We start from the raw sequence: 57,671 nt of genomic DNA, 5'->3' as shown, positions 1-57,671 counted from the left end.
GCGGGCCTGGTGACGCGACGGTCGTCCTGCAGATCCGGGCGTATCTGGAGGCCATCCGCTTCCAGCGCTACTCCTTCGGGATCTCCTACACGATCGTGCTGTGGGCCGTGGTGTACCTGGCCGCGATGGTGCTGGTGAAGCACCTGGGGAAGATCCAGCGGAAGGCCGCGGAGGTCACCACATGAGGAAACGTGCCCTGGGGTGGCTGGGGGACGCCGCCCTGATCCTCTACTTCGTGTTCGCGCTGTTCCCGATCGCCTGGATGGTGATCCTGTCCCTGAAGCCGGCCGACCAGCTGTTCTCCACCTACTTCTCCTTCTCCCCGACCCTCGACGGCTACCGGACGGTCCTCGGCGACAGCGAGGGCATCCCGTTCGTGCGGTTCTTCGTCAACAGCCTGGTGGTGTCGGTGGGGGCGGTCGTGCTGTCACTGGTGGTGGGCCTTCCGGCGGCGTACGCCTCGGCCCGGTGGCGGTTCAAGGGCTCCGAGAACCTGATGTTCACGCTGCTGTCGTTCCGGTTCGCCCCCGAACTGACGGTGATCATCCCGTTGTTCGTGCTCTACCAGAAGCTCGGGCTGTTCGACACCTACGTCGGCATGGTCTGGGTGCTGCAACTCGTCACGCTGCCGCTGATCGTGTGGATCATGCGGTCCTACTTCGCCGACCTCACCCCCGAACTGGAGCAGGCGGCCCTCCTGGACGGCTACACCCGTAAGCAGGCGTTCTTCAAGGTGGCCCTGCCGCTGGTCAAGCCGGGCATCGCGGCCGTGTCGCTGCTGGCGTTCATCTTCGCCTGGAACAACTTCGTCTTCCCGCTGATCCTCACCTCCAACGAGGCCCAGACGGTGACCGTGGGCGCCCTGTCCTTCCTCGGCGGTGACCGGCCCAAGTACAACCTCACGGCAGCCGCCGCGCTGGTGTCCGTCGTACCGCCGCTGCTGCTGGCGCTGACGATCCAGCGGTATCTGGTGCGGGGACTGTCCTTCGGGGCGGTGAAGTCGTGATCCGGCTCAGCGGCATCCGGAAGGCGTACGGGAAGACCGTCGCGCTCGACGAGCTCGAACTGGAGGTCCGCGACGGCGAGTTCTTCTGCCTGCTCGGGCCCTCCGGAGCGGGCAAGACGACCACGCTGAAGACCGTCGCCGGGCTCGAACAGCCCGACTCCGGCACGGTCCTGCTGGACGGCGAGGACATGCGGGGTGTCGAGCCGTACGACCGGGGAGTGGCGATGTGCTTCGAGAGCTACGCCCTCTACCCGCACCGCTCGGCCTACGACAATCTGGCCTCACCGCTGCGTTCGCCCCGGTACCGGCTGCCCGCCGCCGAGGCCCGGCAGCGGATCGGCGCCGTCGCCGAACTGCTGGGCATATCGGGACTGCTGGACCGGCCCGTCGGCCGGCTGTCCAACGGCCAGCGGCAACGCGTGGCGCTCGGCCGGGTGCTGGTCCGCCCCGCCCGGGCCTTCCTGCTCGACGAGCCGCTCTCCCACCTGGACGCCAAGCTCCGCCAGCAGATGCGGGCCGAGCTGAAGGCGATCGGGGCCGTGCAGCACACCACCACCCTCTACGTCACCCACGACTCGGTCGAGGCGCTGGCGCTCGGCGACCGGATCGGGGTCATCCGGGAGGGCCGGATCGTGCAGACGGGCACCCGGGAGGAGATCTGGTACGAGCCGTGCGACACGGAGGTCGCGAGGGCCTTCGGCCGTCCGCGGATCAACCTGCTGCCGGGGGCGGTGACGGAGAACGGGGTGCGCGCCGACGGCGGCGTCCTGTTGCCGGTCCGCGCGCAGGCCGCCCCCGGCACGGACGTCCTGGTCGGTCTGCGGCCCCGGGACATCACCCTGCACGGCGAGGGCCACGAACTGGCGGGGACGGTGTACGTCACCGAGGTGCTCGGCCGGTCCGTCGAGGTCACCGTCCGGCTCGGCACCGGCGAGCAGCGGCTGTCCCTGGTGGCCCCCCGGGCGGACGCGGCGCGCCTTCGTCCGGACGATCCGGTACGGCTCGTGGTCCGGCCTGAGAACCTGCTGCTGTTCGAGGCCGACCGGCCGCAGCGACCGGGACGACGGATAGAGACAGAGTCATGAGCAGCAGCAGTGGTGGACAGCAGGGGCCCGCGGCACGCCAGGCCGCCATGGCCGAGCAGGTGCTGGCCGACGGTTCGGCGACGGCGGCGGAGCTCGCCGAGCGGTTCGGGGTGAGCCTGATGACCATCCACCGGGACCTCGACGAGCTCGAACGGCAGGGCATCGTACGGAAGTTCCGCGGCGGGGTGACCGCGCAGCCGTCAGGGGTCTTCGAGTCGAACGTGCAGTACCGGCTGAAGACCATGCGGGCCGAGAAGGCCGCCGTCGCCGAGCACGCGCTGCGCATGGTGGAGCCCGGCATGGCGATCCTGCTGGACGACTCCACGTCCACGCTGGAGATAGCCAGGCGGCTGCGCACGGCCGAGGTCACTCCGCTGACGGTCGTGACCAACTTCCTGGAGGCCATCAACCTCCTGTCCGACCAGCGGGGCATCCACCTGATGGCGCTCGGCGGCGACTACGACCCGCTGCACTCCTCGTTCCTCGGGGTGTCGTGCGTGGAGGCGGTCGAGCAGCTCCGGGTGGACCTGTGCTTCGCGTCGACCTCGGCCGTGCACGGGGGTTACGCCTACCACCAGGAGCAGCACATCGTGTCGGTGAAGCGGGCGATGCTCGACGCGGCGGCCCGCAACGTCCTGCTGATCGACCACACCAAGCTCGGCCGGGTCGCCCTGCACCGGGTTGTCCCGCTGTCCCGCTTCGACATGGTCCTCGTCGACGACCGCGCGTCGCCGGAGGCACTGCGGGACCTGGACGAGCACAAGGTCCGTTACGAGGTTTGCGGCACGAAGGGCGGCCATGACGGGAACGGGACTGGAGCTACGTGAGCTGCGCAAGACGTACCGGTCGCGCAGGCGGCCACCGGTCGACGCCGTCCGTGGCATCGACCTGAGCCTGCGCTCCGGGGAACTGCTGGGGCTGCTCGGACCCTCCGGCTGCGGCAAGTCGACCACGTTACGGATGATCGCCGGTCTGGAGTCCGTCACCGGCGGGGACATCCTGGTCGGCGGGACCTCGGTCGTGGAACGGCCCGCCCAGCAGCGGAACATCGGGGTCGCCTTCGAGAACTACGCCCTCTATCCGCCGCTGTCCGTCGCCGAGAACCTGGCGTTCGGCCTGAAGGCCCGGCGCGGGGCCGCCCGGGGCTCCAGGGGGGACGTCGAGCGCAAGGTGAAGGACATCGCCGAGCGGGTCGGTCTGAGCGACCTCCTCGGCGCCCGCCCGGCCGGTCTCTCCAGCGGCCAGAAGCAGCGGGTGTCGCTGGCCCGGGCCCTGATCCGCGAACCGGACGTGCTGCTCCTCGACGAACCGCTCTCCCACCTGGACGCGGCCCAGCGCGACACCACCCGCCGCGAACTCAAGCGCATCCAGAAGGACCTGGGCCACACCACGATCCTGGTCACCCACGACCAGGAGGAGGCCCTCTCCCTCGCCGACCGGATCGCCGTGATGAAGGACGGCGTCATCCAGCAGCTCGGCACCCCCTACGAGATCTACGACAGCCCGGCCAACGTGTTCGTCGCGGACTTCGTCGGCGAACCCGCGATCACCCTGCTGCCCGGCGTCTCCGGCGGCGACGGCCACGCCCGCCTCTCCGACGCGGTGCGCATCGCGCTGCCCGTGCCGGTGGAACGGGAGCGGGAGGTGGTGGTCGGGATCCGCCCCGAGGACGTCCGGCTCACCGGGGAGGAGGGTCTGCCGGCCCGGGTCGTCGCCCACGAGCCGCTGCTGGAGTCGGGCCTGGCGACCCTCGCCCTGGATGGGGTCGAACGGCCGCTGGTCGTCCTCACCGGCCCCGAGGTGCGGCTCGCCCACGACGAACGGGTCCGGGTCGCCGCCGACCCCGGGCACACCCATGTCTTCGACGCCGAGACGGGAGACGCACTGCGATGACCTCCGAGGAGAGCCTGCGTGTCGTGGCCGCCGGTGACCACTTCGTCCTGCCGTCGCTGATCGCGCGGGCGGTGCGGCACGAGGTGGCGCGGGCCGATGTGACGGAACTGAGGCTCGGCTGGCCGCTGGAGCCGTTCGGGCCGGTCGCCGAGGTGCAGGAGGCCAGTGACGCCGAGGACGCGGTGATCGAGGCGCTGGCCGGGGCGCAGGTCCTGGTCACGCAGATGGGCCCGGTCACCGAGAAGGTCCTCGCCGCCTGCCCGGACCTGAGGCTGGTGGTGGTCTGCCGGGGCGGGCCGGTCAACGTCAACCTGGACGCGGCGAAGGAACGTGACGTGCGGGTCTGCTTCGCGCCGGGCCGCAACGCCGCCGCCACCGCCGAGTTCACCGTCGGGATGATGCTGGCGGCCCTGCGCCGCATCCCCCAGGCCCACGATCCGCTCGCCCGGCACGGCAGCTGGGAGGGGGCGACGTACTACACGTACGAACACAGCGGCCTGGAGCTGGAGGACCTGCCCGTCGGTCTGGTCGGGTACGGGGCGGTCGGCAGCCGGGTCGCACGGGTGCTGTGCGCGTTCGGGGCGCGGGTGATGGTCCACGACCCGTATGTGCACGGCGAGATTCACGGCCTGCGGATGGCCTCGCTGGACGAACTCCTGGGCCGCTCGCAGGTGATCACCCTGCACGCCCGGCTCACGCCCGAGACGCGGGGGCTGATCGGCGCCCGGGAGCTGGGGCTGCTGCCGTCCGGTGCGGTGGTGGTGAACGTGGCCCGGGGCCCGCTGCTGGACGAGGGCGCGCTGTGCGACGCGCTGGAGAGCGGCCGGGTGTCGGCGGCGGCGCTCGACACCTACGAGCGGGAGCCGCTGCCGCCCGGGTCCCGGCTGCTGGGACTCGCCGACCGTGTGGTCCTCACCCCCCACCTGGGCGGGGCGTCGCGGGCGGTCGCGGAGAAGGCCGCCCGGATCGCCGCCGAAGAGGTGGGCCGCTGGGTGCGCGGGGAGCCGCTCGCGCACTGTCTGACCTGAGGACCGGGAGGAGAGCCGCATGTACGTCGGTATCGATGTGGGGACGTCCGTGGTCAAGGCGGCGGCCTTCGACGCCATGGGCCGTCAACTGGCCGTGGAGTCCCGCCCGGTGGGCCTGACACTGCGGGACGGCGTCGTCGAGCAGGACATGGAGGAGGTGTACGGGGAGGTCGTCGCGGTGCTCCGGGCGCTGACCTCCGCCGTGACCGAGCCCGTCGAGCTGGCCGGGCTCACCGGGCAGGGCGACGGGGTGTGGCTGGTCGACGGCGAGGGCCGGCCGGTGCGCCCCGCCGCCTCCTGGATGGACGGGCGGGCGCACGGGCTGGTCGACCGGTGGCTGGCGGACGGCACCTTCGAGACGGTGTTCCGGCGCACGGGCAGCGCGATGTTCCCCGGCTGCCCGGGCCCGCTGCTGGCGTGGCTGGACCATCGTGAACCGAAGGCGCTGGACGCCGCGACGGCCGCCCTGTACTGCAAGGACATGGTGTTCCAGCGGCTGACGGGAGCCGCGCCGACGACGGATGTGTCGGACGCGTCGATGCCGTTCCTGGACCCGCGGACCCGGACGTACGACGACCGGGTCGTGGAACTGCTGGGCCTGACCCACCGGCGCGGCCTGCTCGCCCCGGTCAGCGACCCGGTCGCGACCGCCGAGGCGCGGGGCGAGGGCCTGCCGTCCGGGACCCGGCTCGCGAACGGGCCGTACGACCTGCCGGCCTGCGCGCTGGGTGCCGGGGTGACGTCGCCGGGCGACGGTCTGCTGATCGTCGGCACCTGTCTGGCCAGTCTGGTCGCCACCACCGAACTCGACCTGAGCGGCGAGCCGGCCGGCCTGTACATCTCCACCGACCGTCCCGGGCACTGGCTGCGCGCCATGCCCGCGATGGTGGGCACGGCGGCGCTGGACTGGGTGCTGTCGACGACCGGGGTGCGCCATGACGAGGTGGACGGCCTGCTGGCCGCGACCCCGCCGGGCGCGCACGGCGTCCGGGTACTGCCGTACTTCGCACCCTCCGGCGAACGCGCTCCCTTCGTCGAGCCGCGGCTGCGCGCCGAACTCACGGGCGTCTCCCTGGAGTCGACACGGGGCGATCTGGTCCGCGCCACCTGCGAGGGCATCGGGTACGCGGCCCGGCACTGCCTGGACGCGGCGGGCCTCACCGGGAGCCTGGCCGTGTGCGGCGGCGGCACCCGCAGCTCAGCCTGGATGCGGCTGCTGGCCGATGTGCTGGGACGGCCGCTGCGGGTCGTGGAGGGCGAGGCGGGCGCTCGCGGGGCGGTCCTGGCGGCGGCCGAGCGGTACGGGGTGCCGCTGGACGCGGTGGCCTGGACGAAGCCGACGGCGGTCGTCGAGCCGGACCCGGAGCGGGCCGCGTTCTACACGAGGGGTTACGCGGAGCACCTGGACCGGCTGACGCAGGCCCGGGACCGGGCCCGCAAGTGAACCTGCCTTCTGCAAAGGGGAGTTGCATGCAGCTCGGACGGAGATCCCTCCTGCTCGCGGCGGCCGCCGGAACCGCCACGGCCACCGCGGGCGCCCCCGCGGGGGCCGCACCCCGCAAGGGCGGCGGCCCGGTGGTCATCGGTCACCGCGGCGCGGCCGGCTGGCGCCCGGAGCACACGGCGCCCTCGTACACCTACGCGGTGCAGACGGGCGCCGACTGGATCGAGCCGGATCTGGTGCCGACGAAGGACCATGTGCTGGTGGTCCGGCACGAGAACGAGATCTCCCAGACCACCGACGTGGCCCGGCACCCGGAGTTCGCGGACCGCCGTACGACGAAGACGGTCGACGGGCGGGCGGTCACCGGCTGGTTCACGGAGGACTTCACGCTGGCCGAACTGAAGACGCTGCGGGCGGTGGAGCGGCTGCCCGCGGTCCGCAACCGCAACACCGTGTTCGACGGGCGCGCGGAGGTCATGACCTTCCAGGAGGTCGTCGATCTGGCACGGCGGCTGTCACGGGAGCACGGCCGGACGGTCGCGGTGTTCCCGGAGACCAAGCACCCGACGTACTTCCGGTCCATCGGCCTGCCGCTGGAGCCGAAATTAGCCGCCGCGATCCGCCGCAACCGGCTCGGCGGGCGCGAGTGCGTGGTGCAGTCCTTCGAACCGACGAGCCTGAAGCGCATGACGGACCTGGGCGTACCGCTGTGGCAGGCGCTGGGGACGACGGGCGGCCCGTACGACCTGCCCTCGACGACGTACCGGGACATGATGACCCCGCAGGGGCTGGCGGGGATCGCGGAGTACGCGGACTGGATCGGGCCGGACAAGTCGTCGCTGGCCGGTACCTCGCTCGTCGCGGACGCGCACGCGGCGGGGCTGCGGATCGGCCCGTACACCTTCCGGGCGGAGAACCAGTTCCTGCCGGAGCGGTTCCGGCGCGGGAGCGGAGCGAACGATTTCGGGGACGCGTTCGCCGAATACGCGCTGTACTACCGCATGGGGGTCGATGCGGTCGTCACCGACTTCCCGGATCTGGCGGCGATCGCGAGGAGGGGCTGATGACGGTGAGCCGGGCGTGCCGGACCTGCGGCAGCATGCAGGAGTTCCGGATGTTCAACGCCGCCGAGCGGGCGGCGGTCCGGGCGGAGAAGGGAGCCGGGCACTTCGTGGACGACTACTGGCGCTGCACGGCCGTCGGCTGCCGGTGGTACCAGCGCTACCTCAACCGCGGCGAGGACGGCCTGCTCCCGGAGGAACTGAAGATCCAGGCCGTCCCCGCCGAGTGAGCCCTACAGGTTGGAGAAGTCCGGGCCCTTGGTGCGGGTGCGCTTGATCTCGTAGAAACCGGGGACCGACGCCACGGCGAGGGTGCCGTCCCAGAGGCGGCCGGCCTCCTCGCCCTGCGGGGCCGGGGTGACGACGGGGCCGAAGAAGGCGATCTGCTCGCCGTCGGGTCCGGGCACGGCGATGACCGGGGTGCCGACATCCTGCCCGACCTTGTCGATGCCCTCCTTGTGGGAGGCGCGCAGCTCCGCCTCGTACGGGGTGGAGTCCCAGTGCTCCAGGAGGGACTCGGGCAGGCCGACGTCCTTCAGGGCGGCGGCGACGGTCTCCTTGCCGGGGCCCTCGGCCTGGTTGTGGATGCGGGTGCCGAGCGCGGTGTACAGGTCGCCGAGCACCTCGGGTCCGTGCTCCTGCTGTGCCGCTATGACGACCCGGACGGGGCCCCACGCCTTGGTCTCCAGCAGCTCGCGGTACTCCTCGGGCAGCTCGTCGAGCCTGTTCTCGTTGAGGACGGCGAGGCTCATGAGGTGCCAGCGGACCTCGATGTCCCTGACCTTCTCCACCTCCAGCACCCAGCGGGAGGTCATCCAGGCCCAGGGGCACAGCGGGTCGAACCAGAAGTCGACGGGGGTCTTGTCCGGCATTTCTCTCCTCGGAAGGCAACCGTTTCTCCGGCAACGCCGGTATGCGCTCGCCTCATTCCCGGCTGCCCCGTGTCAGGTGCGCGTGGCAGGATCGGTCCTGTTCAGCCGTACCCCACGACAACCGAGGAGTGCCGCCCGTGCCCGGTGAGAATCTGTCCCGCGACGAGGCCCGCGAGCGGGCCGCCCTGCTGAGCGTCGACGGGTACGAGGTGTCCCTCGACCTGCGTTCCGCGGTCGGTGAGGACCGGGGGGACGGACCCCGCACCTTCCGCTCCGTCACGACGATCCGCTTCCGCTGCAACGAGCCCGGGGCGAGCACCTTCGCGGACCTGATCGCGCCGAGTGTGACGGCCGTCTCGCTCAACGGCCGTGATCTGGACCCCGGGGAGGTCTTCGACGGCTCCCGGATCACGCTGGAGGACCTGGCCGCGGACAACGAGCTGGTGGTCGACGCCCAGTGCGCCTACTCGCGCACCGGTGAGGGCCTGCACCGCTTCGTCGACCCCGAGGACGGCGAGGTGTACCTGTACACGCAGTACGAGCCGGCCGACTCCCGCCGGGTCTTCGCGAACTTCGAGCAGCCCGACCTGAAGGCCCCCTACCGCTTCGAGGTGCGGGCGCCCGAGGGCTGGACGGTGTGGGGCAACGGGGCCGGTGAGCAGGCCGACGGGGTGTGGCGGTTCGCCGAGACCAAGCCGATCTCGACGTACATCACGTGCGTGGTGGCCGGCCCGTACCACTACGTCACGGACTCCTACACGCGCACCTTCACGGACGGCACGACGCTGGAGATCCCGCTCGGCGCCCTGTGCCGCAAGGGCCTCGCGCCCCACTTCGACGCCGACGACGTGTTCCTGGTCACCAAGCAGGGCCTGGACTTCTTCCACGACCACTTCGACTTCCCGTACCCGTTCGGGAAGTACGACCAGGCGTTCGTGCCCGAGTACAACCTGGGCGCGATGGAGAACCCGGGCCTGGTGACGTTCCGGGAGGAGTTCATCTTCCGCGGGAAGGTGACACAGGCCTCCTACGAGGGCCGGGCCAACGTCATCCTGCACGAGATGGCGCACATGTGGTTCGGCGACCTGGTCACCATGGAGTGGTGGGACGACCTGTGGCTGAAGGAGTCGTTCGCGGACTTCATGGGTGCGTTCTCGCTGGTCGGCGCGACCCGCTTCGCGGGCGGCTGGATCACCTTCGCCAACCGCCGCAAGGCCTGGGCCTACCGGGCGGACCAGCTGCCCTCGACGCATCCGATCACGGCGGACATCCGCGACCTCCAGGACGCCAAGCTCAACTTCGACGGCATCACGTACGCCAAGGGCGCGTCGGTGCTCAAGCAGCTCGTGGCGTACGTCGGTGAGGACGCGTTCCTGGAGGGCGCCCGGCGCTACTTCAAGCGGCACGCGTACGGCAACACGCGCCTCGGTGACCTGCTGTCGGTGCTGGAGGAGACCAGCGGCCGGGACATGGGCGCCTGGTCGCGGTCCTGGCTCCAGACGGCCGGGGTCAACTCGCTGACGCCGCAGGTGCTGCTGGACGCGGACGGCCGCGTCGAGGAACTGGCGGTGATCCAGGAGGCCGCCGAGTCGCATCCCGAACTGCGTCCGCACCGGGTGGCCGTGGGCCTGTACCGGGTGACGGACGGCGGCACGCTCGAGCGGTACGCGCGCGTGGAGACCGACGTCGACAGCGCCCGGACGGTCGTGGCGGATCTGGCCGGCGCCGAGGCCCCCGACCTGGTCCTGGTCAACGACGACGACCTGACCTACTGCAAGATCCGCTTCGACGAGACCTCGCTGGCGACCCTGCGCGAACACCTGGGCGCGATCACCGACCCGCTCGCGCGTGCCCTGTGCTGGTCGGCGCTGTGGAACATGACGCGTGACGCGCTGCTCCCGGCACGGGACTTCGTGGACCTGGTGCTGCGCTTCGGCGGGCGCGAGTCCGAGATCGGCGTCGTGCAGATGCTGCACGCCTGGGCCGAGTCGGCGGTCACGCACTACACGGCGTCCGCCCGGCGGGAGACGGCCGCCCGGCTGCTCGCCGAGGGTGCCCGGCGCGAGCTGTACGCGGCCGGGCCGGGCAGCGAGCACCAGCTGGCCTGGGCGCGGTTCTTCGCCCGGACGGCCGCCGCCGAGGCCGACTTCGAGCTGCTGCGGGACCTGCTCGCGGGCACGGCGGCGGTCGAGGGCCTCGACCTCGATCAGGAGCTGCGCTGGGTGTTCCTGGAGCCGCTGGCCGCGCACGGGTTCGTCGACGAGAAGGCGCTGGCCGAGGAGCTGACCCGGGACGACACGGCCTCCGGCAAGCGGCACCAGGTGCGCTGTCTGGCCGCCCGCCCGTCCGAGGCGGTCAAGGCGCAGGCGTGGGCGCAGGTCGTGGAGTCGGACGCGCTGTCCAACGCCATGGTCGAGGCGACCATCGCGGGCTTCTCCCAGGGCTCGCAGCGGGAGCTGATCGCGCCGTACGCCGGGAAGTACTTCGCGGCGATCGAGCGAGTGTGGGCCGAGCGGTCGATCCAGATCGCCATGCACGTGGTGCAGGGCCTGTTCCCCTCACTCCAGCAGTCGCGGGAGACGCTGGACGCCACGGACGCGTGGCTGGACGCCCACAAGGAGGCGGCTCCGGCGCTGCGCCGGCTGGTGCTGGAATCCCGTGACGACTTGGCACGGGCGTTGCGTGGACAGGCGTGCGACGAGGCCGCTGACCAGTAGCTTTGGCCTGAGATCGGGGCGTTCCGTCTTCGTTACGAGACGAATGCCCCGCGAGCCGTAACCCCTGGCCCGCACCCGAACGGACCAGGGGCTTTCGACATCCGAACATCCGTCCTTTAATGCTGGGTTGTCCGTGTTTGTCGACGGACTTGTAACAGCGGTTCAAGGGCGGCCCGGGCGCGGGAAATTGCGGGGCATGACCCACAACGCCCCGCTCTCCCCCCGCCCCCTGCACGACCTGTCCGGCGGTGGCCGTCCCCGTGTGATGACGGCGGCGCAGCTCCGCTCGCACGGTGTGTCCACGACCGAGACGAACGACCTGTGCCGTGCGGGCGGCCCCTGGCAGCGGATCCTCCCGGGTGTGGTCCTGCTCCACCCGGGACCGCCGACCAGCGAGGAGCGGCTGCACGCGGTGCTGATGTACGCGGCGCGGGAGGGCGGCACCGGGGTACCGGCCCAGCCCGGGGCGAGCCGGCCGCACGCCCCCGCCTGTCCCGAGGTGATGATCACCGGCCTGGCCGCGCTGACGCTGCACGGCTTCTCCTCCACTCCCCCGCTGCCGTCCCTGGACGCGATCGACGTCCTGGTCCCGCGGATGCGGCGGTTGCGCTCCACGGGCTGGGCGCGCATCGTCCGCACGCCGGTCATGCCCGAACCCGAGCAGGTCACGGGGGTGCCGGTGGCTCCGGTGGCCCGCGCGCTCGCCGACGCGGTGGCCGGACTCGAGGACGCCGGCACCGTCCTCCGGCTGCTCACGGAGGCGGTCCGCGGCGCCCACTGCGACCCGGCGGCCGTGGTCCGCGAACTGAACCACGCCCGGCTGCTGAGCCGCACGCACGTCGTGGACGCCGTGGAGTCCCTGCTCGCCGAGGGGCGGGCCCGCGCCGAGGACCGGCTGTACCGGATGATCGCCGAGTACGGCCTGCCCGACCCGGTCTGGAACGTCGACCTGCGCCTGCCGGGCGGCCCCTATCTCGGCGGCCTCGACGCGTACTGGCCCGAGCAGGCGGTGGCGGTGGAACTCGACACCCGGGCACCCCGGCAGGACGACGGCGCCCTGAGGTCCGAGTACACCCGCAAACGCGAGCACCTGGAGCGGCTCGGCATCACGGTCGTCCACATCACCCCGAGGAAGCTCCGCGACTCCCCCGAGCAGCAGGCGACGGTGCTCCGCACGGCCCTGATGGCCTCGGCCGACCGCGAACCGGCCGCGTACGTGGTGGTGCAGCCCCGTTAACCACCCGTGCCGGGTGTCGCTAACGGCCGCAGAACTCCGCCTCGATGATCGCGTCGGTGCTCCCCGACCAGTCGCCGTTGAAGTTGACGGCGAGGGAGTGACGGCCGTTCTCGGTGGTCACCGCGTCCGAGGTCGAGCCGTAGATCCCACCGTCGTGGCCCCAGACGTGGACGCCGCAGTCGAGCTTGCGGTCGACCAGCCCCAGGCCGTAACGGCTGGTTTCCCGGCTGGATTCGACCGTGGTCTTCATCTCCTTCAGCTGCTCGGGCGGGAGCAGCCGGCCGCGCAGAAGCGCCGAGAAGAAGCGGGTCAGGTCCGCGGAGTCGGAGACCATCTGGCCCGAGCCGTAGGCCAGGCGCGGGTTCAGCTCCGTGACGTCGTACGTCGGGCCCGTCGCCTCCCTGGCCAGCTTGGAGTAGCCCCGGCTGCCGGGCCGGGGCAGCGTCACCCGGGTGGTGGGGACCGATGTGGAGGTCAGGTGCAGGGGTGTGATGATCCGGCGGTCGATCTCGTCGCCGTAGGCGTTGCCGGTGGCCTTCTCGATCACCCGCGCGGCCAGGAGGTAGTTGGTGTTGGAGTACGCGAACGACGCGCCGGGCTCGAAGTACGGCCGGTTCTTCATCGCGATGGCGAGCATGTCCTCGGGGGCCGCCTCGTCGAAGCGATGCCTCATGAAGCCGTCCGCGGTCATGTAGGTCTGCTGGAAACCGGGATCCTCCAGATAGTCGAAGATGCCGCTGGTGTGGTTCAGCAGCTGCCGGATCGTGATGCGGCCGCCGTCGTTGCCGTTGCCCCGGACCGCGCCGGGCAGCCACTTCTCCACCGTGTCGTCGAGCGACAGCCGTCCCTCCGCCTCCAGTTGGAGGACGACCGTGGCGACGAACGTCTTGGTGATGCTGGCGATGCGGTAGTGGTCCCGGGCAGAGCGCGGCGTGCCCGTCTTCAGGTTGCCGACCCCGGCCGTGGCCGCCCAGGTGCCGTGGCCCCGCCGTACCGTCACGGTCACGCCCGGGACCCCGTCGGCGACCGCCGCCCGGACGGCCCGCTCGGTCGCGTCATGGCCGCCGGGTGCGGCGACCGGGCCCGCCGCCACCGCCGGAGCCGTGAGGGCCGCCGACAGTGCCACCGCCGTAGCCGCCGTCAGGGCCGCCGTACGTGCGCGTCTGTTCATGTCACCGTCTCCCCCTGTCACGTCCTGTCGAGTCGTATCGGGAGAGGGGACCCGGCCCGCCCGGCCGGGGTTGACCGGCGCCGGGCGGTTGAGCGGTTTTCAGCCCTTCTTGAGCACCAGCTCGGTGTTGCGGTCCTTCGGGTCGCCGCCGAGAGTCGTGCTCGCGCCGGGGGCGTTGAGGGACAGCTCGCGGTAGAGGGCCGCGAGGCCGGTCTGGGAGAGGTCGGAGAAGTCCGTGCGGTGCGGGGCCGAGGACTCCACCAGCGTGGTGAACAGGGAGATCGTGCCGTCCTTGTTGTCGGTCAGCTCGATGACCCGGGCGAGCTGCGGGAAGTCGACGTGGGAGGCGGTGGAGATCTCCCAGAAGGTGCCGCCGCCGGACATCGAGTGCGGCGTGATGACGTTCTTGTGGATGTGGCCGTTCACCCAGGCCAGCACCCGGGGGTGGCCGCCGAGCAGCGCGAGGACCTCCTGACCGTCGTGGCGGCGCTCGTTGGGCCTCGCCGGGTCGCTGCGCAGGTTCGTCATCGTCTTGCTGGTGTGATGGCTGAAGATCACCGCGTAGGAGTCCTTGTTCTCCCGCAGTGTCCGGTCGAGCCATTTCAGCTGGGCCGTGCCGATGGACCCCTCGTAGTGGCCTCCGGAGTCGGTGGTGTCCAGGCTGACGCCGATCACGTCGTCGGAGATGCGGAAGGCGTAGTACTGGGTGCCGGCGTCCAGGTTGGCGGCGGAGTAGCCATGTCCGGCCGGGCCGACGCCGCGGTGGGCCGGGTCCAGGTGCGCCTTCAGGTACTCGGCCGGCGTGCAGGGCGCGCGCCGCTCGTCGGGGGTGACCGAACGCATGGAGCGGGCATGGGACTTGAGGAAGTCGTGGTAGCGGACGCCCCGGGGGTCGCGGGCCTTCTTGATCTGCGCCTGGAGTTGCTGAGCCTCGGCCGCGGTCACGCTCATCAGCTTCTTGCCGCCGACGGCCAGTTCGGTGAGGTAGGAGTCGCTGTGAGAGGCGTAGCAGCCCATCGGCAGGGAGTCGTGGTTGCCGACCGTGGAGTACCAGGGCAGGTTGAGGCCGGGGCTGCGGACCTCCCGGATGGCGGCCTTCAGGAAGCCGTCCAGGTGCGGGAACCCGACCTGCTTGTCGCTGTCGCGGACGGCGGCGTCGGGCTGCCAGTACTGCTTGAGACCGCTGTTCTGGACACCTTCGTAGCGGCGCGGGTCGCCGGTGTTGGGCGTGATGCGCCCACCGCTCATGATCTTCATGTACCAGTCCAGCTCGGACCTGGCGTTGTTGTCCGTGTTGTCGCCGGTGGTCATGGCGAAGTGCAGCGGGGCGCCGGTGACGGGGGCGCCGCGCAGCGCGTTGATCCGCTCCACGAGCGCGATCGCGCCCTGCACGGTCAGCGCCTCGTGCGGTCGCCAGGCGTGGATGTCCGCCGCGCGCAGGTACTCCAGGCGCAGCGGGTGCTGGGCGTCGATGATGTGCAGGTCGGTGAGCTGCACGAACGCGGCGAGCGCGGTACGGCGCCCGGCCCGGCCGGGCTTGGGCGCGGTCAGGTCGGAGCGGACGACTCTGCTCCAGCCGGGGCCGTCGCCGAGGCGCCGGTAGCCGGAGCCGCCGCGCGGGGTGGCGACGTTCGCCACGGTGGTGCCCTTGGTGTAGGGGGCGAGCGGCGCGGCCGGTGCCTGCCGCGAGGAGGCGGCGACGGCCTCGGTGGCCTGCCGGGTGCCCGTGGCGGCCTGGCTGTCGCTGGGCCGCAGGGCGTAGCCGACGCCCGCGGAGAGGGCGACCGCTCCGGTGGCGGCGAGGACGGAACGACGGTGGATGCCCTGGCCGGAGCCGGCGACTGAGCGTGTGCGCGACATGCGCTTCTCTCCCCGAGTGCGAACGCGTCGGCAGTGGTCGCGGGGTGTTCCTGACGTGAACACCCCGCTCGTACTGGATCGTTGGCAGCGGGGATGACCTGCGCGTGAACGAGGTGGCAACGCGCAGCGCCGATCGCCGTACGTGGATCTTGGGCCACCCGGTGTGTCGTCGCGCGCTCCGGATACGGCCCGGAGCCGGTCACGCGGCGTTCATCTTGCGGGGTACTGCATCTGATTCGGGTCCGGATTCCGGGTCACGGCACCTGGTCCGGGGTGTCGGCCAGCCGTCCGGTGGCCGGGCGTTCGCGCCACAGCCGCAGCGCGATGTCGACCAGGGACACCCGGACCAGGCCGGGGACCGCGTCCAGGTCCTGCCAGGCGGCGAGGTCGGTGGAGCCGTTCACCTCGTTGCGCAGTGCGCCACCGATGATCCGGCCCTCGTAGACGAGCCGGACGCCGTGGTGGTCGACGGGGGCTCCGAAGCCCTTGCGGAAGACGTGGTGCGAGGAGTCCACGCCGAGCAGCCCGGTCACCTCGATGCGGTACCCGGTCTCCTCCTCCACCTCCCGCCGGACGGTGTCGTAGGGGTCCTCGCCGTGCTCCATGCCGCCGCCGGGGACGACCCACTCGGGTGTGCCGTCCTGGGCGGGTGAGCGGGCGAGGAGGATCTGTCCGTCCCGAACGCATATGGCGTAGGCCGCCACCCTCAACTTCTGTCGCACTCCGGGACGTTAACCGATTTCTTCACCACCTTCGGGACTGATGTCCACAAATCGCATCGGGGGTTTTCCCCATACATCCATTTCGTTTGGGTCAACTCTCCCCAAAGGACTTCCCCTTGCGTAAGGCTGTGCGATCGTCCGGGCCTGCTGTTCGGACTGTGTGCGACCAGGGCTGATCGGCCCCGGCCGCTTCCCGCTCGTTCCTTTACCTACAAGGGATGCCGATGACCCCTCCCACCCCGCGCGATCAGATATCGGGCAGACGTGTGGCCCGCATCGCCGTGGCCGCCGGTCTTGTCGCCGCGCTCTCCGCGGCCGGGCCGATCCCGCTGGCCTTCTCCGCCGACGGCCCGGGCGCTGACGCCCCGGCCGACCCGGGCGTGAAGTCCGCACCCGCCAAGCTCGGTTCGGACGACGCGGACCTGCTCTCGGAGGCCAAGGCCGACGGCGACAAGACCGTCACGATGATGATCGCCACCGCGCCCGGGAAGACCGAGCAGGTCGCCGGGCAGCTGGACGCGGTCAAGGGCGGCTCGGTGGGCCGGGCCGACGACAAGCTGGGCTACGTCCGCGCCACCGTCCCGACGGCCAAGGCGGACGCGGCGATCGCGGCCGCCGCCAAGCTGTCCTCCGTGCACGGCATCGACCTGCGCGAGGAGATCCCGCTGGACGACCCGACGCCGAGCGCGGACACCGCCAAGGGCGCCGGGGCCGCGAAGGGGACGTACCCGGCCCCGGGGAAGAAGACCCCGGCCGAGAACCCGTACAACCCGTCCTTCGAGACGGGCGCGGTCGACTTCGTCGAGGACCACCCGAAGGCGGACGGCCGCGGCGTCACCATCGGCATCCTCGACTCCGGCGTGGACCTCGGCCACCCGGCGCTGCAGAAGACGACGACCGGTGAGCGGAAGATCGTCGACTGGGTGACGGCCACCGACCCGATCATCGACAACGACAGCACCTGGCGCCCGATGGTCACGGCCGTGTCCGGCCCGGCCTTCAGCTACCAGGGCCAGTCGTTCAAGGCGCCGGCCGGTTCGTACGCGGTCAGCCTCTTCAAGGAGTCGTACACCGCCGGCGGCGACGCCAAGGGCGACGCCAACCGCGACGGCGACACCACCGACGTCTGGGGCGTGCTGTACGACGCCAAGACCGGCACGGTCCGGGTCGACCTGAACAACAACAACGACTTCGGCGACGACGCCCCGATGAAGCCGTACAAGGACGGCCACCAGGTCGGGTACTTCGGCACCGACGACCCGAAGACCGATGTCGCCGAGCGGCAGCCGTTCGTCGTGGAGATCCGCAAGGACGTCCCGATGGACCCGCTGGGCGGCTCCTGGGCCGGCAAGAAGTCCGACTTCGTCAACATCGGCGTCATCGAGTCCGAGCACGGCACCCACGTCGCCGGCATCACCGCCGCCAACGGCCTGTTCGGCGGGAAGATGAACGGCGCCGCCCCCGGCGCCAAGCTGGTCTCCTCGCGCGCCTGCACCTGGTCCGGCGGCTGCACCAACGTGGCGCTCACCGAGGGCATGATCGACCTCGTCACCAAGCGCGGTGTCGACATCGTCAACATGTCCATCGGCGGCCTGCCGGCGCTGAACGACGGCAACAACGCGCGCGCCGAGCTCTACACGCGTCTCATCGACACCTACGGTGTCCAGCTGGTGATCTCCGCGGGCAACTCCGGCCCCGGCGCCAACACCATCGGCGACCCGGCCCTGGCCGACAAGGTCATCTCGGTCGGCGCGTCCGTCTCCAAGGAGACCTGGGCCGCCAACTACGGCTCGGTCGTGGAGAAGAAGTACGCGATGATGCCCTTCTCCTCGCGCGGCCCGCGTGAGGACGGCGGCTTCACGCCGACCCTGGTCGCCCCGGGTGCGGCGATCAACACCACGCAGACCTGGCTGCCGGGCTCCCCGGTCGCCGAGGCCGGCTACTCCCTGCCGGCTGGCTACTCGATGCTCCAGGGCACCTCGATGGCCTCCCCGCAGGCCACGGGCGCCGCGGCGCTGCTGGTGTCGGCCGCCAAGCAGAAGAAGATCGACCTCACGCCGGCGACCCTGCGCACGGCCCTCACCTCCACCGCCGACCACATCAAGGGTGTGCAGGCGTACGAGGAGGGCGTGGGCCTCATGAACATCCCCGACGCCTGGGACGCGATCCGCGACGACGCGACCGCGCACACCTACTCGGTCAAGGCTCCGGTCGACACCGCGATCGACCAGTTCCTGAAGACCCCGGGCTTCGGCACGGGCCTGTACGACCGTGAGGGCGGCCTGAAGGCCGGGCAGAAGAAGACGTACGAGATCACCCTGACCCGTACGTCCGGCGCCGACAAGGCGATCCGGCACGAGCTGCACTTCGAGAACAACGCGGGCGGCACGTTCCGCGTCGTCGGCTCCGACGAGGTGAAGCTGCCGCTGAACCAGCCGGTGACCGTCAAGGTCCAGGCCGCGCCGAAGTCCGCGGGCATCAAGAGCGCGATCCTTGAGGTCGACGACCCGAAGACCGAGGGCATCGACGAGCAGGTCCTCAGCACGGTCGTGGTCTCCGCGCCGCTGAAGCACACCTTCACCGCGAAGGACTCGGTGCAGCGCAACAGCACCCAGCACTACTTCGTCACCGTCCCCGAGGGCGCGAAGACCCTCGAGGTCGCGATGAGCGGGCTGAAGGACAAGAGCCAGACCCGGTTCATCTCCATCCACCCGCACGGCCTGCCGTCGGACCCGTCGTCGACGGTCAACTGCTACCCGAACTACGACAACCCGGCCAACACCTGCCGTCCGGACGTGCGTTCCTACGCCGACCCGCAGCCGGGCGTCTGGGAGATCGAGGTCGAGTCGCGCCGTACGTCGCCGCTGCTGGACAACCCGTACCAGCTGGACGTCGCCGTGCTCGGCGCGGCCTTCGACCCGGAGACCGTGACCGTGCCCGAGGCGAAGGTCGGCACCCCGGCCGCCGCCTCCTGGAAGGTGACGAACGGCTTCGCCGCGATCGACGGCAAGCTGGTGGGCGGCCCGCTGGGCTCGGCCAAGGCGACCCGCCCCTCGATCAAGCAGGGCGAGACGCAGACCACGACGGTCGCGGTGCCCGCGGGCGCCAAGTCCCTCGACGTCGCCATCGGTTCGGTCTCGGACAACGCCGCCGACCTGGACCTCGCCGTGTACGACGCGTCGGGCAAGCAGGTCGGCAGCTCCGCCGACGGTGACTCGGAGGAGTCGGTCTCCATCCCGTCCCCGGCGGCCGGCACGTACTCGATCCAGGTCGTCGGCTACTCCGTGCCGGCCGGCACCACCGAGTACGACTACCGGGACGTGTTCTTCTCCCCCTCCCTCGGCAGCGTCACCGTCGACGGATCGGCGCCGGTGAAGCTCGGCACGGGCGACTCGGCCACCGTCTCGGGCAGCGTCACCGCCGCGGCGGCCGCTCCCGAGGGGCGTGAGTTCTTCGGCCAGGTCCAGCTGGTCAACGCGCGCGGCACGGCCGCGGGCGTGGGCAGCGTGAAGATCGAGAAGGTCCTGCCGTAGCGGTACCACGGCAACGGTGGGGCGGGCGTCCGTACGGGCGCCCGCCCTTGTCGTTGCTCCTCACCCGCACGGGAAGGTGCGCGAGGCGGGCAGCGCCTCGGTGATCCACGCCCGGTCGCGGGCGATCTCCTTCTCGTCCGTCGTCCACAGGTCGGGCTCGGCCTGCCCGCCGGAGACACCGACGAGCATGTGGTCACCGGTCCGCAGCGGGGGCTCGGCACCGGTCTCCAGGGGGAAGGTGATCCGAGCCCGGCCCTTGTCGGGCTTGTAGTAGCGCGTCACGTCCAGGGTGATGCGGTCCTGGCCGGTGCCGGGAAGGGGCTCGACCCCGGCGACGGTGCCCTCGACGACGAGCCGGGCGCAGGCGAGGTACCCGGCGTGGCTGAGCTTGGCGTCCCCTTCGGTGTGCGGCCGGCCGGCGGAGCTGTCGGAGGCGGCCGACCCGCCCTGATCGTCCGCGGCGCCCATGTCGCCGCTGTGGACGACGAGCCAGCCCATGCCGATCACCAGACTGGCCCCGACGGCCGCGACGAGGCCCTTCAAGGCGAGGGCCAGAGGCTCGGGACGCTTACGGCGGACGGCAAGCGGCGTCACGGAGGCGCCGCCGCCGGTCTGGGGTCCTGGTTCCTCCAAGGGCTCGGCGAGTGCCTGCCCGATGAGCCCCAGCTGCTCGCGCAGCAACGCCACGTCGGCGGTCGCGGACCGGTACTCGGCCATGAAGGCGTCACTCGCGCGGGCCTCGTGCGGTGGCTCCTCGCCGGTGATCGCCGCCATCAGCGCGTCGGCCCCGTCACGCCCGGCCTTGTCTTGTTGGGCGGTCACGTCACACCACCTCGTCCTCGTGCAGGCGGGCGCGCAGGGCCCGTACGGCCGTGTGCAGCCGGCTCTTGACCGTGCCCTCCGGGACGCCGAGCTGCTCGGCGATGGACCGGACCGGCAGATCGGCGTAGAAGCGCAGGACGACGACCTGCCGCTGGGCGTCGGGCAGCTCGTCCAGGCCCTGGGCGACGGCGACGGACAGCACGCTGCTGTCCTCGCCGGAGGGATGCTCCGCCGGCTGGCGCAGGGCGGCCAGCCGCTCCCCGAGCCGCTCCTGGCGGCGCTTGGCCCGGTGCCAGTCCATGGCGAGGTTGGAGGCGACGACCGCCGCCCACGCCGAGACGTCCCGCGGCGCCTCCCGGCCGCTGGCGGCCCGCTCCAGCAGCCGCAGGCGGACCTGCTGCACCCCGTCCGGCAGGTCCGCCTGCGGCACCCCGCCGAGCGCGAGCACCGCCCGCACCCGGCGTTCCTGTGCCGCGTCCAGCGGATCGGCTCCGCCCCCCGGGTCGTCGCCGGTCGCCGCGTGCGCCTCCCGGCCGCGCCGTGGCCTTCCGCGCAACAGCACAAGCCACCCCCCTCACGTCGTTTCTCCTACGACGCCGACACGTCCCGGAACGTTCGCTGACCGCGCGGCGAGTTCCGCCGGGACGGCCGAGGCGTACATCACACTTCCGTGTGGCCGGGACCGGCATGGGCAGGCGAGCTTGCGGCGCACGACCCCTGCCGGACGAATTCCTCCAGCTCAGCGGGGTCGACACCGCAGGTCCGCAACCATGGGGTGGGACAGGCCGTCCCACTCTCCGGGCAGACCAGGGAAAGAAGTGGACAGGCGGGCCGTGGTCGGCCGCATGATGGAAAAGCCTCGGCCAAGCAACGAGTACGTGAAACGCAGGAGAGGGAGACACCGTGAGGGTCGGAATCGTCGGAGCCACCGGACAGGTGGGCACGGTCATGCGCAGGATCCTCACGGAGCGGAACTTCCCGGTCACCGAGCTGCGCCTGTTCGCCTCGGCCCGTTCCGCGGGGACGCAGCTGGACGGCGTGACGGTGGAGGACGCCGCCACCGCCGATTACACCGGCCTGGACATCGTGCTGTTCTCCGCGGGCGGTGCCACGTCCAAGGCGCTGGCCGAAAAGGTCGCCTCGCAGGGCGCGGTCGTGATCGACAACTCCTCCGCGTGGCGCAAGCACCCGGAGGTGCCCCTGGTCGTCTCCGAGGTCAACCCGCACGCGATCAAGAACCGCCCCAAGGGCATCATCGCCAACCCGAACTGCACGACCATGGCCGCGATGCCGGTGCTGCGTCCGCTGCACGACGAGGCGGGCCTCGAGGCCCTGGTCGTCGCCACGTATCAGGCGGTCTCCGGTTCCGGCCTCGCGGGCGTCGCCGAGCTGCACGGCCAGACGCAGAAGGTCGTCGCCGACGCCGAGAAGCTCACCCACGACGGCGAGGCGGTCGACTTCCCGGAGCCGGGCGTCTACAAGCGCCCCATCGCCTTCAACGTGCTGCCCTTCGCGGGCAACCTCGTCGACGACGGTCTGAACGAGACCGACGAGGAGCAGAAGCTCCGCAACGAGTCCCGCAAGATCCTGGAGATCCCCGAGCTGAAGGTCTCCGGCACGTGTGTGCGCGTCCCGGTCTTCTCCGGCCACTCCCTCCAGGTCAACGCCCGCTTCGCCCGCCCGATCTCCCCGGAGCGCGCGGCGGAGCTGCTGAAGGACGCCCCGGGGGTCGAGCTCTCCGACATCCCGACCCCCCTCCAGGCCGCCGGAAAGGACCCGTCCTACGTCGGCCGCATCCGCCGCGACGAGACGGTGGACAACGGCCTGGCCCTCTTCGTCTCCAACGACAACCTCCGCAAGGGCGCGGCCCTGAACGCGGTGCAGATCGCGGAGCTGGTGGCGGCGGAACTGAAGGGCTAGTCCCTGCGCACCTCGTAGAGGAAACAGCCGTACTCGACGGCCCGGACGTGGATCAGTGCCACGGCCGGGTCGTCGAATGCTTCCGTGAGGGCCTCCTCGAAGGCGTCCGGTCCCTCGACGAGCTGACCGCCCAGGATGTGACCGCGCGCGCAGTAGCGGCGGACCGTGCGGTGGGCGTCGGTGAACGGAAGGACGTCTTCTGCGGGGCCCGCGCACGGCTCCGCGTGGATGAAGACGGGGCCCACCTCGTCGTAGGCACCCGGCATCGCGTCCGTCTCCGCGGCCCAGCGGCGCAGCGGGGCGTAGGACACCAGGGCGATGCGTTCGCCCGGCCCGCTGCGGCGCAGACAGCAGCGCAGTGGGCTGCCGCCCTCGGTGTCGGTGAAGCCGTCGGTCCGGCGGCCCGCGTCGTCCGTCGTGCGCAGTTCCGCCAGGGCGCGCGGGGCGATGGGGCGTGCGGTGTACGGGATGGTCGTCATGGTCACCAGACTCGCTCGCGCGATCCACGCTCACCGGCGGAATCCGGACGTCGCGCTCGCCCACGAAGGGCCCTGCCCGAGGGGTATCCCTAGGAGACGCCCGCGTCGTCGCCTGACGCCGAGGCGCCGTGGAAAGATGACGCAACCCACCCATAACGAGGAGATGACCGCGTGCCTGGCACAAACCTGACCCGCGAAGAGGCGCAGCAGCGGGCGCAGCTGCTCGCCGTTGACTCGTACGAGATCGAACTCGATCTCTCCGGCGCGCAGGAGGGCGGCACCTACCGGTCCGTGACCACGGTGCGCTTCGACGTGACGGCCGGGAACGGCGCGGAGTCGTTCATCGACCTGGTGGCGCCGGCCGTGCACGAGGTGACCCTGAACGGTGATTCCCTCGACCCGGCCGAGGTCTTCGCGGACTCCCGGATCGCCCTGCCCGGTCTGCTCCAGGGCCGCAACATCCTCCGGGTCGTCGCCGACTGCGCGTACACCAACACCGGCGAGGGCCTGCACCGGTTCGTCGACCCGGTCGACGACCAGGCCTACCTCTACACCCAGTTCGAGGTGCCGGACGCCCGCCGGGTGTTCGCGAGCTTCGAGCAGCCGGACCTGAAGGCCACCTTCCAGTTCACCGTGAAGGCGCCCGAGGGCTGGACCGTCATCTCCAACTCGCCGACGCCCGAGCCCCAGGACAACGTCTGGGTCTTCGAGCCGACGCCGCGCATCTCGACGTACATCACGGCGCTGATCGTCGGCCCGTACCACTCCGTGCACAGTGTGTACGAGAAGGACGGCCAGTCCGTCCCGCTCGGCATCTACTGCCGTCCCTCGCTCGCCGAGTACCTCGACTCGGACGCCATCTTCGAGGTGACCCGGCAGGGCTTCGAGTGGTTCCAGGAGAAGTTCGACTACGCGTACCCGTTCGAGAAGTACGACCAGCTCTTCGTGCCCGAGTTCAACGCGGGCGCGATGGAGAACGCGGGCGCGGTGACCATCCGCGACCAGTACGTGTTCCGCTCGAAGGTGACGAACGCGGCGTACGAGATGCGCGCGGAGACCATCCTGCACGAGCTGGCCCACATGTGGTTCGGCGACCTCGTGACCATGGAGTGGTGGAACGACCTGTGGCTGAACGAGTCGTTCGCCACGTACACCTCGATCGCCTGCCAGGCGCACGCGCCGGGGAGCCGGTGGCCGCACGCGTGGACCACCTTCGCCAACTCCATGAAGACCTGGGCCTACCGGCAGGACCAGCTGCCGTCGACCCATCCGATCATGGCGGAGATCCGCGACCTGGACGACGTCCTGGTCAACTTCGACGGCATCACGTACGCCAAGGGCGCCAGCGTCCTGAAGCAGCTCGTCGCCTACGTCGGCATGGACGAGTTCTTCCAGGGCGTGCAGGCGTACTTCAAGCGTCACGCCTTCGGCAACACGCGCCTGTCGGACCTGCTGGGCGCACTGGAGGAGACCTCCGGCCGGGACCTGAGGACCTGGTCGGAGAAGTGGCTCCAGGCGGCCGGCATCAACGTGCTGCGCCCGGAGATCGGGACGGACGCCGACGGTGTCGTCACGTCGTTCGGCATCCGCCAGGAGGCCCCGGCCCTGCCCGCCGGTGCCAAGGGCGAGCCGACGCTGCGCCCGCACCGCATCGCCGTCGGCCTGTACGACCTGGACGAGGCGAGCGGCAAGCTGGTCCGCCGGGAGCGGATCGAGCTGGACGTGGACGGCGAGCTGACGGCCGTACCGCAGCTGGTGGGGCAGACCCGCCCGGCCGTGATCCTGCTCAACGACGACGACCTGTCGTACGCGAAGGTCCGCCTGGACGAGCAGTCGCTGGCCTTCGTCACCGAGCACCTCGGCGATTTCGAGTCCTCGCTGCCGCGCGCCCTGTGCTGGGCGTCGGCCTGGGACATGACGCGGGACGCCGAGCTCGCGGCCCGCGACTACCTGTCGCTGGTGCTGTCCGGCATCGGCAAGGAGTCCGACATCGGTGTCGTGCAGTCGCTGCACCGCCAGGTGAAGCTCGCGATCGACCTGTACGCCGACCCGGCGGCCCGCGAGGCGCTGCTGGCCCGCTGGACCGACGCGACGCTGGCGCACCTGCGCGCGGCGGCGCCGGGCAGCGACCACCAGCTGGCGTGGGCGCGCGCGTTCGCGGCGACGGCCCGCACGCCGGAGCAGCTGGACCTGCTGGACGCGCTGCTGGACGGCTCGCAGACCATCGAGGGCCTGGTCGTCGACACGGAGCTGCGGTGGGCGTTCGTACAGCGGCTCGCGGCGGTCGGCCGGTTCGACGAGGCGGAGATCGCGGGCGAGTACGAGCGTGACCGCACGGCCGCCGGTGAGCGCCACGCGGCCACGGCCCGGGCGGCCCGTCCGACGCCGGAGGCCAAGGCCGAGGCGTGGGCGTCGGTCGTGGACTCCGACAAGCTGCCGAACGCCGTGCAGGAGGCGGTCATCGGCGGCTTCGTCCAGACCGACCAGCGCGAGGTGCTCGCCCCGTACGCGGAGCGGTACTTCGAGGTGGTCAAGGACATCTGGGAGTCCCGTTCGCACGAGATGGCCCAGCAGATCGCCGTCGGCCTCTATCCGACGGTCCAGGTGTCCCAGGAGACCCTGGACAGGACGGACGCGTGGCTGACGTCCGCCGAGCCGAACGCGGCCCTGCGCCGCCTGGTCTCGGAGTCCCGCGCGGGCGTCGAGCGCGCCCTGCGGGCCCAGCGGGCGGACGCGGCGGCCGGGGAGTAACCCGGCGGTTTCCCGTACGGCGGAAGGGGCGTCCGGTGTGTACCGGGCGCCCCTTGCGCCTGCTCTCCGGCCGCGGCCGCCGGAGTTCCCCGCCTACCGCCGCGGCGCTCCGGTCGGCACGCGTTTCGGTGCGGTGCGGGCCTTCACGGCGTGGTCGGGGGTGCGCGGCGTCCGGGTGACGAACTGCCCCGCCACCGTCGCCCCGAAGGCCAGGCCCATCCCGACGAGTTGCACCGGTGTCAGCGCCTGCCCGAGCGCCGCCCAGCCGACGACGGCCGCGGTCAGCGGGGAGAGCGGGCCGAGGAAGGTGACCTGCGTGGCGGTCATGCGGCCGATGCCCCGGAACCACAGCCAGTACGCGAGGGCCGTGTTCGCGAGGGCGAGGTAGAGGTAGCCGCCGATCGCCCGGCCGTCCAGCGCCGGCGGGGCACCCTCGACCAGGAAGGCGAGCGGCGCGATGAGCAGGCCGCCCGCGGTCAGCTGCCAGCCGGTCAGCGCCAGCGGTCCGACGCCCTCGGGGCGGCCCCAGCGCTGGGTGAGCACGGTGCCGGTGGACATCGACGCCGTGGAGGCGACGGCAGCCAGCAGGCCGAGCGGGTCCAGCGCCCCGGCCGCCCGCAGGACGACGAGGCTGACCCCGAACGCGGCCACGGCCCCGGTCGCCAGGGTCCGCGCCGACGGCCGCTGTCCGAGCAGCAGCGCCGAGAGCCCGGCCACGAACAGCGGACCGGCCGAGCCGACGACCGCCGCGAGACCGCCGGGCAGCCGGTAGGCGGAGAGGAACAGCAGCGGGAAGAAGGCGCCGATGTTCAGCGCGCCGAGCACCGCCGCCTTCCACCACCAGGCACCGCGCGGCAGCACCCGGGCGAGGGTGAGCAGCAGCAGGCCGGCGGGCAGGGCGCGCACCAGGGCGGTGAACAGGGGGCGGTCGGGCGGGAGGAACTCGGTGGTGACCGCGTAGGTCGTGCCCCAGGAGACGGGCGCGAGGGCGGTGAGGGTGATGAGGGCCGGGCGGGAGAGGGCCATGGGGACACCCTTCTGAGTAGGTCAGCAGAAAGTAGCTTACTGTTAAGCAACTTTCAGTCAAGCTACTTTCTTGCAGGTGACCGAGGAGCGGCCGATACTCGTGCCATGAGCGAACGCCCCGAGCAGCGCAAGGACCCCGTCGACGCGATCATCGGCCAGTGGGCGACGGTCCGGCCCGACCTGGACACCGCCGCCATGGAGGTCTTCGGCCGGATCAACCGGCTCTCCCACGCGATCGGCGAGCGGGTGGGGCGGGCGTACGCGGCGTTCGGCCTCTCCCGCGGGGAGTTCGACGTCCTGGCGACCCTGCGCCGCTCCGGCGAGCCCTACACGCTCTCGCCCCGGCAGCTGTCCGCGACGCTGATGCTGACCACCGGCGGCATGACGGGGCGCCTGGACAAGCTGGAGCGGGCGGGGCTGCTGCGCCGCTCCCCCGACCCGCACGACCGGCGCGGGCTGCAGGTCACGCTCACCGACGAGGGCCTCGCACTGGTCGACGAGGCGGTCGGGGCGGGGCTGGCGGTCCAGACGGAGGCGCTGTCCGCCCTGGGCGCGCGGCGGGCCGGGCAGCTCGCCGATCTGCTGCGCGACCTGCTGGCGGGCGCGGAGCGGGCCTGACACGACGAGGGCGCCGCCGCGGTGTTCGCGACGGCGCCCTCGTGGAGAACGCGGATCAGGCCTTGACTTCGCTCTTCGCCTCGGCCTTGGTGGCGATGTTGGAGCTGGTCGGGTCCTTCTTCTTGTGCGTCTTGTCGCCGACCATCACCAGTCCGGCGATGACCAGGTAGAGCACGATCGGGGCAAAGACGAAGAGGCCCAGCGTCTCGATGACGCTCAGGCCCGTGCCGGGGTCGTCACCGTCGTCGCGCGTGAGCGCGGAGGCGGGCGACGACAGGAGCAGCATCATCAGCGTCGTACCGGCTGCCAGGGCGCCGGCGCGCAGGGCGTTCTTCTTGTCCACGGTGTCAAAATATCCAACGCCGACCGGGCCCGCGCGCCCGGGGTGCCGTAAGAGCCCCCCGGCTCATGCGCCGCCCTCCCTGAGGACCTCCATCAGCGCGTGCAGCCGCGGCGAGGCCGCCAGGTCCTCCAGCGTCACCGGCCGCCCCTGAGCGTCCGCGATCGGCAGGCGCCAGTTCGGGTACTGGTCCCAGGTCCCGGGGAGGTTCTGCGGGCGGCGGTCGCCCACACCGTCGGGGAGCCAGACGCCGATCATGCGGGCCGGGGTGCGCAGCAGGAAGCGGTGGACGGCCTGGATCTCCGCCTCCTCCGAGGAGGTGTCGCCGCCGCCGCTCGTGCCGTGCAGCAGGCCGAACCGGGAGAGCAGGGACAGCCACTCCCCCGCGTCGGCGGCGGCCTCGGCGCGTTCCTCCTCCAGGGGCCGGGTCAGCAGCCCCAGGCGGTCGCGGAGCTCGACGTGCTCGCCGGTCAGGCGGGCGGCCGTGGAGGGCAGGTCGTGGGTGGTGGCGGTGGCCAGACAGTCGGAGCGCCAGCTCTCGGGGGGCAGCGGGTGGCCGTCGCCCTCCCAGTCGCGCTCGAACCACAGCACGGACGTGCCGAGCACACCGCGCTCGCGCAGCGCCTCGCGGACACCGGGCTCGACGGTGCCGAGGTCCTCCCCGATCACCAGCGCCCCGGCCCGGGAGGCCTCCAGGACGAGGACGGCGAGCATGGCCTCGGCGTCGTAGCGGACGTAGGTGCCCTCGGTGGGCGGGTGGCCCTGCGGGACCCACCAGAGGCGGAACAGGCCCATGACGTGGTCGATGCGCAGGGCGCCGGCGTAGCGGAACAGGGCGCGCAGCAGCTCGCGGAACGGGGCGTAGCCGGACGCGGCCAGCCGGTCGGGCCGCCAGGGCGGCAGGCCCCAGTCCTGGCCGCGGGCGTTGAAGGCGTCCGGCGGGGCGCCCACCGACATGCCCGCGGCGAAGTACTCCTGCTGCGCCCAGGCGTCGGCGCCGCCGGGGTGCACGCCGACCGCCAGGTCGTGGACGATCCCGACAGGCATCCCGGCCTCGCGCCCGGCGCGCTGCGCGGCGGTCAGCTGGGTGTCGGTGAGCCAGGCGAGCCGGGACCAGAAGTCGACCCGGTCCATGAGGCCGTTGCGCGCCCGGGCGGTCTCGGCCGACCGCGGGTCGCGCAGGCCGGTCGGCCAGCGGTGCCAGTCCGAGCCGTGCACCTCGGCGAGCGCGCACCAAGTGGCGTGGTCCTCCAGGGCCTGGCCCTGCCCGGCGATGAAGTCGCAGTAGGCGGCGCGCCGGCCGGGGCCGAGGGGGACCTCGCCGAGCAGCTCCAGCGCCTCCCGTTTGAGCTCCCACACGGCGTCCCGGTCGATCAACGCGCCGTGCCGCAGCACCGCTTCGCGCAGCCGGGCGGACCTGTCCAGCAGGGCGCACAGGCGTCCGGGGTCCTCGACGTAGGCGGCCTCGGGGACGTCCTCGACGCGCAGGTGCACGGGGTCGGGGAAGCGGCGCGAGGAGGGGCGGTAGGGGGAGGGGTCGGTGGGTGTTCCGGGTACGGCCGCGTGCAGCGGGTTGACCTGGACGAATCCGGCGCCGAGCGACCGTCCGGCCCAGCCGGCCAGCTCGGCGAGGTCACCGAGGTCGCCCATGCCCCAGGAGCGACGGGACAGCAGGGAGTAGAGCTGGACGAGGAGTCCGTAGGAGCGCCCGGCGGGGGTGGGCAGGCGGGGCGGGGCGACGACCAGGTGGGCGGTGGCGGTGCGCCCGTCGGGGGCGGTGGCGGTCAGCCGGTGCACGCCGGGTGGCAGGCCGTCCGCGCCGGTGCGGCTCTCGCCCTGCTCGGTGTCGATCCGCAGCCGCGTTCCCCCGGGGAGCGCGGCCAGGGCGGCCGGGGGGCTGCCGCCCCAGCCGACGACGGTCGGCGGCAGCAGCCGTTCGCCCAGTTCCCCCTCGCGGGCCGCGAGCGCGGCGCGGACGGCGCCGGGCGTGCTCGCGTCCACGCCGAGGGCGGCCAGGGTCAGGGTGACCGCGGTGGCCGAGGCCGCGACCGAGCGGTCCGGGGACGGACTGTAGGAAGTGGCGACGCCGTGCAGGGCGGCGAGGCGGGACAGGTCCTCGGAGGGCGGGTCGGCCGGCCGGGGTGCGGTCATCTACATCCTCGTGAAATCCGGGACGAAGGCCGGGGGCTCGCTGGTCAGGGGGGCGGCTTCGGCGAGCGGCGGCTCACTGGTGAGGGGCTCGGCGTCGGGCAGCGGGGGCTCGCTGGTCAGCGGCAGTTCGGTGTGGGTGCTCTCGGAGCTGAAGACGCAGTAGCGCGGGTCGTCGTGGTGGTTGTCGTCGAGGTCGGCGGACGGGTCCGCCACGGGTTTGGACGGGGCCGGGAGCGGAAGGAAAGTCATCGCAGCCACGGGGGCCTCCTTGTCGAGTGGGACTTCAACGGGTCATCGCAGCCCTACCCAGTCGACGCGAAGGCAGACGCCCCGGACCCAACATCGTGCTCCTGCTCACATTCCACTGCCCTCCACACAGTCAAGATTCCGGCATTTCAGTCACAAAGGCCACTCTCGTTGACACCTTCGCCGAACGAGTGGTGGGCTCGTCCCGCCGGTCGAACACATCTGGAGGGGGCCTGTGGGACTGCGGCGTGGGAAGCGGACCGTGGCCCTCGCGGTCGCCGTGGCCGCCGGGAGCCTCGTCGCACCGCCCGCCGCCCTGGCGGCCCCGTCTCCCCCGGACACGGCCGCGACACCGGCCCCCGACACCGCCGGAGCGGACCTCTCCGTCTGGCCGCGCCCGCAGTCGCTGCGCGCGAACGGCGCACCGGTCGCGGTACCCGACGAGGTCGCGCTGATCACCGGCGCGCAGGCGGACCCGCACGCGGTGGAAACCCTGCGCGAGGTGCTGCGGCGGGCCGGGGCCCGCCGGATCACGGACACGGCCGGTCCGGGCGCCCTGGTCGTGCACGCACGCACGCAACCCGCACGCCCGGGCGACCGCCACGCCCTGCCCTCCGGTGGGTACGAGCTGACCGTGGGCCGGGGCGGCGTCTCCCTCACCGGCACCGGCGAGGACGGCCTCTTCCACGCCGTCCAGACACTGCGGCAGCTCCTGCGCCCCGGCCGCACGATCGCAGCGGCCGTCGTCCGCGACTGGCCGGGCAGCGCCGTGCGCGGCATCACCGAGGGCTTCTACGGCACCGCGTGGACGCACGGGCAGCGGCTGGCGCAGCTCGACTTCATGGGGCGCACCAAGCAGAACCGCTACCTGTACGCCCCGGGGGACGACCTCTACCGGCAGGCCCGCTGGCGTGAGCCCTACCCGGCCGCGCAGCGGGCCCGGTTCCGGGAGCTGGCCGAGCGGGCGCGCCGCAACCACGTCATGCTCGGCTGGGCGGTGGCCCCGGGCCAGGCCATGTGCTTCGCCTCGGACGCCGACGTGCGGGCGCTGACGCGCAAGCTGGACGCGATGTGGGCGCTGGGCTTCCGGGCGTTCCAGCTCCAGTTCCAGGACGTCAGCTACAGCGAGTGGCACTGCGGGGCCGACGCCGACCGGTTCGGCTCCGGCCCCGAGGCGGCGGCGCGGGCGCAGGCGCGGGTGGCGAACGCGGTGGCCCGGCACCTGGCGCAGCGCCACCCCGGTGCCGCCGGCCTGTCCCTGATGCCGACCGAGTACTACGAGGACGGCACGACCGACTACCGGCGCGCACTGGCGAGCGAGCTGGCCGCGCGCGTCGAGGTGGCGTGGACGGGCGTCGGGGTGGTGCCCCGCACCATCACGGGCGGCGAACTGGCCGAAGCGCGTGAGGCGTTCGGGCACCCGCTGGTCACCATGGACAACTACCCGGTCAACGACTACGACCCCGGGCGCATCTTCCTCGGTCCGTACCGCGGCCGTGAGCCGGCCGTCGCGACCGGTTCGGCCGCCCTGCTGGCCAACGCGATGCAGCAACCGGAGGCCTCCCGTATCCCGTTGTTCACCAGCGCCGACTACGCCTGGAACCCGCGCGCCTACCGCCCCGGGGAGTCCTGGCGCGCCGCGATCGCCGACCTCGCCGGCGGGGACCGGCGCCGCGAGCAGGCCCTGGCCGCCCTCGCCGGCAACGACGCCTCGTCGGTCCTGGACGACGGGGAGTCGGCGTATCTGCGCCCGCTGACCGAGGCGTACTGGGCGTCCCGCACGGCGGGCGGCACGGACACCGGCGACGACGCCGAGCGGCGGCTGCGCGAGGCCTTCTCCGTGCTGCACGAGCTGCCGCGGCGGCTGTCGGGGACCGGCCTCGGCGCCGAGGTCGCCCCCTGGTCCGAGCAGCTCGCCCGCTACGGCGAGGCGGGCACGGCCGCGCTCGGCATGCTGGACGCGCAGCGCGCCGGGGACGCCGCGGCGGCCTGGAACGCGTACCGCAGGCTGGGCGCGCTGCGGGCCCGGCTGGAGTCGGCGCCGGTCGAGGTCGGCACGGACGTGCTGGACCCCTTCCTGCGACGGGCGCAGAAGTCGTACGCGGCCTGGTCGGGCATCCACCACGAGCCGCCCCGCAACCCCGGCGACGGCCGCACCCTGCGCCTGCCTCGGGCGCGGGCGCTGACCGCCGTGACGGCCCTGACCGAGCCGGGCACCGAGGGAGCCGTCGAGGTGCACGAGCCGGGGCGGGGCTGGCGCGAGGCGGGCCGGCTGGACGCGTCCGGAGCGACCGAGGTACGGATCGCGGCACGGGCCGACGCCCTGCGGGTCACCGGCCCCGGCCCGTCCCGCGTCCACCACCTCGTCCCCTGGTTCACCGGATCCCCCGCCATCTCCCTGGGCCTGCCCCGCGACCGGGCGGACGTCGGGACCGGGCGGACCGAGCGGCTGACCGCCCGGCTCGGGTCGCTGCGCCCCTCCGACGTGCGCGGCAGGCTCACCGCCGAGGCGCCCGACGGCGTCCGGGTCCGGGTACCGAAGGGCGAGCTGACCGTGCGGCGCGGCACGACGGTGGAGGTCCCGGTCGAGGTGACCGTCGAGCGCGGCACCCCGCTGCGGTCGTACGCGGTCCGGCTGGGGTTCGCGGGGACGGACCGCACGCTCACCGTCCGGGCCGTCCCTCCCACCGGCGGCCCCGACCTGGCCCGCGGCGGCACCGCCCGTTCCTCGGGGGACGAGACGCCCGACTTCCCCGCGTCGGCGGCGAACGACGGGGACCCGGAGACCCGCTGGTCGTCCCCGGTCGACGACGGCGCCTGGTGGCAGGTCGAGCTGGCCCGCCCGGCGCGGCTCGGCCGGGTCGCGCTGCACTGGCAGGACGCGCACCCGTCGGCGTACCGCGTCCAGGTCTCCCCGGACGGCCGCCGCTGGCGCACCGCCGCCACCGTGCGGGACAGCGGGGGCGGCCGGGAGAGCGTCCCGATGGACGAGCGGGACGTGCGTTTCGTGCGGGTACAGGGCGACAAGCGGGCGACACAGTACGGATATTCGCTGTGGTCGGCGGAGGCGTACGCCGTCTCTGAGTGAGCCTTGCGGGGCCCGGCGGAGGAATTCCACGTCGATCACTATTCACTCAGTACATGTACTCAGTACATAATGATCGGCATGAGCACCCGCCACATCCTGCTGGGCCTGCTCGCGACGGGTCCGAGCCATGGCTACGACCTCAAGCGGCGCCACGACGAACGCTTCCCGCAGGCCCGCCCGCTGGCCTACGGGCAGGTCTACACGACCCTGCAGCGCCTCGTGCGGGACGGCCTCGCCGAGGTCGACGGCACCGGCTCGGACGGCGGCCCGGAGCGCACGGCGTACCGGGCGACCGACGAGGGGACCCACGAACTGGCCCGGTGGGCCGGGGAGATCGCACCCCCCGCACCCTTCGTGGCCAACGAGATCTTCGCCAAGGTCGTGGTCGCGATCCTCTCCGGCGGTGACCCGGCCCGGTACCTGAGCGCCCAGCGCGCCGCGCACATGGAACGGATGCGGGAGCTCACGGCGGTCAAGGCCGCCAAGGGCGCCGATCTCGCGACCGTGCTCTCGGCGGACTACGCCCTCAACCACCTCGACGCCGACCTCCGCTGGATGAGCACCACGGCGGACCGGCTCACCACCCTGACCGCGGAGGTCGACGCAGCATGAGCAGACCCGTGCCCCTTCTCACGGCCGCCGGTCTCACCAAGGCGCACGGCCGGACACCCGCCCTGCGCGGCGCGTCGGTCGAACTGCACGCCGGAGAGATCCTCGCCGTGACCGGCGCGAGCGGCAGCGGGAAATCGACGCTGCTGCACTGCCTGGCCGGCATCGTCCGCCCGGACGCGGGCTCGGTCACCTACGACGGCCGGCGGCTGGAGGACCTGCCCGAGAAGCGGCTGAGCGAGCTGCGGCGCACCGAGTTCGGCGTGGTGTTCCAGTTCGGCCAGCTCATCCCCGAGCTGACGGTCCTGGACAACGCCGCCCTGCCGCTGCTGCTGGCGGGCACCGGCCGGGCCGAGGCCCGGGCCCGGGCCGGTGAGTGGCTGGAGCGGTTCGGGGTGCGGGGCCAGGAGGACCTGCGGCCGGGCGAGCTGAGCGGCGGCCAGGCGCAGCGGGCCGCACTGGCCCGGGCCCTGGTCACCGGCCCGCGGGTGGTCTTCGCCGACGAGCCGACGGGCGCGCTGGACTCCCTGGCCGGCGAGCAGGTCATGACGGCCCTCGTCCACACGGCCCGCGACGCGGGCACGGCCGTCCTGCTGATCACGCACGACGCCCAGGTGGCCGCGTACGCGGACCGCGAGGTCCGGCTGCGGGACGGGGCCGTGGCGGCGCTGGGGGTGACGGCGTGACGTCGCTCCGGGCCGATCTGCGCCTCGCCTGGGAACTCACCCGGGGGTCCGACCGCGGCGAATGGTGGCGGGTGACCCTCACGGCGGTGGGCGCCGCGCTCGCGACCGGCTTCGCCCTGGCAGCCGTCGCCCTGGCGTCCCTGCGCGGCGGCAGCTACTACGTGCCCGTCGCCTCGGGCCTGCTGAACGAGCCCGGCACGCGGTCCGGCGTGATCGCCGGCCTGCTGCTCCTGCTCGTGCCGGTACTCGGGTTCCTCGGCCAGTGCGCCCGGATCGGGGCGGTGCACCGCGACCGGCGGCTGGCCGGCCTGCGGCTGGCCGGGGCGACGCCCTGGCAGGTGCGGCGGATCGCCGCGCTGGAGACCGGGCTCGCCTGTCTGCTGGGCTCGGCCGTCGCCACCGTCTTCTCCGTGCTGCTCCTGCTGCGCCTCTGGGACCGGCCCACGGCCCTCACCTGGGCGGGGATCGCTCTGGTCGCCGTCGCCGTACCGCTGCTGGGCGCGGCGGCGGGCGCGCTGGCGCTGCGCCGGGTGGTGGCCTCGCCCCTCGGCTGGGTGCGCAGGGTCGCGCCGCGCAGCGGACGGGGACCGGGGCTGCTGTTCCTGGCGGGGCTGCTGCTGGTCGGGGCGGCGGCGCTGTTCGCCCTGCTCGGCACGTCCCCGGCCGCATCCAACCGGCCGAGCGCCGGGCTGCCGCTGACGATGGTGGGTGTGGTCCTCGCGGTCGGCGCGGGCTCGGTGTGGCTCTCCGGGGCCGTGGCCAAGGGCATGGGGCGGCTCCTGGCGGCCCGGGCCCGGTCGGCGGCGGTCCTGATCGCGGCGGAGCGGCTGCGCGACGACCCGTGGGCGGCCGCCCGTACGCACGCGGCGGTGCTGCTGGTGACGGTCGTCGGGGGCGGCTTCATGGGCATCCGGGAGGTCTTCCTGGATGCGGTGCACTCCAGCGAGAGCCTCACCGAGAACCTGGGCTACTACACCCGGGGCATCGACCTCACGGGCGCCGCCGTCGCGGTCGCCCTCGCGATCACGCTGTCCGGTCTCGCCCTCGGCACCGCCGAGTCCATGGCCACCCGCCGCCGGGGCCTGGCCGCGCAGGCCGCCGCCGGGGTGCCGCGCGCGGTGCTCGGCCGGTCCCTGCTGCTGGAGACCGCGCTGCCGCTGGCGCCGGCGGTGCTGCTCGCGGGCCTGGGCGGGACGGCCATCGGCACCTGGTACGCGCTGCTCACCGACCACCCGGTTCCCTGGGTGACGGTCCTGGTCCCTCTCGCCGTCTACGCCGCCTGCCTGCTCGCCGCGGCAACCTCACTGCCGCTGCTGGGCCGCTCGGTGCGACCCGGGGAGCTGCGCTACGCGTGACATGGGTCCGGTGGGGCCGGCGGGGCTGCCCATGACCGGCCGGGCCCCGGGGGAACGGGGGGTTTCCCGGGGCCCCTGGCCCAGGCGGGCGCGACGGATTCCCAGGCCGGTGGCCCGTGCGAGCAGGCGCAGGGGATTCCCGGGCCGGAGGCCCAGGCAAGCGCGGCGGATTCCCAGACCGGAGGCCCAGGCAAGCGCGGCGGATTCCCAGACCGGAGGCCCAGGCAAGCGCAGGGCGATACCGCCGCCGGGCGGCGGTATCGCGGCAATACGAAGGCCCGGATCCTCGTCAGGCGGAAATGCCGTCGATCCGGGCCATGGCGTCGTCCGCGCCGTACGGCTGCAAGTACGGCAGCCAGCGCGGGTCCCTATGGCCGGTCCCGATGATGCGCCAGGCCAGGCCCGACGGCGGGGCGGGTTTGTGGCGCAGCCGCCAGCCGATCTCGAAGAGGTGCCGGTCGGCCTTCACGTGGTTGCAGCGGCGGCAGGACGCCACCACGTTGTCCCAGACGTGCTTGCCCCCGCGACTGCGCGGGATGACGTGGTCGACGCTGGTTGCGACGCCACCGCAGTACATGCACCGGCCCCCGTCGCGGGCGAACAGCGCCCGGCGGGTGAGAGGAACGGGCCCCCGATAGGGAACCCGGACGAATCGCTTGAGCCGGACCACGCTGGGTGCGGGGACTGTGACGGTCGCGCTGTGCAGATAGGCGCCGGACTCCTCGAGGCAGACGGCCTTGTTCTCGAGGACGAGGACGAGCGCGCGGCGGAGCGGTACGACGCCGAGTGGCTCGTACGACGCGTTGAGGACCAGGACATGCGGCACGGATGCCTCCTTGGACGCCGGCGGCGCGTGGCTCGCGCCGGGACGATTCGTAGCCAGTCTCCCCTCATGCCTGGTGGAAGCGCCACCATGTCCCCGTAACGGGCTGGGAGTGTTTTCGACCACATCCCATTCATCCCCAGGATCATGGCCTGTTCAAGCCCAGGTGAGCACGGTCTCTCCTTCACACATTCCGCGATAGCACACACAATGCCCCGTTAGTGTGGTGGTTCTGCCCCTTCGGTGACCCTGCCGTGACCTTGACCCCCTGAACCACCGCACCGGGGCGGACCGCTGCACCTGGAGGTACCTGCCGTGTCCCTGTCCCTCGCGGACGCCGTCCTGATGGCCGCCGACCCGTCACCGTCGCCGACCCCCTCGGATACCCAGTCCCCGAGAGTGCCTTCGCTCCAGGACGCCCAGGAGAGCGCGACGAACGCCGCCGGCTGGGTCGAGCAGAACTGGTCGACGTGGCTGGCGATCGGGCTCCGGGTCCTGCTCATCGTCGTCATAGCCGCAGTGCTGAGGGTCTTCGTACGACGGGCCATCACCAAGCTGATCGACCGCATGAACCGGACCGTCCAGTCCGTGGACGGCAGCGCGCTGGGCGGCCTGCTCGTGAACGTCGAGCGCCGGCGGCAGCGCTCGCAGGCCATCGGCTCGGTGCTCCGCTCGGTGGCGTCGTTCCTGATCATCGGCACCGCGGCGCTGATGATCCTCGGCACCTTCCAGATCAATCTCGCCCCGCTGCTGGCCTCGGCCGGTGTCGCCGGTGTCGCGATCGGCTTCGGTGCCCGCAACCTCGTCACGGACTTCCTGTCCGGCGTCTTCATGATCCTGGAGGACCAGTACGGCGTCGGCGACACGATCGACGCGGGCGTCGCCTCCGGCGAGGTGATCGAGGTGGGCCTGCGTGTGACCAAGCTGCGCGGCGACGGCGGTGAGATCTGGTACGTCCGCAACGGCGAGGTCAAGCGCATCGGCAACCTCTCCCAGGGCTGGGCCACGGCCAACGTCGACGTCACCGTGCACGCCGGCGAGGACCTGGACAAGGTCAAGGCCACCCTGGACGAGGTCGCCGAGAAGATGAGCGCCGAGGAGCCCTGGAACGAACTGCTGTGGGGCCCGATCGAGGTCCTGGGCCTGGACAGCGTGCTGCTGGACTCCATGGTCGTGCGCGTCACGGCCAAGACGATGCCCGGCAAGTCCCTGACCGTGGAGCGCGAGCTGCGCTGGCGCGTCAAGCGGGCCTTCGACGCGGCGGACATCCGGATCGTCGGCGGCGCCACGGCCTCGGTGGAGGAGCAGCCCGTCGACCCGACGGCGGGGATGGCCGCGCCGTCGGTGTACGCGAACACGGCGTCCCCGCAGTCGGCGGCGGCGTCCCCGCTCGCTCCCCCCACGCCGACGAGCACCACGAAGTAGCAGCACACCCGACGAAGGAGGGCGGTGTCCGGTTCTGCCGGGCACCGCCCTCCTGGCATGTCCGGCAGACAGGTCCACCAGACAGGACCGGCCCACGACAGGCCGTCCCCTCTTGACGCCCGTGTGACACCGGGCCTACCTTCCTCCCACCGATAGGAAACTTTCCTAACAATGATCTCGAGGGCAGGGCCGTCCGATGGACTTCCCCGCCTGATCACTGAGAAGCTGAGCAGCCGAAGGGCAGGTGTGGACACGCATGGCAGGAACCGCCGGCACGCCGGGCACCCCGCGCGTCCTGCGCGCCATGAACGACCGGGCCGCCCTCGACCTGCTGCTGGAGCACGGACAGCTCTCCCGCACCCGGATCGGCAAGCTCACCGGCCTGTCCAAGCCGACCGCCTCCCAGCTGCTGGCCCGCCTGGAGGCGGCGGGCCTCGTCCTGGCCACCGGCACCACCGAAGGCCGGCCGGGGCCCAGCGCCCAGCTCTACGAGGTCAACCCGGCGGCCGGTTACGCGGCCGGGCTCGACGTCACTCCCCAGCGGATCCTCGCCGCCGTCGCCGACATCACCGGCCGCACGGTCGGCCGCCACGAGCTGCCCACCCCCGGCCGGCGCACCGGCACCCCGGTCGTCCAGCAGGTCACCGACGCCCTGGACGGCGCGGTGAAAGCGGCGGGCCTCGCCCGGGACGACATCCACCGCCTGGTCATCGGCACTCCCGGCGCCTTCGACCCGGCCACCGGCCGGCTGCGCTACGCCTCCCACCTTCCCGGCTGGCACTCCCCCACCCTGCTGGACGAGCTCGCCGCCGCGCTGCCGATGCCGTTCGAGTACGAGAACGACGTCAATCTGGTCGCGCTCGCCGAGCAGCGCCTCGGCGCGGCCCGGGGCCACACGGACTTCGTGCTGCTGTGGAACGAGGAGGGCCTGGGCGCCGCCCTGGTGCTGGGCGGCCGGCTGCACCGCGGCTGGACCGGCGGCGCCGGCGAGGTCGGCTTCCTGCCGGTGCCGGGCACCCCCCTGGTCCGCCAGGTCACCAAGGCCAACAGCGGCGGCTACCAGGAACTCGCCGGTTCGCAGGCCGTTCCCCGGCTGGCCGGGGAGCTCGGCATCCAGGACATCCCTCAGGGGCCGTACGCCGAGGCCGCCGCCGAACTGCTCGCCAGGGCGGCGCGGTCGGACGACGACGCCCACCGGCACCTCCTCGGGACCTACGCGACCCGGCTGGCCACCGGTCTGGCCTCGCTGGTCTCGGTCCTCGACCCCGAACTCGTCGTGCTGAGCGGCGCATCCCTCACGTCGGGCGGCGAGCCCCTGCGCGCCCTCGTCCAGGCCGAACTGGAAGAGCTGGCCGCCTCCCGCCCGCGCCTGGTCGTGGGCGACGTCCGTGAACACCCCGTGCTGCGCGGCGCCCTGGAGAGCGCCCTCGCGACGACGCGCGACGAGGTCTTCGACACCTCCCGCTGACCCACCCCCCTTCCGCATACCCCGTCTCCCCCTCTTCCCCGTCCTCAGGGAGCTCCGCCATGCCCGGAAAATCCAGAAAAACAGTCATCTCACTCGCCGCCTCCGCCTCCCTCGCCCTCCTCGCCACCGCGTGCACCGGCCAGTCCGACGCCGGTGCGGGCGACGACGCGTCCAAGGAGACGACCATCACCTTCTGGCACGCCTGGAGCGCGCCCTCGGAGGTGAAGGCCGTCCAGGACCTGGTCACGGGGTTCGAGAAGGCGCACCCCAACATCCACGTCGACGTCGTCGGCAACATGACGGACGACAAGATGAACCAGGCCCTGCGCACCGGCGGCGGCAAGGCCCCGGACGTGATCTCGTCGTTCACCACGAACAGCGTCGGCAAGTTCTGCTCCTCGGGCGCCCTGGTGGACCTCAACCCGTTCTTCGAGAAGTCGGGCGTCGACCCGCGGCAGACCTTCCCGAAGGCGATGAACGAGTACACCCAGTTCGACGGCGACCGCTGCGCGGTCCCCCTCCTCGGGGACGCCTACGGCCTCTACTACAACAAGACGGCGTTCGAGAAGGCCGGCATCACCACCCCGCCCAAGACCTGGTCGGAGTTCGAGAAGGACGCGAAGAAGCTGACGATCCGCCAGGGCGACTCGTACAAGCAGCTCGGCTTCATGCCGAACTACCACGGCTGGGAGACCACCACCGAGCACTACCTCGGCCAGTTCTCCCCGACGTACTTCGACAAGGACGGCAAGTCGAACGTCGGCAAGGACCCGGCGTTCGAGAAGGCGTTCACGCTCCAGAAGAAGCTGGTCGACGAACTCGGCGGCTACCGCAGGCTGGAGACGTACCGCTCGAAGCTCGGTGACGAGTGGGGCCCCAAGCACCCCTTCCACACCGGCCAGGTCGCCATGCAGCTCGACGGTGAGTGGCGTCTGGGCATGGCCCTGGACACCAAGCCGAAGTTCGACATCGGCGTGGCCCCGCTGCCCGTCCCCGACGACCAGGCCGACCAGTACGGCAAGGGCTACATCACCGGCACCATCGCCGGCATCGCCGCGACCAGCAGGAAGCAGAACGCGGCCTGGGAGCTGGTGAAGTACATGACCACCGACACGGACGCGGTGGTGGACTTCTCCAACGCCATCCACAACGTACCCTCGACGCTGGCGGCCCTGAAGTCCCCGAAGCTGAAGTACGACCCACGGTTCAAGACGTTCCTGGAGATCGCCGCGAACCCGCACTCCACCACGGCCCCCGCCTCCGTCAACGGCGGCGTCTACCTCACGACCGTCCAGCAGTTCGGCTACGACTACGAGAGCGGCAGGGCGACCGACCTGAAGCAGGGCCTTCGGGAAACCGCCCGGCAGATCGACACGGACATCGCGCAGGCGAAGTAGGCCATGAGCACTCCCACCCTGCGCGCGAAACACCGCCGCTCGGCCCTGCGCACCCTGGCGTTCCTGTCGCCCTGGCTGATCGGCTTCTCGGTCTTCTTCGCCTACCCCCTGCTCTCCACCGTCTACTTCTCGTTCATGCGGTACGACGGCTTCAAACCGCCTGCGTGGGCGGGCACGAAGAACTGGGCGTACGTCTTCGAGCACTACCCCCTCTTCTGGCCCGCCCTGCGCAACACCCTGTGGCTGGTCGTCGTCATGGTCACGCTCCGGGTCGCCTTCGGCCTGGGCGTGGGCCTGCTGATCACCAGGATCAAGACGGCCACGGGTGTCTTCCGCACCCTCTTCTACCTGCCCTACCTGGCCCCGCCGGTCGCGGCCACGATGGCCTTCGCCTTCCTCCTCAACCCCGGCACGGGCCCGGTCGACTCGCTCCTCGACAGGGCCGGTCTGCCCACCCCCGGCTGGTTCAACGACCCCACCTGGTCGAAGCCGGCCCTGACCCTGCTGGCCCTGTGGGGCATCGGCGACCTGATGGTCATCTTCATGGCGGCCCTGCTCGACGTGCCGAAGGAGCAGTACGAGGCGGCCGAACTGGACGGCGCGAGCCCCTGGCAGCGCTTCCGCTACGTCACGCTCCCGAACATCTCGCCGATCGTCATGTTCGCGGTCGTCACGGGCGTGATCCAGACGATGCAGTACTACACCCAGCCGCTGATCGCCGGAAAGGTCGCCTCGGGCGTGATCCAGGGTGCGGGCACCCTGTTCGAGCCCGGCTACCCCGACAAGTCGACCCTCACCCTTCCCCAACTCGTCTACAACCTGGGGTTCCAGCGCTTCGACTACGGCTCGGCCTGTGTGGTGGCCCTGGTCCTCTTCACCCTCTCCATGGCCTTCACAGCCCTCCTGATGCGCCGCCGGGGCGGCCTGATCCAGGCAGGTGAACGATGACACAGCTGCTCGACAAGCCCCTGGAGCTGAAGACCCCGCCCTCCCCGTCGGAACGCACCGCCCACCGCAGGGCGTTGCTGGAATGGATCGCGATCCACTCGCTCGGCATCGCGGCGGCCCTCTTCTTCACGCTCCCCTTCGTCTTCGTCTTCCTCACCTCCCTGATGAGCGACAGCCAGGCGCTGAGCCGCGACCTGATCCCGCACACCTGGGAGTGGGGCAACTACGCCGAGGTCCTCGACACCCCCGGCTTCCTCACCTGGTGGAGGAACACCCTCGTCTACGCGGGCCTGGGCACGGTTCTCACGGTCGTCTCCTCGATCCCCGTCGCCTACGCCCTGGCCAAGTTCCGCTTCCGCGGCCGCAATCTCGCGCTGATGCTGGTCATCTCGATGATGATGCTGCCGCCGCAGGTGGTCGTCATCCCGATGTACCTGTTCTGGGCGAAGCAGCTGGACCTGTCCGGCTCGCTCTGGCCGCTGATCATCCCCATGGCGTTCGGCGACGCGTTCTCGATCTTCCTGCTGCGCCAGTTCCTGACGACGATCCCCGACGAGTACGTGGACGCGGCCAAGGTGGACGGCTGCGGTGACCTGCGCACGCTGCTGAAGGTCGTTCTGCCGATGGCCAAGCCGGGCATAGCCGCAGTGGCCCTCTTCCAGTTCTTCTACGCGTGGAACGACTACTTCGGCCCCCAGATCTACGCCTCGGAGAACCCTGGCGCCTGGACGCTCTCCTACGGCCTGGAGTCGTTCAAGGGCGCGCACCACACCGACTGGAACCTCACCATGGCCGCCACCGTGCTGGTCATGGCCCCCGTGATCCTCGTGTTCTTCTTCGCCCAGAAGGCGTTCGTCGAGGGTGTCACGCTCACCGGAGTAAAGGGTTAAGCAGACATGAAACTCACCGTGGTCGGCGGAGGCTCGACCTACACCCCCGAACTCGTGGACGGCTTCGCCCGCCTGAGGGACACCCTGCCCGTCGAGGAACTGGTCCTGATGGACCCCGCCCAGGACCGTCTCGACCTGGTCGGCGGCCTGGCCCGCCGCATCCTCGCCCGCCAGGACCACCCGGGCCGCGTCACCACGACCAGCGACCTGGACGAGGCCGTGGACGGCGCTGACGCGGTCCTCCTGCAACTGCGCGTGGGCGGCCAGGCGGCCCGCGAGCAGGACGAGACCTGGCCCCTGGAATGCGGCTGCGTGGGCCAGGAGACCACCGGCGCCGGCGGGCTGGCGAAGGCCCTGCGCACGGTCCCGGTCGTCCTGGACATCGCGGACCGCGTCCGCCGTACCAACCCCGGGGCCTGGATCATCGACTTCACGAATCCGGTGGGCATCGTCACCCGCGCCCTGCTCCAGGCGGGCCACAAGGCGGTGGGCCTGTGCAACGTGGCGATCGGCCTCCAGCGCAAGTTCGCCGGCCTGCTGAACGTGACGCCGTCGGACGTCCACCTCGACCACGTGGGCCTCAACCACCTCACCTGGGAGACGGCCGTACGCCTGGGCGGCCCGGAAGGCGAGGACGTCCTGCCGAAACTGCTGGGCGAGCACGGCGACACGATCGCCGCGGACCTCCGCCTGCCCCGCCCCCTGCTCGACACCCTGGGCGTGGTCCCCTCCTACTACCTGCGCTACTACTACGCGCACGACGAGGTCGTGAGGGAACTGAGGACGAAACCGTCCCGAGCGGCCGAAGTGGCGGCGATGGAAAGCCGACTGCTCGCGATGTACGCGGACCCGGCCCTGGACGAGAAGCCGGAGCTGCTCGCCCAGCGGGGCGGCGCCTTCTACTCGGAGGCGGCGGTGGACCTGGCGGCGGCCCTGCTGGGCGGCGGCGGCTCGCCGTACCAGGTGGTGAACACGTACAACCGGGGCACGCTCCCGTTCCTGCCCGACGACGCGGTGATCGAGGTGCAGGCGGCGGTGGGGTCCAAGGGCGCGGCTCCGCTGCCTGTGCCCCCCGTGGATCCCCTCTGCGCCGGCCTGATGGCGAGCGTGACGGCCTACGAGGACCTGGCCCTCCGGGCCGCCCTGCACGGCGGCAGGGACCGTGTCCTGCGTGCCCTGCTCTCCCATCCCCTCGTCGGGCAGTACGCGTACGCCGAGACGCTCACCGACCGGCTGATCGCACACAACCGGGAGCACCTCGCGTGGGCCTGACCGCACGAGTCCTCGCCATCGACGCGGGCAACAGCAAGACGGACGTCGCGATCGTGACGGCGGACGGGGACGTCCTCGCCACGGCACGCGGGGGCGGCTTCCGCCCGCCGGCCGTGGGAGTGGACGCGGCGGTGGACGACCTGGCGCAGACCGTGACGAAGGCCCTCACCGCCGCGGGGCTCACCTCGGTCACGCACGTCTCGGCGTGCCTGGCGAACGCCGACTTCCCCGTGGAGGAGGACCGGTTGGCGGCGGCGCTGCGGGCCCGCGCGTGGGGCGCGACGGTGACGGTCCGCAACGACACCTTCGCCATCCTGCGGGCCGGTGCGGCGGAACCCCGGGGCGTGGCGGTCGTCTGCGGCGCGGGCATCAACTGCGTGGGCATGCGCCCCGACGGCCGCACGGCCCGCTTCCCGGCCCTGGGCAGAGTCTCGGGGGACTGGGGCGGCGGCTGGGGCCTGTCCGAGGAGGCCCTGTGGCACGCGTCCCGGGCGGAGGACGGCCGCGGTGCCCCCACCGCCCTGTCCCGCACCCTCCCCGCCCACTTCGGACTGCCGTCCGTGTACGCCCTCGTGGAGGCGCTGCACCTGGAGCACATCCCGGTGCTCCGGCGCCACGAACTGACCCCGGTCCTCTTCGCCACCGCCGCCGACGGCGACACGATCGCCCGCACGATCGTGGAACGCCAGGCCGAGGAGGTGGTCTCCATGGCGGTGGTCGCCCTGACCCGCCTGGACCTCCTGGACGAGCCCGCCCCGGTCCTCCTGGGCGGCGGCGTCCTGTCGGCCCGGCACGCCCAACTGAACAACCACATCGAGCACTTGCTGACAGCCCGTGCCCCGAAGGCGATGCCGCAGGTGGTGACGGCCGCCCCGGTCCTGGGCGCGGCACTGCTGGGGCTGGACACCGTCGGAGCGCGGGAGGGGGCACAGGAGAGGCTGCGGACGTACTACGGGCGTGAGCCGGGCGGGCTTCGGTGGCGCCCTTCCTGAAGGGCGCCACCGACAGGCCCGTCAGCCCCCGTACGTGGCCTCGGATTCACCGAGCACGGTGGTGAAGTCCGAGGCCAGCCGCGCCGCCTCGGCATGGCCCGGTCCGCCCAGCGCGGCATCGGACCACTCGCGGTCACCGCCGCCATCGCCGCCGGGCCCCTCGGCCGGGCCGCTCCCGGAAGCGCCGTCGCCCTGGTCTGTCCCGGCCAGCACCGCCTGGTCCGGGACCGCCTCGACAAGCCCCTGGACACCGTCGCGCTCCCGGCCGGGGCCGGCCGGACGGGGAACCCCACGGGAACCGAACCCCCTCGCCGTACGTGTTCCTGAGGGGGCGAGGGGTGGTGCGCCACGCTGCGATCCGATCAAGATCAGGGCAAGGCCGGTGCGGATGTCGGCCCCGGCAGCGATACTTGCGGCGACGGATGACCATGGGGGAGGTCACAGTGACGTACACGCCGAAGAGCAGCCCGCCACCACCGGGCCCGGGCCTGCCCGTCCTGCCGGCGGTCCCGGCGCAGGCAGCACCCGCCACCCGGCCGCCCGGAAACGCCCCGGCGACCCCCACTCCCCCGACGGGCCCCCGCCGTACCGCCTTCGCCGAGGGCCTCGACCAGCTCCGCTCCGCCGCCACCACCGAGCCGGGGCGTCTGCGCATCATCGGCGCCCTCCTGGCCCTCCTGGTCCTCGCCTTCGGCGCCGTCACCGCCTGGCAGATGACCGACCGCGCGGCCGCCGCCGACGACGTCCTCACCCGCAGCCAGCCCCTCAGCTCGGACGCCGCCGACATCTACCGCTCCCTCGCGGACGCCAACACCGCCGCCTCCAGCGGCTTCCTCGCCGGCGGTCAGGAATCGGCCGCCAGCCGCGACCGCTACGAGCGCGACATCCGCACGGCCGCGGAGAAGCTCGTCAACGCCGCCGCGAACGCCGACCCGGACTCGCCGTCCACGGCGACGATCGCCAAGCTCAACAGACTCCTCCCGGAGTACAAGGGCCTGGTGGAGCGCGCCCGCACGTACAACCGGCAGGGCTTCCCCGTCGGCGGCGCCTACCTCCGCTACGCCAACGAGAAGATGCAGCAGCAGATGCTCCCGGCGGCGGAGGACCTCTACCAGAAGGAGAACCAGCGCCTCGGCGCGGACTACGCGGCCGCCACGCCCTACCCCTGGGCGGCCATCGCCCTCGGCGTCGCCGCCCTGGCCGCCCTCGCCTGGGCCCAGCACCGCAACTACCGGCGGACGAACAGGGTCCTCAACCACGGCCTGGTCGCCGCGACCGCCACGGCGACGGTCGTCCTGCTCTGGCTGGTCGTCGGCCACACCCTCGCCCGCGCGGGCCTGAACGACTCCTTCGACCACGGCGTCCGTTCCCTGAACGTCCTGCACGACGCGCGCATCGCCTCCCTCAAGGCCCGGGGCAACGAGAACCTGACCCTGGTCGCCCGCGGCGCGGAGACGAAGAAGGTCGGCGAAGAGACGTACGACGCCTACGACTACGACTTCGGCACGGACATCAAGGCCCTCGCCACCCACCTGGCGGCAGCCGAGAAGCTCGCCGACGACACCTCGGGCGAACGCCCCGTCACCGCCGCCATGGGCAACATGCAGGAGTGGAAGAGGCGCCACGGCGCGGCCCGCGAGCAGGACGAGAACGGCAACTACCAGCAGGCGCTGGACAGGGTCATCGGCGCCAAGGACGCGACCGGCGAGTGCTTCGACAGCGTCGACGAGAACCTGCGCACGGCACTCGCGCACGAGGAGACGGAGTTCGAACGCGCGGCGGGCGACGGCCGGGACGCGCTGACGGGCATGCCGGCGGGTGTGGCCGTACTGGCGGTGCTGGGCGCGGCGGGCGCGGTCCTGGGCATCGGCCGCAGGCTGTCGGAGTACCGATGAACGGGCCAGGGGCGAAGGGAGGAACGACCGTGCGAGACACGCTCAGGGGCTGGGGCGGAGTGACCGCGATGGCAGTCGTCTGCGCCCTGGTGGCGCTGGTGGCCCTGTGCCTGCCGCTCACCACGACCACGAAGTCCGCCCAGAACACCACCGCGACCACCCGCACCGCCGAGGCCAGGGCGGAGGAGGACTGCGAGGCCCCCGAGAAGCAGACCCTCTCCCCCTCGTCCGCCGACGGCGACACCATCCGGGCGATCAAGAACCGCAAGGGCGAGAAGCGCAAACTGGTCGTCGGCGTCGACCAGAACAGCTACCGGTGGGGCTACCGCAACCCCAACAGCGGCAAGACCGCGGAGCTCGAGGGCTTCGACATCGACCTGGTCCACCGCATCGCGGAGGACATCCTCGGCGACCCCGACGCCGTCCAGTTCAAGGCGATCCCCACCAACCAGCGCATCCCGGCGATCCAGGACGGCAGCGTGGACATGGTCGTCCGCACGATGACGATCAACTGCGCCCGCATCGCCGACGTCGCCTTCTCCGCCCCCTACTTCAAGACGGGCCAGCAGGTCCTCGCCCCGAAGTCCTCGCCCGTCAAGGGCTACGACGACACGCTCGCGGGCCGCAAGGTCTGCACGGCGGCCGGTTCCACGGCGTACTCCACGCTGGAGGCGGACCAGAACGCCGGCGAACTGCCCGCCAGCACCGACATATCCACCACCGTCCCGAACCAACTCGACTGTCTGGTGCGGCTCCAGCTCGGTGAGGTCGACGCCGTGGTCACCGACGGCGCGCTCGCCGCGAGCCAGGCGGCACAGGATCCGACGGTCCAGCTCAAGGGCGACGCCTTCACTGCCGAGTACTACGGCGTGGCGATGAAGAAGGACGCGGACGATCTGGTACGCCGGGTCAACCAGATCCTCGTGGACTACCGCAAGGACACCGCGAACGGCTGGCAGGCGTCGTACGACCAATGGCTGTCGGCAACACTGGGCAAGGATGCGAAGAAGTCGGAACCCCCGGCACCGCAGTACCTCCGCACGAGCTGACGACCGGCACACGACCGGACCACGACGACAAGCCCCCCGACGGGCACGACCGCAGCGAGAGGTGATCGATGGGCGTCACGGGACCCACCGGGCCGGTGATGGACCGGGACGAGGTGGACCGTGCGCTGGCGCGGCTCGGCGCGGAACACGAGGCGATCGAGACCTCCCTCCTCGCCCTCCAGGACCACGCGGGCCGCAGACTCCTGGAGGGCGCCGAGCTGACCGGCGTCACCCAGGAGCGCTGGACGTCCACGGAGGCGTCGATCACGCTGCTGTGGACGTACTTCGACGCGTACACCGACGCGCTGCGCTCCGCCCGCGACATCCGGGCCCGCCGCCGCTGGTCCAGCCGCGAGGACCTCGTGGAACTGACGGAACTGCTGAACGGCGAGTCCGTCACGGTCGCGGGCAGCGCCACGGCGACGGCCAACGCCCCCACGCTGCACGGCAGTCCGACGAAGCTCAGCGAGCGCTACTCGCTCAGCACCCTCGTCGACCGGATGAACGAGCTGTACGCGGCGAGCCTGGACATGGTGGTGGCCGCGGACGCGGTCTGGTCGGCCCTGCCGGCCCGGATCGACCTGCTCGCGGCCGAACTCCAGCGCACCCGACGGCTCGCGCACTCGGTCGGCGTGCGCCCCGGCGAGCACCCGGCCGGTGACGACCTGGAGCGCATCACGCGGATACTGACCAAACTGCGCGAGCAGGTGGTCTCGGACCCGCTGGCGTTCTGGCTGGCCGCGGAGGGCAGTTCGGCGCCCGGCGGCGGAAGGCCGGACACGACGGTGTACGACCGCGAGGCACGCGCCCTGGAGGACGTCCGCCGCGAGATCGACGCCGTACTGACGGTCCGCCAGGACGCCGAGAAGCGCATCGTGAGGCTGCGGGACATCCTCAGCCGCGCGGACCGCACGCTCGCCGAGGCGCGCACGGCACGCGGCGAGGTCCTCGCGAAGATCGCGGCGACGGAGGTGCCGGTCGTCAGCGGACCGCCGACCGTGCTGCAGGAGCAGCTGGCGGCTGCGGCCGAGTACCGCAGGCAGGCCCAGTGGCACCGGCTGTCGCCGCTGCTGGAGTCGCTGGAGCAGAAGGCCGAGGACGAACTGCTGCGGGCCCGCGAGTCGTTGACGGCGGTCACCGCCCCGCTGGCGGTCCGCGCCGAGCTGCGCGGCCGTCTCGACGCGTACAAGGCGAAGGTCGCCCGGCACGGCTTCGCCGAGGACACGCTGCTGGTGGAGCGGTACGAGAAGGCGCGCCGCATGCTGTGGAGCGCCCCCTGCGACCTGCGGGCCGCCGAGCAGGCGGTGCTGCGCTTCCAGCACGCGGCCGCGGAGCTGCTCGGCGGCCCCCGGGTGCCGGGGCAGGACGTGCCGCAGGACGGCCGGAGGGGGCCGGGCGCATGAGTGACGAGGGGGAGTCCATGACTCAGGCACCGCAGGAGGCCGCCGGTGCGCCGCCACGCGCCTGCCAGCGCCCCGGCTGCGAGGGCGCGTACGAGGACGTGGGGGGCGGCGAACTGTACTGCGACACCTGTGGTCTGGCCCCGGTCGTGGCGGCCGGGGGTCCCTCCTCCGGGGCGGGCATGGTCGGTTCGCCGCCCACCGGCGTCACCGCCGGGGGCCGGGGTGGCTCCCGCGGGTCCGGCAGTGGCGGTTCCCGCTCCAGCAGCCGCAGTTCGCGCACGTCCTCCCAGTCGTCGAAGTCCCGCCGCTCGGTGTCGGGGCGCCTGTCGCGATCCCTGTCGGGGAAGTCGACGGGCCGTTCGGTGTCGGTGCGCAGCTCCGGCTCGACCGCCGGTTCCGGATCCCGCGGCCGGCTGGGCGCCGGGCTGGTGCAGGTGCCGCCGATCCCGCGGCCCGACCCGCGCGAGATGGTCCTGGACAACCCGGAGGTGCCCGAGCGGAAGCGGTTCTGCTCGCGCTCGGACTGCGGCTCCCCGGTGGGCCGGGCGCGCGGCGACCGGCCGGGCCGCACGGAGGGCTTCTGCACCAAGTGCGGCCACCCGTACTCCTTCGTGCCGAAGCTGAAGTCCGGGGACGTGGTGCACGGCCAGTACGAGGTGGTCGGCTGCCTCGCGCACGGCGGGCTGGGCTGGATCTACCTCGCCGTCGACCGGGCGGTCTCCGACCGCTGGGTGGTTCTCAAGGGCCTGCTGGACACGGGCGACCAGGACGCGATGGCGGCGGCGATCTCCGAGCGGCGGTTCCTCGCGGAGATCGAGCACGCCAACATCGTGCGGATCTACAACTTCGTGGAGCATCTGGACCAGCGCACGGGCTCGCTCGACGGCTACATCGTCATGGAGTACGTCGGCGGCAAGTCCCTCAAGGAGATCGCCAACGCCCGCCGCACCGCCCAGGGCAGACGCGACCCGCTGCCGGTGGAGCAGGCCTGCGCGTACGGCATCGAGGCGCTGGAGGCACTCGGGCACCTGCACAGCCGCAACCTGCTGTACTGCGACTTCAAGGTCGACAACGCCATCCAGACCGAGGACCAGCTCAAGCTGATCGACATGGGCGCGGTGCGCCGGATGGACGACGAGGAGTCGGCCATCTACGGCACCGTCGGCTACCAGGCCCCGGAGGTCGCCGAGGCGGGCCCGTCGGTGGCGAGTGACCTGTACACGGTCGCCCGGACCCTCGCGGTCATGACCTTCGACTTCCAGGGCTACACGAACGTCTACGCCGACTCCCTGCCCGACCCGGACCACATCGAGGTGTTCCGGCAGTACGAGTCGTTCTACCGGCTCCTGGTGCGCGCCACGGATCCGGACCCTGCCCGCCGGTTCGCCTCCGCGCAGGAGATGACCGAGCAGCTGACGGGCGTCCTGCGGGAGGTCGTCTCCCTCCAGACGGGCCGTGCCCGCCCCGCCCTGTCCACGCTGTTCGGCCCGGAACTGCGGGTGACGGACACCGAGTTGTTCCCGCGGCTGGACGGCGAGGTGTCCCGCCTGGGCACGCGGGTGGTACCCGCCCGGGCTCGCGCCGGCGCCCCGGCCGGCCTGCCGCACCCGCGGGGGCCCGAGGGCCCGCACAGCCTCGTCAGGCCCGTCGACACCCCGGCCGCCGCCTTCGCCCTGCCCGTCCCGCGCGTCGACCCGACCGACCCCAACGCCGGTTTCCTGGCGGGCCTGATGACCTCGGCGCCGGGCGAGCTCCTCGGCGCCCTGGCTGCCGCGCCGGCCCCGTCGATCGAGACGCGGCTGCGGCAGATCCGGGCCTGGCTGGAGACCGGTGACCCGGTCGCGGCGCTGCGGGAGCTGGTCGCGCTGGAGGGTGAGCGGCCCGACGACTGGCGGGTGGTCTGGTACCGGGGCGTGGCGGCGCTGGTGACGGGCGACGACGAGGGCGCGGCCCTCGCCTTCGACGCGATCTACGACGCCTTCCCGGGCGAGATCGCGCCCAAGCTGGCGCTCGGCCTGTGCGCGGAGGTGCTGGGCCAGCTCGACAACGCTGCCGAGTACTACCGGCTGGTGTGGTCCACCGACCCGAGCTATGTGAGCGCCGCGTTCGGCCTGGCCCGCGTCCAGCTGGCGACCGGGGACCGGCACGGTGCCGTACGGACGCTGGAGTCGGTCCCGGAGTCCTCCATCCACTACACGGCGGCGCGGGTCGCGGCCGTCCGGGCACGGCTGCGGCAGCGCACGCCGACCGCCGCCGACGCCGCGTTCCTGGGGGATCTGACGGCCTCCGCCGCGCAGGTCGAGGCGCTGGAGGCGTACGGTCTGGATCCGGCGCGCCGGGAGCGGTTGTCGGCCGAAGTCCTCGGTTGCGCGCTGGACTGGGTACTCTCCGGGGGCCAGGGTTCCGCCCCTCCCGCCGCCGGGGGACGGACGCTGCTCGGCAGCGGCCTGGACGAGCGGGGCCTGCGCTTCGGTCTGGAACGCTCGTACCGCACGCTGGCCCGGCTGGCGCGGGGCGGCGAGGAGAGGATCGACCTGGTGGAACGTGCCAATCGTTACCGCCCCCGGACGTGGGTGTAGTTGATGTCGCAGATGCCCCAGTTGTCCGCCTGCCCGAGTTGCGAGGAACCCCTCGAATCGGGTGACCGTTTCTGCGGCGCGTGCGGATACGACCTGTCCGCCGTGCCGGAACGGCCGCAGGACAACCCGACCATCGCCCTGAACGGCTCGGTGCCCGCCCAGGGCCCTCCGGCCGGCGCGTATCCCGAGCCCCCGCCGGCGCCCCCCGCCGGCGCGGCCTGGCCCGCTCCCGGGCCGGACGGCGCGGGCGCCCCGGAGGCGGTGCACCTGCCGTCGGGCCTCCCGGGCAGCGGCCCGGGAGGATCCGCCCTGCCGCCAGAGGCGCCTCCGCCGCCGAGCGCCCCGCCGGCCGCGGCCGGGGGCGTGCGCTTCGACCGGCCGCCGCGGCCCGACGAGCCCGCCGCGTCACCGGAGATCTACCAGACACAGCCCGACGAGTACCTCCTCCAGGCACCGGACCCACGGGTGTCCGCCGACCCCGCGGCGCAGGCCGCGGGCGCCGGCGGCAAGGTCTGCGTCGCCTGCCGGGCCGGCCGCGTGGACGACGACGGCTACTGCGAGAACTGCGGCCACGCCCAGCCGCGCGAACGGGACCACATGGAGCAGGAGTCCGGCCCGGTGGCCGCGGTCAGCGACCGCGGTCTGCGCCACCACCGCAACGAGGACGCGTTCGCCGTCGGCACCACCACGCTGCCCGACGGCTCGCCCGCCTCCGTCGCGATCGTCTGCGACGGCGTCTCCTCGGCGACCCGCCCCGACGACGCCTCCGCGGCGGCGTCCAAGGCGGCGAGCGAGACGCTGCTGTCGGCGCTGCCGCGCGGCACGCACCCGCAGCAGGCGATGCACGACGCGATCCTCGCCGCCTCCCGTGCCGTCAACTCGCTCGCCGCGGAACCGGCCACGGCACGCGAGCAGGCCCCGCACCAGAACGCCCCCGCGTGCACCATCGTCGGCGCCGTGGTGACGTCGGGTCTGCTGATCGTCGGCTGGGTCGGCGACAGCCGCGCCTACTGGGTGCCGGTCGACCGGAGCGCTCCCCCCGCCCGGCTCACCGAGGACGACTCCTGGGCCGCGCAGATGGTCGCCGCCGGCCTGATGAACGAGGCGGAGGCCTACGCCGACGAACGCGCCCACGCGATCACCGGCTGGCTCGGCGCCGACGCCTACGAACTGGAGCCGCACACCGCCGCGTTCAAACCGGACCGGCCCGGTGTGGTCGTGGTCTGCACGGACGGCCTGTGGAACTACGCGGAGGCGGCCGAGGAGATGGCCCGCGTCGTCCCCCTCGACGCCACCGCGCATCCACTGCACAGTGCCCGGGTGCTCGTCGGTCACGCCCTGGACGGCGGGGGCCACGACAACGTAACAGTGGCGCTCGTGCCGTTCCCGGCCGTGCCCCAGGGGGCAGGATCGGCCTGAGGCCACGTACGGGGACGCCTCGGCGGACCGGAGGGGACCGGTCCGCCTACTGTCATCACCCCGCCGCGGCGGGGGCTTTGAAGGGGGATCGAAGCAGGCATGGCCAACTTCTCGAAGTCGAACGCGCCCCAGTTCTCGGTGGACGTCTACCAGAACGAGTACCTGCCGGAGGGTGCCGGCGAGGTCAACGCCATCGTCACGGTGACGGCGACCGGCGGCGGCACGATCGGCAGCGCGGTCGCGGCGCCCCACCTCTACGCGCCCGGCCAGGGCCCGTCGGCGGCCGTGGCGATCATGGTCGACTGCTCGGGGTCGATGGACTACCCGCCGACCAAGATGCGCAACGCCCGGGACGCCACCGCCGCGGCGATCGACACCCTGCGCGACGGGGTGCACTTCGCGGTGATCGGCGGGACGCACGTGGCGAAGGAGGTCTACCCGGGCGGCGGGCGCGTCGCGGTCGCCGACACCACCACCCGGGAGCAGGCCAAGCAGGCGCTGCGCTCGCTCAGCGCGGGCGGCGGAACGGCCATCGGCACGTGGCTGAAGCTGGCCGACCGCCTGCTGTCCTCCGCGGACGTCGCGATCCGGCACGGCATCCTGCTCACCGACGGCCGCAACGAGCACGAGTCGCCCCAGGACCTCAAAGCCGCGCTCGACGCATGCGCCGGGCGCTTCACGTGTGACGCGCGTGGCGTGGGCACCGACTGGGAAGTGAAAGAAGTCACAGGGATCGCCTCCGCGCTGCTCGGCACCGCCGACATCGTCGCCGACCCGGCCGCGCTCGCCGCCGACTTCACGCAGATGATGGAAACGGCGATGGGCAAGGAGGTCGCGGACGTCTCGCTGCGGCTGTGGACCCCGGTCGACACGACCGTGAAGTTCGTCAAACAGGTCGCCCCGACGGTCGAGGAACTGACCGGCCGGCGCACCGAGGCGGGCCCGCGCGCCGGCGACTACCCCCTTGGTTCCTGGGGAGATGAGTCGCGTGACTACCACGTCTGTGTGCAGGTCCCGGTCGCGAACATCGGGCAGGAGATGCTGGCGGCCCGGATCTCACTGGTCGTTCCGCAGCCCGACGGCAGCGTCCACAACCTCGGCGCGCAGGGTCTGGTGCGGGCCGTGTGGACGGACGACATGGTCGCCTCGACGTCGATCAACCCTCAGGTCGCCCACTACACCGGGCAGGCCGAACTGGCACAAGTCATCCAACAAGGGCTGGATCTTCGCAAGTCAGGCGATATGGATGGAGCAACGGCCAAACTGGGCCGGGCTGTTCAGCTCGCGAGTGCCTCCGGGAACGCCGATACTGCGAAACTGCTTGCGAAGGTGGTGGACGTGGTCGATGCCGCGACCGGTACTGTGCGACTGAAGGCGAAGGTCGCGGAGGCTGACGAGATGACGCTCGAAACCCGTTCCACCAAGACCGTTCGCGTCAAGAAGTGACCTAGAAGAGATCGAAGGAGGGACGCGCCGACATGCCGACCTGCCCGAACGGACACCAGTCGGGTTCCGACGACTGGTGCGAGGTCTGCGGTCACCGCATGGCGGGTGCCGTGCCTCCGCCTCCTCCCCCGCCGCCGCCCGGTGGCTACGGCTTCCCGCCCCCCGCCGGCCAGGGGGGCCCGCAGGGCCCCGGCGGCCAGCCCGGTGGACGCCCGCCGCACCTGTCCGCCGTGCCGAACGCCGAGCCGGAGCTCTGCCCGCAGTGCCGTACGCCCCGTGAGGGCGGTGCGCCGTTCTGCGAGGAGTGCCGGTGGAACTTCCTGACGAACACGGCGACGTCGTACACCCCCGCGGCCCCGCCGTCCGGTCCCGGGGCGCACTTCCCGCCGCCGGGCCGGCAGGGCCCGCCCGGTCCGTCGTACGGCGGCGGTGACTCCTACGAGTACCACGGCTCCCGCCCGTCCCAGGTGAACCGCCCGGCCGAGCCGATCCCGCCGTTCGGCAGCGACCCGTCCGGCCGTCCCGGCCCCGGCGGCCCGCAGGGCGGCGGCTACGGCTACCCGCAGCCCGGCGCTGCCCCGACTTCGCCCGGACCCGGCGGCCCCGGTGGCTTCGGCGGTCCTCCCGGCCCGGGCGGACCCGGTGGTCCTGGTCCCGGTGGCCCTGGCGGCTTCGGTGCCGACCCCTCGCGGCCGGTCCCGCCCGGACCCGGTGGTCCCGGCGGCCCCGGTGGTGCCCCGCAGGCGTTCCACCAGTCCGGCCCGCCGGCCCCGCCCGGGTTCCCCCAGGAGACCCAGCGGCCCCCGCAGCAGGGCGGTCCGTCCTTCGGCGGCGGTGACGACGACTGGGTGATCTCCCCGCCGACCTCAGGCCCGGGCGGCCAGGGTGGCCCCGGCGGCCCCGGTCAGGGCGGCTACGGCTACCCGCAGCCCGGCGCGACCCAGGCCCCGCCCGGCCCCGGCGGCTTCCCTCAGCAGCCCCAGGCGCCCCAGGGACCCGCGACGTGGACCGTGACCATCGGCCCGGACCGCGACTACTTCATGGCGATGATGCAGCGCTCCGGCCCCGAGGCGGCGGGCCTGAACCTGCCCGCGTACTCGCCCGAGCAGCAGCGCACGCTCTCCGGAAACCAGCTCACGATCGGCCGCCGCCGGCATTCCACCGGCGACACCCCCGACATCGACCTGTCGACGCCGCCGGAGGACCCGGGCGTCTCGCACCAGCACGCGGTGCTGGTCCAGCAGCCGGACGGCAGCTGGGCGGTCGTCGACCAGAACTCGACGAACGGCACGACGGTGAACGGGTCGGACGAACCGATCCAGCCCTTCGTCCCCGTACCGCTCCAGGACGGAGACCGGGTGCACGTGGGCGCCTGGACGACGATCACGATCCGCCGCGGCTGAGGCGGATCACCGGGCTCGTTCACGACGGGAGGGGCCAGGCGTACGGCCCCTCCGGGTCGTCAAGCCAGGCCCACTCCGCCTCCTCGCCGACCGTGATGCCGTAGCGCTCGCGCTGCGGTCTGCCCTCCTGCTCCCACAGCGCGTGGGCCTCCTGCGGGTCCAGGCTGCCCCGGGTCAGGGCCAGCAGGAACCGGAACAGGTCGTCCTCCCGGGCCCGGTGCGGCACCCCGCCCAGTTGCAACGGCTCGCCCCCGGGCCGGCCGGCGCCGCGCAGCGGCACGAAGTAGGCGGGCGTGTGCAGGAAGCGTCCCTCGGCGTGCCCCGCACCGGTCACCGTCAGCAGGATCAGACCGGTGGCCAGCGGCATGAGGATCCGGCCCCCGGGGCGGCTCTGGGCCACCCAGGCGCGCGGGACGCAGCCCAGGGCGCAGGTGGCGATGATCCGGTCGAACGGCGCGCGCTCGGGCACGCCCCGGGCCCCGTCGCCGGTGACGACGACCGGGTGGTACCCGGCGGCCGCCAGGTGCCGGCGGGCCGACTCGGTGATCTCCGGGTCGAGGTCGACGGTCGTGACCTTGTCGTCGCCCAGCCGGTGGGCCAGCAGCGCCGCGTTGTAGCCGGTGCCGGCGCCGATCTCCAGGACCGTGTGACCGTCCCGCACCCCCAGCGCGGCCAGCATGTCCGCCATCAGGGACGGCTGGCTGCTGGAGGACAGCAGCTCGCCGTCGCGCAGCCGGGTGGCCAGCGGGGTGTCCTCGTAGGCGCCGCGCAGCCACCGCTCCCGCGCCCCGGGGTCGGCGCTCTCGCCCCAGCGGCGCTCGTAGCCGCGGGCGACACCGACGTAGTAGTACGGCACGAAGAGGTGCCGCGGGACGGCCGCGAAGGCCTCCCGCCAGCCCGGGTCTCCGGCCCAGGCCCCGCTCGCCTCGATCCGCCGCACCAGCGCCGCCCGCGCGGCGGCCGCGAGACCGTCGGGTTCCCTGCCGGGTGCGTGGCCGACCATGTCTCCACAGTAGGGGCAGGGGCCGGAGGGCAGGGGCTGGGTCCTAGGTCTTGAGTCCTATGCCGGGGCGTCTGAGACCATGGATCGCGTGAATGAGATTCGGCGCGGCACGCTTCAGGAGCAGACCTTCTACGAGCAGGTCGGCGGGGAGGAGACCTTCCGCCGGCTGGTCCACCGTTTCTACGAGGGAGTCGCCGAGGACCCGCTGCTGCGGCCCATGTACCCCGAGGAGGACCTGGGCCCGGCCGAGGAGCGCCTCGCGCTGTTCCTCATCCAGTACTGGGGCGGCCCGACGACGTACAGCGACAACCGCGGCCACCCCCGGCTGCGGATGCGGCACGCGCCCTTCACGGTCGACCGGGCGGCGCACGACGCGTGGCTGAAGCACATGCGGGTCGCCGTCGAGGAACTCGGCCTGTCCGAGGAGCACGAGCACACGCTGTGGAAGTACCTGACGTACGCGGCGGCCTCGATGGTCAACACCGCGGGCTGACGCCCGCGGCGCGTCTGCGGGGGCTGCTCAGCGGACGCTGACGCCG

General features: G+C 72.4%; 48 protein-coding genes (1 of these 48 only partly in view). 34 read left to right on the top strand and 14 right to left on the bottom strand.

Going from position 1 to position 57,671, the window contains the following annotated elements; all coding sequences use genetic code 11:
• The 9 genes in view from AB0937_RS03110 to AB0937_RS03070 are tightly spaced (at most 26 nt apart) and all read left to right on the top strand, a layout consistent with a single transcriptional unit that may run on beyond the window.
• A protein-coding gene (locus AB0937_RS03110; RefSeq protein WP_366709193.1) for a sugar ABC transporter permease crosses the window boundary here: on the top strand, positions 1–185 show its 3' portion. The gene continues 694 nt to the left of window position 1, outside the view; the window shows 185 of its 879 coding nt (coding positions 695–879); its start codon lies off the left edge, out of view; it ends in the stop codon at positions 183–185.
• Positions 182–1,006 (top strand): carbohydrate ABC transporter permease, encoded by an 825-nt coding sequence (locus AB0937_RS03105; protein WP_366709192.1) that lies wholly within the window; start codon positions 182–184, stop codon positions 1,004–1,006. Before AB0937_RS03110 ends, AB0937_RS03105 begins: the two co-directional genes overlap by 4 nt.
• Positions 1,003–2,091 carry an ABC transporter ATP-binding protein gene (locus tag AB0937_RS03100; RefSeq protein WP_366709191.1) on the top strand — a complete coding sequence of 363 codons (1,089 nt, stop codon included), beginning with the start codon at positions 1,003–1,005 and terminating at the stop codon, positions 2,089–2,091. The genes AB0937_RS03105 and AB0937_RS03100 overlap by 4 nt, the downstream gene beginning before the upstream one ends.
• Positions 2,088–2,918: a DeoR/GlpR family DNA-binding transcription regulator gene (locus tag AB0937_RS03095; protein ID WP_366709190.1), complete on the top strand. Its 831-nt coding sequence runs from the start codon at positions 2,088–2,090 to the stop codon at positions 2,916–2,918. Before AB0937_RS03100 ends, AB0937_RS03095 begins: the two co-directional genes overlap by 4 nt.
• The gene (locus AB0937_RS03090) at positions 2,890–3,984 is read left to right on the top strand and encodes an ABC transporter ATP-binding protein (RefSeq protein WP_366709189.1); all 1,095 of its coding nucleotides are present in this window, start codon (positions 2,890–2,892) and stop codon (positions 3,982–3,984) included. Before AB0937_RS03095 ends, AB0937_RS03090 begins: the two co-directional genes overlap by 29 nt.
• Complete coding sequence (locus AB0937_RS03085; RefSeq protein ID WP_366709188.1) at positions 3,981–5,012, top strand: 2-hydroxyacid dehydrogenase; 1,032 nt, start codon at positions 3,981–3,983, stop codon at positions 5,010–5,012. Before AB0937_RS03090 ends, AB0937_RS03085 begins: the two co-directional genes overlap by 4 nt.
• 19 nt (positions 5,013–5,031) lie before the next feature.
• Positions 5,032–6,456 (top strand): FGGY-family carbohydrate kinase, encoded by a 1,425-nt coding sequence (locus AB0937_RS03080; RefSeq protein ID WP_366709187.1) that lies wholly within the window; start codon positions 5,032–5,034, stop codon positions 6,454–6,456.
• 26 nt (positions 6,457–6,482) lie between these two features.
• A complete protein-coding gene (locus AB0937_RS03075; protein ID WP_366709186.1) occupies positions 6,483–7,520 on the top strand; it encodes a glycerophosphodiester phosphodiesterase family protein in 1,038 nt (345 codons plus the stop codon).
• On the top strand, positions 7,520–7,747 hold the full coding sequence (locus AB0937_RS03070; RefSeq protein WP_234847965.1) for a hypothetical protein: 228 nt from the start codon (positions 7,520–7,522) through the stop codon (positions 7,745–7,747). The genes AB0937_RS03075 and AB0937_RS03070 overlap by 1 nt, the downstream gene beginning before the upstream one ends.
• Before the next feature lie 3 nt (positions 7,748–7,750).
• Here AB0937_RS03070 and AB0937_RS03065 read toward each other — a convergent pair whose 3' ends face one another.
• Positions 7,751–8,389, bottom strand: a complete 639-nt coding sequence (locus AB0937_RS03065) for a DsbA family protein (RefSeq protein ID WP_366709185.1) — start codon at positions 8,387–8,389, stop codon at positions 7,751–7,753.
• 137 nt (positions 8,390–8,526) lie between these two features.
• On the opposite strand from AB0937_RS03065, the gene pepN (AB0937_RS03060) reads away from it, so the two are divergent.
• Both pepN (AB0937_RS03060) and AB0937_RS03055 read left to right on the top strand, forming a co-directional pair.
• A complete protein-coding gene (pepN, locus tag AB0937_RS03060) occupies positions 8,527–11,106 on the top strand; it encodes an aminopeptidase N (protein ID WP_366709184.1) in 2,580 nt (859 codons plus the stop codon).
• Positions 11,107–11,302: 196 nt separating this feature from the next.
• On the top strand, positions 11,303–12,343 hold the full coding sequence (locus AB0937_RS03055; protein ID WP_366709183.1) for a hypothetical protein: 1,041 nt from the start codon (positions 11,303–11,305) through the stop codon (positions 12,341–12,343).
• 19 nt (positions 12,344–12,362) lie between these two features.
• Here the strand turns inward: AB0937_RS03055 and AB0937_RS03050 are convergent, their stop codons facing one another.
• The 3 genes from AB0937_RS03050 to AB0937_RS03040 all read right to left on the bottom strand — a co-directional run bounded on the left by AB0937_RS03050 (position 12,363) and on the right by AB0937_RS03040 (position 16,096).
• The gene (locus tag AB0937_RS03050) at positions 12,363–13,514 is read right to left on the bottom strand and encodes a serine hydrolase domain-containing protein (RefSeq protein WP_366709182.1); all 1,152 of its coding nucleotides are present in this window, start codon (positions 13,512–13,514) and stop codon (positions 12,363–12,365) included.
• Between the two features lie 99 nt (positions 13,515–13,613).
• Entirely contained in the window at positions 13,614–15,374 is a 1,761-nt protein-coding gene (locus tag AB0937_RS03045) for a TIGR03767 family metallophosphoesterase (protein ID WP_366709181.1), read from the bottom strand.
• A gap of 254 nt (positions 15,375–15,628) precedes the next feature.
• Positions 15,629–16,096 (bottom strand): NUDIX hydrolase, encoded by a 468-nt coding sequence (locus tag AB0937_RS03040; protein WP_366709180.1) that lies wholly within the window; start codon positions 16,094–16,096, stop codon positions 15,629–15,631.
• 224 nt (positions 16,097–16,320) lie between these two features.
• On the opposite strand from AB0937_RS03040, the gene AB0937_RS03035 reads away from it, so the two are divergent.
• Complete coding sequence (locus AB0937_RS03035; protein WP_366709179.1) at positions 16,321–19,629, top strand: S8 family serine peptidase; 3,309 nt, start codon at positions 16,321–16,323, stop codon at positions 19,627–19,629.
• 60 nt (positions 19,630–19,689) lie between these two features.
• Here the strand turns inward: AB0937_RS03035 and AB0937_RS03030 are convergent, their stop codons facing one another.
• Both AB0937_RS03030 and AB0937_RS03025 read right to left on the bottom strand, forming a co-directional pair.
• A complete protein-coding gene (locus tag AB0937_RS03030; RefSeq protein ID WP_366709178.1) occupies positions 19,690–20,451 on the bottom strand; it encodes a hypothetical protein in 762 nt (253 codons plus the stop codon).
• A 1-nt stretch (position 20,452) separates the two neighbouring features.
• Entirely contained in the window at positions 20,453–21,010 is a 558-nt protein-coding gene (locus tag AB0937_RS03025) for a sigma-70 family RNA polymerase sigma factor (protein ID WP_189589253.1), read from the bottom strand.
• Positions 21,011–21,354: 344 nt separating this feature from the next.
• Between AB0937_RS03025 and AB0937_RS03020 the strand changes: the two genes are divergently transcribed.
• Positions 21,355–22,371: an aspartate-semialdehyde dehydrogenase gene (locus AB0937_RS03020; RefSeq protein WP_366709177.1), complete on the top strand. Its 1,017-nt coding sequence runs from the start codon at positions 21,355–21,357 to the stop codon at positions 22,369–22,371.
• On the opposite strand, the gene AB0937_RS03015 is transcribed toward AB0937_RS03020, so the two are convergent.
• Positions 22,368–22,850: a DUF1203 domain-containing protein gene (locus AB0937_RS03015; RefSeq protein ID WP_366709176.1), complete on the bottom strand. Its 483-nt coding sequence runs from the start codon at positions 22,848–22,850 to the stop codon at positions 22,368–22,370. The genes AB0937_RS03020 and AB0937_RS03015 overlap by 4 nt on opposite strands.
• 171 nt (positions 22,851–23,021) lie before the next feature.
• Here AB0937_RS03015 and pepN (AB0937_RS03010) point away from each other — a divergent pair, with 171 nt between their 5' ends.
• On the top strand, positions 23,022–25,601 hold the full coding sequence (gene pepN / locus AB0937_RS03010) for an aminopeptidase N (RefSeq protein ID WP_366709175.1): 2,580 nt from the start codon (positions 23,022–23,024) through the stop codon (positions 25,599–25,601).
• 93 nt (positions 25,602–25,694) lie between these two features.
• On the opposite strand, the gene AB0937_RS03005 is transcribed toward pepN (AB0937_RS03010), so the two are convergent.
• Positions 25,695–26,627: an EamA family transporter gene (locus tag AB0937_RS03005; RefSeq protein ID WP_366709174.1), complete on the bottom strand. Its 933-nt coding sequence runs from the start codon at positions 26,625–26,627 to the stop codon at positions 25,695–25,697.
• A 105-nt stretch (positions 26,628–26,732) separates the two neighbouring features.
• On the opposite strand from AB0937_RS03005, the gene AB0937_RS03000 reads away from it, so the two are divergent.
• The gene (locus AB0937_RS03000) at positions 26,733–27,245 is read left to right on the top strand and encodes a MarR family transcriptional regulator (protein ID WP_366709173.1); all 513 of its coding nucleotides are present in this window, start codon (positions 26,733–26,735) and stop codon (positions 27,243–27,245) included.
• 55 nt (positions 27,246–27,300) lie between these two features.
• On the opposite strand, the gene AB0937_RS02995 is transcribed toward AB0937_RS03000, so the two are convergent.
• The 3 genes from AB0937_RS02995 to AB0937_RS02985 form a co-directional block, all read right to left on the bottom strand.
• On the bottom strand, positions 27,301–27,588 hold the full coding sequence (locus AB0937_RS02995; protein ID WP_362232973.1) for a hypothetical protein: 288 nt from the start codon (positions 27,586–27,588) through the stop codon (positions 27,301–27,303).
• Between the two features lie 63 nt (positions 27,589–27,651).
• Entirely contained in the window at positions 27,652–29,736 is a 2,085-nt protein-coding gene (gene malQ / locus AB0937_RS02990; RefSeq protein ID WP_366709172.1) for a 4-alpha-glucanotransferase, read from the bottom strand.
• Entirely contained in the window at positions 29,737–29,994 is a 258-nt protein-coding gene (locus AB0937_RS02985) for a hypothetical protein (RefSeq protein ID WP_366709171.1), read from the bottom strand.
• A gap of 223 nt (positions 29,995–30,217) precedes the next feature.
• On the opposite strand from AB0937_RS02985, the gene AB0937_RS02980 reads away from it, so the two are divergent.
• The 4 genes from AB0937_RS02980 (at position 30,218) to AB0937_RS02965 (ending at position 35,720) form a co-directional block, all read left to right on the top strand.
• Positions 30,218–33,070: a beta-N-acetylglucosaminidase domain-containing protein gene (locus tag AB0937_RS02980; protein ID WP_366709170.1), complete on the top strand. Its 2,853-nt coding sequence runs from the start codon at positions 30,218–30,220 to the stop codon at positions 33,068–33,070.
• A gap of 78 nt (positions 33,071–33,148) precedes the next feature.
• Entirely contained in the window at positions 33,149–33,682 is a 534-nt protein-coding gene (locus AB0937_RS02975) for a PadR family transcriptional regulator (RefSeq protein ID WP_366709169.1), read from the top strand.
• Positions 33,679–34,365: an ABC transporter ATP-binding protein gene (locus AB0937_RS02970; RefSeq protein ID WP_366709168.1), complete on the top strand. Its 687-nt coding sequence runs from the start codon at positions 33,679–33,681 to the stop codon at positions 34,363–34,365. Before AB0937_RS02975 ends, AB0937_RS02970 begins: the two co-directional genes overlap by 4 nt.
• The gene (locus AB0937_RS02965) at positions 34,362–35,720 is read left to right on the top strand and encodes an FtsX-like permease family protein (RefSeq protein WP_366709167.1); all 1,359 of its coding nucleotides are present in this window, start codon (positions 34,362–34,364) and stop codon (positions 35,718–35,720) included. The genes AB0937_RS02970 and AB0937_RS02965 overlap by 4 nt, the downstream gene beginning before the upstream one ends.
• A gap of 289 nt (positions 35,721–36,009) precedes the next feature.
• On the opposite strand, the gene AB0937_RS02960 is transcribed toward AB0937_RS02965, so the two are convergent.
• Positions 36,010–36,546, bottom strand: a complete 537-nt coding sequence (locus AB0937_RS02960) for an HNH endonuclease (RefSeq protein WP_086560153.1) — start codon at positions 36,544–36,546, stop codon at positions 36,010–36,012.
• Between the two features lie 342 nt (positions 36,547–36,888).
• On the opposite strand from AB0937_RS02960, the gene AB0937_RS02955 reads away from it, so the two are divergent.
• From AB0937_RS02955 to AB0937_RS02925, 7 genes are all read left to right on the top strand, one after another.
• The gene (locus AB0937_RS02955; RefSeq protein ID WP_366709333.1) at positions 36,889–37,968 is read left to right on the top strand and encodes a mechanosensitive ion channel family protein; all 1,080 of its coding nucleotides are present in this window, start codon (positions 36,889–36,891) and stop codon (positions 37,966–37,968) included.
• A gap of 256 nt (positions 37,969–38,224) precedes the next feature.
• Positions 38,225–39,436, top strand: coding sequence for an ROK family transcriptional regulator (locus AB0937_RS02950; protein WP_366709166.1), 1,212 nt, complete (start codon positions 38,225–38,227; stop codon positions 39,434–39,436).
• Positions 39,437–39,495: 59 nt separating this feature from the next.
• Positions 39,496–40,833 (top strand): ABC transporter substrate-binding protein, encoded by a 1,338-nt coding sequence (locus AB0937_RS02945; RefSeq protein WP_366709165.1) that lies wholly within the window; start codon positions 39,496–39,498, stop codon positions 40,831–40,833.
• A gap of 3 nt (positions 40,834–40,836) precedes the next feature.
• Positions 40,837–41,781, top strand: a complete 945-nt coding sequence (locus AB0937_RS02940; protein ID WP_366709164.1) for a sugar ABC transporter permease — start codon at positions 40,837–40,839, stop codon at positions 41,779–41,781.
• Complete coding sequence (locus tag AB0937_RS02935) at positions 41,778–42,671, top strand: carbohydrate ABC transporter permease (RefSeq protein ID WP_366709163.1); 894 nt, start codon at positions 41,778–41,780, stop codon at positions 42,669–42,671. The genes AB0937_RS02940 and AB0937_RS02935 overlap by 4 nt, the downstream gene beginning before the upstream one ends.
• A gap of 6 nt (positions 42,672–42,677) precedes the next feature.
• Positions 42,678–43,943 (top strand): 6-phospho-beta-glucosidase, encoded by a 1,266-nt coding sequence (locus AB0937_RS02930; protein WP_366709162.1) that lies wholly within the window; start codon positions 42,678–42,680, stop codon positions 43,941–43,943.
• Positions 43,934–44,935: a BadF/BadG/BcrA/BcrD ATPase family protein gene (locus AB0937_RS02925; RefSeq protein WP_366709161.1), complete on the top strand. Its 1,002-nt coding sequence runs from the start codon at positions 43,934–43,936 to the stop codon at positions 44,933–44,935. The genes AB0937_RS02930 and AB0937_RS02925 overlap by 10 nt, the downstream gene beginning before the upstream one ends.
• 21 nt (positions 44,936–44,956) lie before the next feature.
• Here the strand turns inward: AB0937_RS02925 and AB0937_RS02920 are convergent, their stop codons facing one another.
• Positions 44,957–45,148, bottom strand: a complete 192-nt coding sequence (locus AB0937_RS02920) for a hypothetical protein (protein WP_366709160.1) — start codon at positions 45,146–45,148, stop codon at positions 44,957–44,959.
• Positions 45,149–45,363: 215 nt separating this feature from the next.
• Here AB0937_RS02920 and AB0937_RS02915 point away from each other — a divergent pair, with 215 nt between their 5' ends.
• The 7 genes from AB0937_RS02915 to AB0937_RS02885 all read left to right on the top strand — a co-directional run bounded on the left by AB0937_RS02915 (position 45,364) and on the right by AB0937_RS02885 (position 56,129).
• Positions 45,364–46,830, top strand: a complete 1,467-nt coding sequence (locus AB0937_RS02915) for a hypothetical protein (protein ID WP_366709159.1) — start codon at positions 45,364–45,366, stop codon at positions 46,828–46,830.
• The gene (locus AB0937_RS02910; protein WP_366709158.1) at positions 46,827–47,879 is read left to right on the top strand and encodes a glutamate ABC transporter substrate-binding protein; all 1,053 of its coding nucleotides are present in this window, start codon (positions 46,827–46,829) and stop codon (positions 47,877–47,879) included. Before AB0937_RS02915 ends, AB0937_RS02910 begins: the two co-directional genes overlap by 4 nt.
• A gap of 68 nt (positions 47,880–47,947) precedes the next feature.
• Complete coding sequence (locus AB0937_RS02905; RefSeq protein WP_366709157.1) at positions 47,948–49,282, top strand: hypothetical protein; 1,335 nt, start codon at positions 47,948–47,950, stop codon at positions 49,280–49,282.
• 17 nt (positions 49,283–49,299) lie between these two features.
• Positions 49,300–51,861, top strand: coding sequence for a tetratricopeptide repeat protein (locus AB0937_RS02900; RefSeq protein ID WP_366709156.1), 2,562 nt, complete (start codon positions 49,300–49,302; stop codon positions 51,859–51,861).
• Between the two features lie 3 nt (positions 51,862–51,864).
• Positions 51,865–53,280 (top strand): PP2C family serine/threonine-protein phosphatase, encoded by a 1,416-nt coding sequence (locus tag AB0937_RS02895; protein WP_366709155.1) that lies wholly within the window; start codon positions 51,865–51,867, stop codon positions 53,278–53,280.
• Positions 53,281–53,379: 99 nt separating this feature from the next.
• Positions 53,380–54,726: a VWA domain-containing protein gene (locus tag AB0937_RS02890; protein ID WP_366709154.1), complete on the top strand. Its 1,347-nt coding sequence runs from the start codon at positions 53,380–53,382 to the stop codon at positions 54,724–54,726.
• Between the two features lie 32 nt (positions 54,727–54,758).
• Complete coding sequence (locus AB0937_RS02885) at positions 54,759–56,129, top strand: FHA domain-containing protein (RefSeq protein ID WP_366709153.1); 1,371 nt, start codon at positions 54,759–54,761, stop codon at positions 56,127–56,129.
• Positions 56,130–56,148: 19 nt separating this feature from the next.
• On the opposite strand, the gene AB0937_RS02880 is transcribed toward AB0937_RS02885, so the two are convergent.
• Complete coding sequence (locus AB0937_RS02880) at positions 56,149–57,132, bottom strand: methyltransferase domain-containing protein (protein WP_366709152.1); 984 nt, start codon at positions 57,130–57,132, stop codon at positions 56,149–56,151.
• Between the two features lie 79 nt (positions 57,133–57,211).
• Here AB0937_RS02880 and AB0937_RS02875 point away from each other — a divergent pair, with 79 nt between their 5' ends.
• Positions 57,212–57,625 (top strand): globin, encoded by a 414-nt coding sequence (locus tag AB0937_RS02875; RefSeq protein ID WP_234847451.1) that lies wholly within the window; start codon positions 57,212–57,214, stop codon positions 57,623–57,625.
• Positions 57,626–57,671 lie beyond the last annotated feature (46 nt).

The organism is Streptomyces sp. NPDC047880, from assembly GCF_040706515.1.
GTDB lineage: Bacteria > Actinomycetota > Actinomycetes > Streptomycetales > Streptomycetaceae > Streptomyces.
This window is presented reverse-complemented; position numbering and strand designations above follow the sequence as displayed.

Coding starts and splice junctions, on each gene's coding strand:
- AB0937_RS02975 (WP_366709169.1), top strand. CDS start 33,149: ATGAGCACCCGCCACATCCTGCTGGGCCTGCTCGCGACGGGTCCGAGC.
- AB0937_RS02880 (WP_366709152.1), bottom strand. CDS start 57,132: ATGGTCGGCCACGCACCCGGCAGGGAACCCGACGGTCTCGCGGCCGCC.
- AB0937_RS03065 (WP_366709185.1), bottom strand. CDS start 8,389: ATGCCGGACAAGACCCCCGTCGACTTCTGGTTCGACCCGCTGTGCCCC.
- AB0937_RS02915 (WP_366709159.1), top strand. CDS start 45,364: ATGGGGGAGGTCACAGTGACGTACACGCCGAAGAGCAGCCCGCCACCA.
- AB0937_RS03080 (WP_366709187.1), top strand. CDS start 5,032: ATGTACGTCGGTATCGATGTGGGGACGTCCGTGGTCAAGGCGGCGGCC.
- AB0937_RS02910 (WP_366709158.1), top strand. CDS start 46,827: ATGAACGGGCCAGGGGCGAAGGGAGGAACGACCGTGCGAGACACGCTC.
- AB0937_RS03045 (WP_366709181.1), bottom strand. CDS start 15,374: ATGTCGCGCACACGCTCAGTCGCCGGCTCCGGCCAGGGCATCCACCGT.
- AB0937_RS03055 (WP_366709183.1), top strand. CDS start 11,303: ATGACCCACAACGCCCCGCTCTCCCCCCGCCCCCTGCACGACCTGTCC.
- AB0937_RS03090 (WP_366709189.1), top strand. CDS start 2,890: ATGACGGGAACGGGACTGGAGCTACGTGAGCTGCGCAAGACGTACCGG.
- AB0937_RS03050 (WP_366709182.1), bottom strand. CDS start 13,514: ATGAACAGACGCGCACGTACGGCGGCCCTGACGGCGGCTACGGCGGTG.
- AB0937_RS03015 (WP_366709176.1), bottom strand. CDS start 22,850: ATGACGACCATCCCGTACACCGCACGCCCCATCGCCCCGCGCGCCCTG.
- AB0937_RS02895 (WP_366709155.1), top strand. CDS start 51,865: ATGTCGCAGATGCCCCAGTTGTCCGCCTGCCCGAGTTGCGAGGAACCC.
- AB0937_RS03095 (WP_366709190.1), top strand. CDS start 2,088: ATGAGCAGCAGCAGTGGTGGACAGCAGGGGCCCGCGGCACGCCAGGCC.
- AB0937_RS02970 (WP_366709168.1), top strand. CDS start 33,679: ATGAGCAGACCCGTGCCCCTTCTCACGGCCGCCGGTCTCACCAAGGCG.
- AB0937_RS02885 (WP_366709153.1), top strand. CDS start 54,759: ATGCCGACCTGCCCGAACGGACACCAGTCGGGTTCCGACGACTGGTGC.
- AB0937_RS02940 (WP_366709164.1), top strand. CDS start 40,837: ATGAGCACTCCCACCCTGCGCGCGAAACACCGCCGCTCGGCCCTGCGC.
- AB0937_RS03035 (WP_366709179.1), top strand. CDS start 16,321: ATGACCCCTCCCACCCCGCGCGATCAGATATCGGGCAGACGTGTGGCC.
- AB0937_RS03105 (WP_366709192.1), top strand. CDS start 182: ATGAGGAAACGTGCCCTGGGGTGGCTGGGGGACGCCGCCCTGATCCTC.
- AB0937_RS02875 (WP_234847451.1), top strand. CDS start 57,212: ATGGATCGCGTGAATGAGATTCGGCGCGGCACGCTTCAGGAGCAGACC.
- AB0937_RS02955 (WP_366709333.1), top strand. CDS start 36,889: ATGGCCGCCGACCCGTCACCGTCGCCGACCCCCTCGGATACCCAGTCC.
- AB0937_RS03000 (WP_366709173.1), top strand. CDS start 26,733: ATGAGCGAACGCCCCGAGCAGCGCAAGGACCCCGTCGACGCGATCATC.
- malQ (WP_366709172.1), bottom strand. CDS start 29,736: ATGACCGCACCCCGGCCGGCCGACCCGCCCTCCGAGGACCTGTCCCGC.
- AB0937_RS03005 (WP_366709174.1), bottom strand. CDS start 26,627: ATGGCCCTCTCCCGCCCGGCCCTCATCACCCTCACCGCCCTCGCGCCC.
- AB0937_RS03070 (WP_234847965.1), top strand. CDS start 7,520: ATGACGGTGAGCCGGGCGTGCCGGACCTGCGGCAGCATGCAGGAGTTC.
- AB0937_RS02900 (WP_366709156.1), top strand. CDS start 49,300: ATGACTCAGGCACCGCAGGAGGCCGCCGGTGCGCCGCCACGCGCCTGC.
- AB0937_RS03085 (WP_366709188.1), top strand. CDS start 3,981: ATGACCTCCGAGGAGAGCCTGCGTGTCGTGGCCGCCGGTGACCACTTC.
- AB0937_RS02945 (WP_366709165.1), top strand. CDS start 39,496: ATGCCCGGAAAATCCAGAAAAACAGTCATCTCACTCGCCGCCTCCGCC.
- AB0937_RS02890 (WP_366709154.1), top strand. CDS start 53,380: ATGGCCAACTTCTCGAAGTCGAACGCGCCCCAGTTCTCGGTGGACGTC.
- AB0937_RS03075 (WP_366709186.1), top strand. CDS start 6,483: ATGCAGCTCGGACGGAGATCCCTCCTGCTCGCGGCGGCCGCCGGAACC.
- AB0937_RS02950 (WP_366709166.1), top strand. CDS start 38,225: ATGGCAGGAACCGCCGGCACGCCGGGCACCCCGCGCGTCCTGCGCGCC.
- AB0937_RS02905 (WP_366709157.1), top strand. CDS start 47,948: ATGGGCGTCACGGGACCCACCGGGCCGGTGATGGACCGGGACGAGGTG.
- AB0937_RS02935 (WP_366709163.1), top strand. CDS start 41,778: ATGACACAGCTGCTCGACAAGCCCCTGGAGCTGAAGACCCCGCCCTCC.
- AB0937_RS02930 (WP_366709162.1), top strand. CDS start 42,678: ATGAAACTCACCGTGGTCGGCGGAGGCTCGACCTACACCCCCGAACTC.